The sequence below is a fragment of the Nostoc sp. LEGE 06077 genome (assembly GCF_015207705.1).
Lineage (GTDB): Bacteria > Cyanobacteriota > Cyanobacteriia > Cyanobacteriales > Nostocaceae > Nostoc_B.
The window spans coordinates 1-57,671 of sequence record NZ_JADEWI010000043.1 but is presented as its reverse complement, the minus strand read 5'-3'; the positions used below and the strand labels follow the sequence as shown (position 1 = coordinate 57,671).

Annotated in this window: 22 protein-coding genes and 3 pseudogenes; 18 read left to right on the top strand and 7 right to left on the bottom strand. The window is 38.9% G+C overall.

Annotation, left to right across the window (positions count from 1 at the left end; translation table 11 throughout):
• Nucleotides 1-77 precede the first annotated feature (77 nt).
• From IQ244_RS22845 to IQ244_RS22825, 5 genes are all read right to left on the bottom strand, one after another.
• Nucleotides 78-716: a histidine phosphatase family protein gene (locus tag IQ244_RS22845; RefSeq protein WP_193898269.1), complete on the bottom strand. Its 639-nt coding sequence runs from the start codon at nt 714-716 to the stop codon at nt 78-80.
• 201 nt (nt 717-917) lie between these two features.
• The gene (locus IQ244_RS22840; protein WP_193898267.1) at nt 918-1,430 is read right to left on the bottom strand and encodes a hypothetical protein; all 513 of its coding nucleotides are present in this window, start codon (nt 1,428-1,430) and stop codon (nt 918-920) included.
• Between the two features lie 49 nt (nt 1,431-1,479).
• Nucleotides 1,480-2,775 carry an MFS transporter gene (locus IQ244_RS22835; protein ID WP_193898265.1) on the bottom strand — a complete coding sequence of 432 codons (1,296 nt, stop codon included), beginning with the start codon at nt 2,773-2,775 and terminating at the stop codon, nt 1,480-1,482.
• 76 nt (nt 2,776-2,851) lie between these two features.
• Entirely contained in the window at nt 2,852-3,985 is a 1,134-nt protein-coding gene (locus tag IQ244_RS22830; protein ID WP_228059085.1) for a PepSY-associated TM helix domain-containing protein, read from the bottom strand.
• 99 nt (nt 3,986-4,084) lie between these two features.
• Nucleotides 4,085-6,706: a TonB-dependent siderophore receptor gene (locus IQ244_RS22825; RefSeq protein WP_193898262.1), complete on the bottom strand. Its 2,622-nt coding sequence runs from the start codon at nt 6,704-6,706 to the stop codon at nt 4,085-4,087.
• A 624-nt stretch (nt 6,707-7,330) separates the two neighbouring features.
• On the opposite strand from IQ244_RS22825, the gene IQ244_RS22820 reads away from it, so the two are divergent.
• From IQ244_RS22820 to IQ244_RS22720, 18 genes and pseudogenes are all read left to right on the top strand, one after another.
• Nucleotides 7,331-10,804: a condensation domain-containing protein gene (locus IQ244_RS22820; protein WP_193898260.1), complete on the top strand. Its 3,474-nt coding sequence runs from the start codon at nt 7,331-7,333 to the stop codon at nt 10,802-10,804.
• A 16-nt stretch (nt 10,805-10,820) separates the two neighbouring features.
• On the top strand, nt 10,821-11,855 hold the full coding sequence (locus IQ244_RS22815) for a TauD/TfdA family dioxygenase (protein ID WP_193898258.1): 1,035 nt from the start codon (nt 10,821-10,823) through the stop codon (nt 11,853-11,855).
• A gap of 125 nt (nt 11,856-11,980) precedes the next feature.
• Nucleotides 11,981-19,759, top strand: a complete 7,779-nt coding sequence (locus IQ244_RS22810; protein WP_193898256.1) for a non-ribosomal peptide synthetase — start codon at nt 11,981-11,983, stop codon at nt 19,757-19,759.
• 27 nt (nt 19,760-19,786) lie between these two features.
• Nucleotides 19,787-20,536, top strand: a complete 750-nt coding sequence (locus IQ244_RS22805) for a class I SAM-dependent DNA methyltransferase (protein ID WP_193898254.1) — start codon at nt 19,787-19,789, stop codon at nt 20,534-20,536.
• An 84-nt stretch (nt 20,537-20,620) separates the two neighbouring features.
• A complete protein-coding gene (locus tag IQ244_RS22800) occupies nt 20,621-21,664 on the top strand; it encodes a TauD/TfdA family dioxygenase (RefSeq protein WP_193898251.1) in 1,044 nt (347 codons plus the stop codon).
• A gap of 24 nt (nt 21,665-21,688) precedes the next feature.
• Complete coding sequence (locus tag IQ244_RS22795) at nt 21,689-24,892, top strand: non-ribosomal peptide synthetase (RefSeq protein ID WP_193898249.1); 3,204 nt, start codon at nt 21,689-21,691, stop codon at nt 24,890-24,892.
• A 13-nt stretch (nt 24,893-24,905) separates the two neighbouring features.
• Nucleotides 24,906-27,602: pseudogene (locus IQ244_RS22790) on the top strand (type I polyketide synthase); the annotation flags it as partial.
• A 231-nt stretch (nt 27,603-27,833) separates the two neighbouring features.
• Nucleotides 27,834-33,065: a non-ribosomal peptide synthetase gene (locus tag IQ244_RS22785; RefSeq protein WP_193898245.1), complete on the top strand. Its 5,232-nt coding sequence runs from the start codon at nt 27,834-27,836 to the stop codon at nt 33,063-33,065.
• A 48-nt stretch (nt 33,066-33,113) separates the two neighbouring features.
• The gene (locus IQ244_RS22780) at nt 33,114-37,826 is read left to right on the top strand and encodes a type I polyketide synthase (protein ID WP_193898243.1); all 4,713 of its coding nucleotides are present in this window, start codon (nt 33,114-33,116) and stop codon (nt 37,824-37,826) included.
• A gap of 52 nt (nt 37,827-37,878) precedes the next feature.
• Nucleotides 37,879-39,069 carry an aspartyl/asparaginyl beta-hydroxylase domain-containing protein gene (locus IQ244_RS22775; RefSeq protein ID WP_193898241.1) on the top strand — a complete coding sequence of 397 codons (1,191 nt, stop codon included), beginning with the start codon at nt 37,879-37,881 and terminating at the stop codon, nt 39,067-39,069.
• 302 nt (nt 39,070-39,371) lie between these two features.
• Nucleotides 39,372-40,943, top strand: a complete 1,572-nt coding sequence (locus tag IQ244_RS22770) for a condensation domain-containing protein (protein WP_193898239.1) — start codon at nt 39,372-39,374, stop codon at nt 40,941-40,943.
• On the top strand, nt 40,940-41,965 hold the full coding sequence (locus tag IQ244_RS22765) for a TauD/TfdA family dioxygenase (protein ID WP_193898237.1): 1,026 nt from the start codon (nt 40,940-40,942) through the stop codon (nt 41,963-41,965). Before IQ244_RS22770 ends, IQ244_RS22765 begins: the two co-directional genes overlap by 4 nt.
• 15 nt (nt 41,966-41,980) lie before the next feature.
• Nucleotides 41,981-45,184 (top strand): non-ribosomal peptide synthetase, encoded by a 3,204-nt coding sequence (locus IQ244_RS22760; protein WP_193898235.1) that lies wholly within the window; start codon nt 41,981-41,983, stop codon nt 45,182-45,184.
• 169 nt (nt 45,185-45,353) lie between these two features.
• A complete protein-coding gene (locus IQ244_RS32650) occupies nt 45,354-50,933 on the top strand; it encodes a type I polyketide synthase (protein ID WP_228059084.1) in 5,580 nt (1,859 codons plus the stop codon).
• Nucleotides 50,934-50,971: 38 nt separating this feature from the next.
• Nucleotides 50,972-52,441, top strand: a complete 1,470-nt coding sequence (locus IQ244_RS22735) for an aspartate aminotransferase family protein (protein ID WP_193898233.1) — start codon at nt 50,972-50,974, stop codon at nt 52,439-52,441.
• A 58-nt stretch (nt 52,442-52,499) separates the two neighbouring features.
• Nucleotides 52,500-52,709: an MbtH family protein gene (locus tag IQ244_RS22730; RefSeq protein WP_193898231.1), complete on the top strand. Its 210-nt coding sequence runs from the start codon at nt 52,500-52,502 to the stop codon at nt 52,707-52,709.
• Between the two features lie 24 nt (nt 52,710-52,733).
• Complete coding sequence (locus IQ244_RS22725) at nt 52,734-53,519, top strand: thioesterase II family protein (protein ID WP_193898229.1); 786 nt, start codon at nt 52,734-52,736, stop codon at nt 53,517-53,519.
• Nucleotides 53,519-55,660, top strand: a complete 2,142-nt coding sequence (locus IQ244_RS22720; protein ID WP_193898227.1) for an acylase — start codon at nt 53,519-53,521, stop codon at nt 55,658-55,660. The genes IQ244_RS22725 and IQ244_RS22720 overlap by 1 nt, the downstream gene beginning before the upstream one ends.
• 987 nt (nt 55,661-56,647) lie before the next feature.
• Here IQ244_RS22720 and IQ244_RS32645 read toward each other — a convergent pair.
• Nucleotides 56,648-56,791: pseudogene (locus tag IQ244_RS32645) on the bottom strand (hypothetical protein); the annotation flags it as partial.
• A gap of 43 nt (nt 56,792-56,834) precedes the next feature.
• Nucleotides 56,835-57,671: pseudogene (locus tag IQ244_RS22715) on the bottom strand (hypothetical protein); the annotation flags it as partial.

Here is a 57,671-nt window from a genome sequence, read left to right as displayed (position 1 = left end):
GCAAATTTGGATACAGGTTTGAGGGACAGCAACAGTATTTTATTGCTGTCCCTCAAATGTTTAGATGTAGTTGAGTTTTATGTTCCCGGACGAGAGCGAAGATGATCAGGTATATGATGGCGATCGCCTAATATTTCTAACAAAGGGCCATGAACGTCAAATTTTACCATACTTACTGACGCGACCAAAATATTCACCCGATAGCGATAGCGTCCCAAATCAATTCCCAGTAAACTGCAAAGCAGAATCCGAATTGTGGCTTTATGGGCAACTACTAAAACATTACCTTGAGGATGTTTTTCTTGAATTTCAGCAATTACAGGCATCGCCCGGTTAGCAATATCTACCGCCGTTTCTCCACCAATGGGTGCATTCCAAGCGGGTTCTGTCAACCATTTGATATAGTTTTGGGCGTAATTTTCTTGAACAAACGATTTACTCTTAGTTTCCCATTCGCCGTAACTACCTTCTCTGAGTCCGTCACGCAACTGCATATCCATACCAATAGCATCACAAAATGGCTTGGCAGTTGCAATTGTGCGCTTCATCGGGCTAACATAAACAGCTTCCCACTTCAATTCTTGATAAACATCGGCAAAACTCTTTGCCATCTGCATCCCTTCTGTTGTTAACTCCGCATTAGTTTCACCGCAGAAATTACCGCTTTGACTATAAGTAGTTTCTCCATGTCGCAGTAAATATAAATTGAGTGTCATAGCTTTTATGGCAATTGGGATCAAGGAGTTTATGCAAAAATAAAATACCATTAATCTTGCAATTGAGAATGTGCCACTAGGACAAAGTGATCAACTTCACAAAAGCTTGGCTGAATTTAATACTGATGTGTTCGGTAATTGCTAGTCTGGGAACTCTCAAAGAAGTGTTTTGGGTTAGGCAGTAAAAATTTTTCCTCAAAATCAAGATTGTGAAATTGAATCAGAACCTTCAAAAATAGTTGGAATAGCTATCACCACCAACATGATTAAGTTAGCAAACCAAAACAACCCAACAACGACAAAACCCACTAATGTTAAATAGGAAAATTTTAATTGCGTGAATCCGTCTAGCAGTTGCCATAACCGAAAAGCTGTATAGAAAAAACCAATAGGTACAACAATGCTTGGCACTAACCACCTACTAAAGACGCGTTCACTGATGAGTTGTACGGCGACAATCAACAGATAACTCCCCCAGAATACCCATGAAGATGGTTGACTCCAATCCAGAGCTAATAAGCATATCGGTAACAAAACTCCAGTAACTAAAGCTAACTTGACCCACCATCTCAGGAATTGCCATTGCTTCTGGTTAAATCCAATTTCTGGAGTAAAGGGTAAACCTCCAGCTTTCACACTAAAACCATAGCCAAGAGCTAGACAGGTTGCAATCAAAATAAACAGCGTCAGAATTAATCCATTATTAACTGTCATCTGCTAGAGAATCCTAATTCTTGTACTCTTAGTTTCAGAAGTGATAAATCTAATTAACATTATCATAGTCAGGTAAAATAACTTCTACTTCCCGGAGTATTTTCACTGTATAACCAGTTAAACCTACTAACAGCAAGCCGATAGAAGATAGAACATACATGAGTACCATACCTGAGCCTTTTCCCGTACCTACTAGATTGTGAAATAAAGGTTCTAAACTACCGCCTTGCATCATAGCAGGCTCAAAAATATGATCTGCGAGTGGCCCAGCAATTAAGTTAGCGCCAGCAGAAGCCACCAGAAGAATCATTGATTGACTGGCAAACACACGCCCCTGAATTTCGGGTTTCACCTTAGTTAGCCAGATAGCATCAATAGAACTTCCTAACAAGGGAAAATGTAAAGATGAGCATAACTGCGCTGGCATCCAAATCAAAGGTATACGACCCAAACCGAATATAATTTTGCTGAGGCCAGCGCCTACCATACCCAGCAATACTCCATAAATACGCGGTTGCTTGTTACTCCATATATTAATGACTAAGACACCTAAAATACCGCCAATTCCAGAAACTAAGAATAAACTACCTAATAGTTTTGTATCATCTCCAGAAATTTCTAGGATCATTGGTTTATAAACAGCTTCACCGATATCATGAATAAACCAGAATATTGCAGTTAATGTTAATAAAATTAGTAGGCTAGGACGGGAAAATATATATTTAAAACCAAAATTAATATCATGCAAAATATTAGTGCGATCGCCTGTGATTGGTTTTGTCGTTTCAGGTTGGGGAATATGTGTGCGGATCACTGTAGCGATCGCTAAAAAGAAAGAAGTAATATCAATAATTAAAATCCCCACAAGTCCAATGATTCCATAAAGAATACCAGCTAGTGCCGGAGCAACAATAATTGCGCCATGACCTGCTAAAAAACCCAAACTACTCGCCTTGCTATATTCATGTTTGGCTACCATTTTCGATATTGATGCCGAGTAAGCAAGTTCTTGAAATTGTTCAAAAGTACATTTAACTGCAAAAGCTAAGTATAAATGCCATAGTTGCAGGTTATCAGTTAAATAAAGTAATAAAACTGTAAAAGTTACTATCCCGCCGGCTGCATCCCCCACTATCATCAACCACTTGCGATTCATCCGATCTACGATCGAACCAGCAATGGGAGTAATCAAAAGTTGTGGTATCTGTGCAAAAAAATGAAACAATGCTAAAGCTGTAGCTTGGTGTGTTATTTCCCATACCCAGATAGCAAAAGCAAAGGCAGTCATACTACTGCCAATCAGAGAAACCATCTGTCCAAGCCAGAGGATGATAAATTTTTGCATATTGTTGCCCAATCCCAGTAATTGCCTTATGGCTGGAAAGTGCTAAGTGCTGAGTAAAAATACCAGTTCCTAACCTCTAACTTAAATGTGCTTCACGCATAACATCTTTTTGTTTATTTTTCCGGTGACGATAGCGATACATCACAAAGCCAGTAATCAAAAGAATGGTAGGACTAAGACCAACAAAGACGTAAAGAATCCGGCTATTTAATCCCCAAAATGTCCCATAGTGTAAATATGTAAAGGCAGAGAATACCTTGTCTGCAAGTGGGAATTTTAGACTATTGACTACACGCAATACTTCGCCACTATATTGATCTAAGTACACTCCGCTTTCGCCATAAAATATTTCGTGATTTTGACGTTTGCGGATGTAAACTGCATCTTCTGGTTTACTGGGAATGCTCAGGGAAAAGGTCTTGGCATCAGGAAAAACATTATTGGAAATTTGCAGCAGTTGAGATGGCTTTAAAGGAGTTTGATTAGCAATAGGTTGAGAAGTCACTTCCGGTAGTTCAGCAGTAAAAGTGACTGCATAAATTAGCGGATATGACCAATCAGAAAAGTTCCAACAAAAACCTGTAAAAGCAGTAAAAGCCAGAAAGATGGACGTAACAATTCCTGCTACCTTGTGAATATCAAAATTAAATCGTTTAGGATGACCATCCCACTTGATTTTGAATCCAGGAATCAGCTTGCGCCAACCAGGCCATAATATTAATCCTGTGATGCACAAAATAAATAACAATAACCCGCTAATACCAACTAAAATTTCACCATTTCTACCTAGTAAAAGACCATAGTGAAGTCTCAGAACAATTCTTTCAAAACTAGAGTCAGATTCATTTTGACCTAGAATTGCACCCGTATAAGGATGAATAAATATCCGAGTTAGTTGATTAGCGGCATCAAAAAAACCTACTTCGTAAGGCGAATTAGCAGTAACAGGGAACCTAAGACTGTCTAATTTGAGATCGGGACGATTAGCATTCGCAGACTTAGCTGTTTCTACCACAGCATCAAGAGAAATTATTTGTTGCTGAGGTACTATAGAGCCAACTTGCTGGGTAATGAGAAACTGTGCCATCTCAGGCTTAAATACTAATAAACTACCTGTCAAACCGACAAAAGCTATTAGTATTCCTATAGCTAAACCGATATAGCGATGGAGAATAAAAGCTGTATCCCGGAATTTACGCGATCGCATCATAGATAAACTCCAACACATCTAAATGAGATAACTACTCATACAGGCCATCCTTGATCATTAGTCATCTGTATTTACAGATGACTAATGACAGTCTCAAAATTAGAGCTTGACTGAGACACTTCCTATAACTGTGAATGGTGCGCCAGGAGACAGTAAAAATCCGGCTGAATCATAGTAACGAGTATCAAATAGGTTCTTGAAGTTCAACCCAATTTGATAATTGTCTCGCTTATAGAAAATAGTTGCATCTGCTCTAACAAAGGAAGGAATTATAATGGTATTTGGTAAAGTAGCTTCTCTATCGCCGACAAAAAATACTCCCCCACCAAAACCTAATCCCCGTAAATTCCCTCTTTGAATCTCATAGGTAGTCCATAAACTAGCACTATTCCTGGGTGCGTTAACTAATCTATCGCCAACTGGTAAATTATTATCCTGAGTCACATAGGCATCGTTATGAGTATAAGAAGCGATCACATTCCATCCAGGTAAAATCTCTCCAGCTATGTCTAGTTCAATACCTCGGCTCTTGACTTCTCCAGCAGCAATCGAAAATGGAGATCCCAGATTATTCAAATCGCTAGTTGCTACATTATTTTTAGTAATCTCATAAGCTGAGAACGTCGCTGATAGCTTACCATCCAAAAACTCACCTTTAACCCCTACCTCATATTGTGTGCTGCTTTCAGGTTCTAGTGGTACTCCGCCCTCGGCTACGGCAAATTCATTTGGTCTAAATGCACGGGAATAACTACCGTAAAGAGATAGATTGGGGATTGGTTGATAAACTAAACCAATTCTTGGAGAAAATCTTTCATAATAACGCTCTGTAATTTCAGTCTCTGCGCCATTGATGATGTCAGGGTTAAATTCGTCTCTGAAATTAACAAAATCAAATCTTCCACCCAGTAATACTTTGAGATTAGGTAGTAATGCTACTTGATCTTGGAAGTAAACGCCGGCTCTATATGAATTACTTTCATCCTCAAATCCTTCTTCAAAAGTAGTTGGAATAGCTGCACCATATACCGGATTCAAAATATCTAAAGCTGGAACATTATAAGAAATCCGAAATGGATAACCAAAAACACTTCTACCCAATTCAAAGCCCAACAGTACTTCGTGTCCAATGGGGCCAGTTTTAAATTTACCGGTTAAGTCATTTTGCCAAGAATATTCTCTAGAATAATCACCTACTTGGTTATATCTTCTAGCCACAGTCCGACCATCCTCAGCAAAGGGATTTTCAAAATCTACTGGCTGAAAGTTGGAACGTGCTGTATCAACGATTTGGATAGAAACACCACTACGGAAGCGCCAATTTTCCGTAAAGCGATGGTCTAAGGCCACATTTATCCGATTGGCAAAGAGTTCATAGCGATCGCTTGGTTCACCAAAGTTAAAACTAATGGGTAAATCAAAGGATCTACTCACTGGTGGTAAACCTCGGTCGTAGGATTGGTTGAGGTTAACGTATTCATATTGCAAATCAACTGTGGTGCGATCGCTCAAATTGATACTCAGGCTAGGCGCAAAAGTATAAAGCTCTTTATAAGCAAAATCTCGGAATCCACCAGAGTTTTCGTAGGCAGCAATCAAGCGATAAAAAATATTATTCTCTTGATTCAGTGGCCCAGAAATATCTATTTCTGGTCGATAGTAATCATAGCTACCTACAGAAAATGTTGCCGAGTAATAAGGTTGGTTCAGGGGTTTTTTCGTAATGTAGTTGACAATACCCCCAGGCTCTAGTTGACCATACAGCACCGAAGCTGGGCCTTTGAGAACCTCAACCCTATCTATGGTCGCAGTGTCAGTAAATCCGGTGAAATTATCTTGTCTAAAACCATTTCTCAGGTTGGCATTAGTATTAAATCCCCGAATGGTATAAGTATCAGTGCCAGCGTAATCTGTGTTGACTGTGACACCGCTGACGTTACGCAATACGTCTGCAACCCGTTGGACTTTTTGATCCTCAATTACTTGGCGAGGAATTACCTGAATTGCTTGGGGAATTTCGAGCAGAGGCGTATCGGTTTTAGTTGCAGTGCTGGCATCGGGAACTTTATATCCTGAATCTTGTGAACCTGTCACCACCAATTCAATCGGTTCGTCAGTTTGCGCTGTTGGCTGTTCTGGTAGTGTTTCACTAGTAGGCTGTTCTGGTTGCGGTAGTGAGGTTGAAGGTTGTGTTGGCGGTGTTTCACTGGTTGGCTGTTCTGGTTGGGGTGTAGAGGCGACAACTGGTACAAGGCTAAAAATTAAACCTTCATCCCCATCAAACAACTCAACTGTTGGTAAACTGACTTCTCCTGTAACGATGACTTGGATACTATTTGCATCTTTATTAGTAACGCTGACTTCTGTAATCCCAGTAACTGGCTTTTCTTGCCGGAATATATTGTTGTTGGGTAAACGTAATTGAGCATTAGGAATATCAGCAATATAGCTATTGCCTGACTGACTATTCAATACTTGCAGTTGATCCCCTTTAGTTGTTTCTAAAATGATCTCTACACCTTTGTCTGTAGAATTCACCTTAACTGCTGTCACTTCTATGATTGCTGCTGGTTTGGCAGAATCTGGTGTAGAGGACTGTGCTAGTAAAGAAGCACTTGTGTGTTGTGTGTCTTTTACTTGTTCTCCCAGAGTCGGATTTCCACCCAATACACAAATAGAACTGGTCAATAACGAAATTTGTAGAATTTGACGTAGCTTCATTTCTAGCTTCACACCTAATTGAGAATTAACAGCAGTAGTTTAGAAAAATAGGAGAGGATCAGACGAAAATTATTATCATTAATTTAGTTTTACAGCTTATTGATAATAATCTTCATAAAATTTTTCTAATTTTATTGAGAAATTTTCTCTATTTAAGCAGGAATACACCCATTTTTTGTAAGATTACATACAAAAACTTGATTGAAAATGGCGATCGCCAAATGACGGAATATAAGTAAAAAAACTTTTTTCTTCAAGGGTTTCCTGGAAGTAAACAATAGTTTTTGCGGTCACACACTACTGAGAGTGGTGATCCGGTGTCAACGCTGAGAATTACAGCTATTGCTGATTTTCCACCATATATAACAACTGAGAAGCCGCGATAAGGTTTATCTTACTTTATTGAGAATTATTTGTGAAGTAGATATTGATAATTTACTAGAAAGGTACTAAAGTAATTGAAGGAATTGAGAAAGACTTTCAATAATCTCTGCTAATAAACAAATGAGCATTCATATAAATGATGCTTATGATTAGCAAGAATCAATGATATAGCTAGAATTTCGACCACAAGTTATCTGCATCTGCGATTCCTGATTCCGCATTAAAGAAGGTTGCATCCCTATGCCAGAAAGTACAACAGATCTGCCTGAGAATTGCCAAAAAATCTCAATTGCAAAATGTTCAACATTAGTTGATATTCTGCGGTATAGAAGTAACAAACAAGCAACTACACAGGCTTTCACCTTTCTGCAAGATGGCGAAACGCAGATAGCAACGCTGACTTACCAAGAGTTAGATCGGCAAAGTTGTGCGATCGCCTCGCAACTGCAAACATTAGGTTTAAGTGGAGAGCGTGCATTACTACTTTACCCACCGGGAATAGATTACTTACCAGCCTTCTTTGGGTGTTTATATGCCGGAATGGTAGCAGTCCCAGCTTATCCACCACGCAACCAACGCAACACCCCTAGAATCTTGGCAATTTTACAAGATGCTCAACCAAAAGTTATCCTGACTACAACAGCAATTCTGACTCAATTACAGTCTTTACTGGCCGATAAATTTGCTATAGATAATATCCTCTGGCTAACTACCGACAACCTCGCACCAGGTATAGAAGAAGCTTGGCAAGAGCCGACAATAAATATAGATACTCTGGCATTTCTGCAATATACTTCCGGTTCCACTGGCACACCCAAAGGTGTCATGCTTACTCATGGCAACTTGCTACACAATGCTGAGGTGACGCGCCAATATATGGAACATACCTCTAGTAGTAAGTTTGTGACTTGGCTGCCTGTTTATCATGATATGGGATTGATTGGTGGCGTATTGCAACCTTTGTATGGTGGTTTTCTTTGTATTATGATGCCACCGGCCGCCTTTCTCCAGAGGCCTTACCGTTGGTTACAGACGATTTCTAGTTATAGAGGAACTACCAGCGGCGCGCCTAACTTTGCTTATGAATTGTGCATTGAAAAAATTACGCCAGAACAACGTGCAACCCTAGATTTAAGTAGCTGGAATGTGGCGTTTAATGGTGCTGAACCCATTCGCCACGAGACTCTAGAAAAGTTTGCCGCCACCTTTGCTGAATGTGGGTTCCGTCCAGAAGCTTTTTATCCTTGCTATGGTATGGCGGAAGCAACTTTGATGGTATCTGGCAGCGTCAAATCTGCGTTAGTGCGGAGTTTATCTCTGCAAAAAAGCGATTTAGAAGGCAATCATGTCATAGATGCAGTTACTCATACAGATAGCTCCACAACATTAGTTAGCTGTGGTCGAGTTGTACCACAACAGCAGATTGTGATTGCTAACCCAGAAACCTTCACTAGTCGTCATCCCGATGAAGTGGGAGAAATTTGGGTATCTGGGCCTAGCGTTGGTCATGGCTACTGGAATCGTCCAGAAGAAACAGAACAAACTTTCCATGCCTATTTGCAAGACACAAAAGAGGGGCCATTTTTGCGGACTGGAGACTTAGGCTTTCTGCACAATGGGGAACTTTTCATTACTGGTCGAGCGAAAGATTTGATTATCATCAGAGGACGCAACCTTTACCCACAAGATATAGAACTGACAGCAGAACGTAGTCATTTCTCATTGCGTATTGGAAGTAATGCCGCTTTTGCTGTCGAAGTAGACAACGAAGAACGGTTAGTAGTGGTGCAAGAGTTAGAATTTCGCGCCAAACCAAATCTAGAAGAAGTGACAATGGCAATTCGTCAGGCTGTGGCGCAAGAACATGAAATCCAAATTTATGCAGTTATTTTAATTAAAGCTGGTACTATTCCCAAAACTTCTAGTGGTAAAATTCAACGCCGCGCTTGTAAAGCAGAGTTTCTGGCAAATACTTTGCAGGTAGTCAATCAGAGTATTTTAGATAGTAGGGAAGATTTATCTGTGCAGAAACCTGCACCCTTACACCTCTATAGACTTCATGATATAACCTCATACTTGCAAGAATTAATTGCCAAAGCCTTAAAAATCCCAGTTCACAAATTACCACTTCAACAACCCCTCACAACTTTGGGACTGGATTCTTTGATAGCTTTTGACCTCAAAAATCAAATTGAGGTAGATTTTGGGGTGAGCGTATCTATCAATGACCTTTTGCAAGATGCCAGTATTGAGTATCTAGCACAGCAAATTGTGGCTGAGGCGAAAGATATTACCCCAAAACAGTTGGAACTCCAGCCAATTCCTCGTGAAGAAAAATTACCCTTGTGTTTGGCGCAAGAACGGTTGTGGTTCTTAGAGCAATTAGAACCAGGGAATCCATTTTATAATGTAGCGATCGCCATTCAACTCAATGGCAAACTCAACATTACAGTTCTCCAGCAAAGTCTCAATGAAATTGTCCAGCGTCACGAAAGCTTACGCACCAGTTTTACATCTGTAGCCGGACAACCTATACAAATAATCCATCCTAGGTTAAATGTGCAACTAGCCATTGAAGACTGCACTATCTGGAAATCTACAGAAATTCTCATCCAGGAAGAAACCCAAACACCCTTTGACTTATCTCAAGCGCCATTGCTACGGGCGAAACTTTTGTGTCTATCAGCCAATCAACATCTGCTACTGTTAACCACACACCATATTATTTCTGATGGTTGGTCAGTGGGCGTTCTCATCCAAGAACTAGCCACAGTGTATCAAGCCTTACTAAAAGGTAAACCTTCGCCTCTACCTCAACTACCTATCCAATACGCTGATTTTGCCTACTGGCAAAGACAATGGCTGCAACAAGAAGTTCTCAAAACCCAATTGAATTATTGGCAGCAGCAACTCAGCAACAGCACACCTTTATTAAAACTACCAACCGATAGACCTCGGCCTTCCGTTCAGACCTTCATCGGTAAAAAGCATACACTGACATTACCTCAAAATCTGAGTGCAGTCGTCAAAGACTTCAGTCAAAAAGAAGGCGTAACCGTCTTTATGACATTTTTAGCAACTTTTCAGACATTGCTACATTCTTTATCGCATCAAGAAGATATTATTGTTGGTTCTCCTGTCGCTGGGCGTAACCAGACCAAAACACAAGGATTAATTGGCTTTTTTATCAATACATTGGTACTGCGAACTAATTTGAGTGGAAATCCTACTTTTCGAGAGTTATTAGGCAGAGTCAAAAAAGTATCTATAGAAGGCTATGCCCATCAAGATGTACCTTTTGAAAAACTGGTAGAAGAGTTACAGCCAAAACGTAACCTCAGCTACAATCCCTTATTTCAGGTAATGTTTATTTTTCAAAATACAGGGATACCATCAATTGAACTTCCTGAATTAAATTGGCAACCACAAGAAGTAGATAGTGGTACATCAAAGTTTGATTTGAAATTGAGCATTTGGGAAAAAGCATCCGAATTTCAAGGTTCAATTGAATACCAAACAGATTTATTTAATGCCGCGACAATCAGCAGGATGGCAAATCATTTTGAACTATTACTGCAAACTATAGTGAATCAGCCAAATATCTGCTTACAAGAGTTAGCAGGTATTGTTGCAGAAATTGAAGAAAAACAATTAGCAACTATCAGTCTGCAAAAACTGAAATTGAGTAAAAGAACAGCAATTAATCAAGGTTAAAAACTTTCTCAAAATTATGATGATTTCCAATTCTAAAAAACCTAGCCTCAAAAGCTTAGGTATTAGCAAACGTCAAGCTATCACAGATTTAGTGCAAATCACACCCTTGATAGCTGAAAATTCTCTACCATTACTCATCCAAGCAAATGTTGAAGGCGTTAATTTAGTTGCTTGGGCGGCTAACAATCAAGAATTGATTAAAAAATCTTTACTCCAGTATGGGGGTATTCTATTTCGTAAATTTCAGGTGACAGAAATAGCGGAATTTCAGCAGTTTATTCGAGTAGTTGCGGGCGATTTATTAGAATATTGCGATCGCTCCTCACCTCGCAGTGCAATTCAAGGTAAAATTTACACATCTACAGACCATCCATCCAACCAAAAAATTCTACTGCACAGCGAAAATTCCTATGCTGCTAACTGGCCTTTAAAAATCTGCTTTTATTGTGTAAAACCAGCACAACAAGGAGGAGAAACACCCATCGCTGATATTCGCAAAATCTATCAAAGAATCTCTCCCGCAGTTCTCGAAAAGTTTGCTCAAAAACAAGTGATGTACGTCCGCAACTTTGGCGATGGATTTGGCTTACCTTGGCAAAATGTGTTTCAAACAAGCCAGCCAGAAAAAGTTGCAGAATTTTGTTACCAAAATCAGATAAAATTCAAATGGAAAGCAGAAAATCGACTCAGAACTTACTCTATCCGTCCTGCGATCGCTAAACACCCAATCACAGGTGAGAATGTTTGGTTCAATCATGCTTTATTTTTCCATATCTCTAGCTTAGAAACGAACATCCGTGAGTCGTTATTAGCAGAATTTGGTGAAGAGAATCTACCACACAATACTTATTATGGTGATGGTTCACCAATTGAACCAGAAATATTAGATGAAATTCGTGCGGCTTACCAGCAAGAAACAGTAATTTTTCCCTGGTTGACTGGAGATGTTTTGATGTTGGATAATATGCTCACTGCCCACGGAAGACAACCATTTTTCGGTAACAGAAAAGTAGTGGTTGGGATGGCAGAGCCATATAGTATAGATTATTAACTACTAAACACATAAGTTTCTCTTTGTTTACTCTCTGCGTCTCTGCGTGAAAAAATATTTTCCCATATTCATGAAAGAGAACGATTAATCAAGAATTTCTGCCAAATTATCTCACCAGATTAACAATGCTTGAAGAAATTCAGGGGTTTCAACTTTCGCCCCAACAAAAGTATTTATGGCAATTACAACAAACTGATAGCCAAATATATCAGGTTAAAGCTGCCGTTTCCATTGCCGGAAATCTTGATATTCAATTACTCAATAATGCTATAGAAACAGTTGTCAACCGACATGAAATTCTCCGCACTTATTATAAGTGCCTACCAGGGATGACAATTCCTGTGCAAATAATTACTGACTCTGCGGAGATTGCTTGGCAGCAAAATTATGACTTGAGTAACTATACAAGTGAGGCACAAAAAGAAAAATTACAACTCTTATTTCAAGAATTTAGTCAACAAGATTTCAACTTGGAGACTGGAGCCAGTTTACACTTATCTTTAATCACCTTATCTGATAGCCGATATATTTTATTCATCAGCTTACCTGGATTATCAGCAGATAGAGAAACTCTGAAGAATTTAATCAGAGAAATTAGCTACATTTATGCTGATAAATTTGATAATGATCCAGAAATAATGCAGTATGCTGACTTGGCAATGTGGCAGAATGAATTATTATCAGCGACAGACACAGAAACAGGTAGAGAATACTGGAATAAACAAGATTTTTCGGCTTTATCAGCCTTACATTTGCCTATCGAAAAAGAGAACATTTCAGAATTAGGATTTCAGCCGCAAACTCATACTTTCAGACTTGATGCTTATCTTGTAGCCCAACTAAAAAAACAGCATCAATCAGCATTAGCTAATTTCTTTTTGGCTTGCTGGAATATTTTGCTGTGGCGAATCACAGGACAAGATAACCTGGTTATTGGTGTAGCTACAAATGGACGAAAATATCAAGAACTAGAATCTAGTTTAGGGCTATTATCGAAATATCTGCCTGTCAAGTGCGAATTACCAGAAGATATAACTTTATCTTCACTTTTAAACGAGCTTAATCAAGCTATTAGTAAAAGTTATAATTATCAAGAATATTTTAGCGTCAACACATTAAAAGATGTAGCTGTAAATAACCAGTTTCTATTTCCCATTAGTTTTGAATATGATGAAATTAGAGATAAATATGATTTTGGAGATATATCATTTGCTATTGAACATTTAGAAGCTTGCCTTGATAACTACAAAATTAAACTAGCTTGTGTGCGTAGAGAAAATTTCATTGATATAGAAATTGCATATAATATTCACTATTTTGCAACGGCAGATATTCAACATTTAGCCAAACAATTACAAACATTAATTGAGAGTGCAATTTCTCAGTCTGAAGTAGCAATAAGTCGGTTACAAATTCTGAGTAACAGTGAAATTAAACTACTATCTGAGCTTAACAATACTCAACTAACTTATCCTGTCAATAAGTGCATTCATCATTTATTTGCAGAACAAGTAGCCAAGACTCCCGATAAAATTGCACTAGTCTTTGCTGGACAACAGCTTACCTATACAGAACTAAACCATCGTGCGAATCAAATTGCTCATTACTTGCAACAATTGGGTGTCGGTGCAGAGGTATTAGTCGGGTTGTGTGTGGAACGTTCTTTAGATATGGTCTTGGGTATCCTTGGTATTCTCAAGGCTGGTGGTGCTTACGTCCCCTTAGACCCTACATATCCCCAAGAACGTTTGGCGTATATGTTGCAGAACTCGCAACCGAAGGTCTTATTAACTAAAGAGTGTTTAATTAAAGAATTACCAGCACATACAGCCACAGTCGTTTACTTAGATGCAGAAAGCGATTTAATCGCCCAGCAATCAAGAGAGAATTTACAACAGACAACCATTGCGGCTAACTTAGCATATATAATTTACACTTCCGGCTCAACAGGTACACCCAAGGGAGTTAGAGTTACCCATGCTAATTTGTGCCACTATGTGCAGGCAATGCAAACAGCACTGGGTATTGTCCCGGCAGATAGATATTTACATACGGCATCAATTGCTTTTTCCTCTTCTGTCAGACAGTTGATTGTGCCTTTAACAAAGGGTGCAACTGTAGTAATTGCCACTTCCGAACAGCGCCAAGACCCCTTGATGTTGTTGGCAGAAATTCAGCAACAGCAGGTGACAGTTATTGATATCGTTCCCTCCTACTGGCGCAACTGTAATCATCTTTTGAGTAGTTTACAACCAGAGGTCAGAACCAAGCTTTTAGACAACAAATTACGCTTAATTGTCTCTGCTAGTGAACCTCTACTGTCAGATATTTGTACTCAATGGCGGTTTGGTTGGCAACACAAAGCCAGTTTGATCAATATGTTTGGTCAGACAGAGACCTGTGGTATAGTTGCAGTCAATCCAATAGCGATGGGCGAAGATGAACCGATCAAAATAGTCCCTCTTGGTCGTCCCATTGCCAACACCCAAATCTATATTTTGGATAAATATTTGCAACCTGTACCACTGGGTGTGGCTGGCGAACTATATATTGGTGGCTTAGGTATTGGTCAAGGTTATCTGCATCGCCCAGACTTGACAGCCGAAAGATTTATTCCCAACCCCTTCAGCCCAGAACCAGGAACTCGGCTATACAAAACTGGGGATTTAGGGCGTTATTTACCAGATGGGAGAGTTGAATTTATCGGACGTAGCGACCATCAAGTGAAAATTCGCGGCTTCCGTATCGAACTAGCAGAAATTGAAGCGGTGCTGTGTCAACATCCATCTGTGCGGGAAGCGGTAGTGATAGCTAGGGAAGACGTAGGAGAAAAAAGATTAGTTGCTTATTTAGTATCTAACGATCAGAGCCTTGAGAATAGCAACTTTAGTAATTGTCGTAGCTTTTTACAAGAGAGATTGCCTGATTATATGCTGCCTTCTAGCTTTGTGATGTTGGCGGCTTTACCCCTCACACCCAACGGAAAAGTCAACCGTCAAGCATTACCAGCACCAGAACAAGTACGACTACAAACACACCCCCAAAAAGCACCTCGCACTCCCATAGAAGAAGTAATAGCAGGAATTTGGGCGCAAATTCTGAGTGTTGTCCAAGTCAATATTGATGACAACTTCTTTGAATTGGGCGGTCATTCGTTGTTAGCTACTCAAATTGTTTCCCAATTGCGTACAGCTTTTTCAGTCGATTTACCTCTGCGGAGTTTGTTTGAGTCTCCCACAGTCACCGCACTAGCAGAACGTATCGAAATAGCCCTAAAAGCCGGAGAACAACTGCAACTACCACCTATTGAACGAGTCGCACGAGAGGAGATATTACCACTCTCTTTTGCTCAAACAAGGTTGTGGTTTTTGGAACAATTAGAACTAGGAAGTAGTACTTATAACCTGTCTCGCGCCTTGAAATTTCAAGGCTCGCTGAATATCACAGCCTTAGAACAAAGCCTGAATGAAATTATCCGTCGCCATGAAATCCTGCGAACCACTTTTATCTGTATTGATGAACAACCATTTCAGGAAATTAATGCAAATTGCAGTATAAAAATACCTGTAATCAATCTCGAAGATTTATCGGCTGAGGCGCGGGAAGCTGAAGTTCAAAAAGTTATTAGACAACAAACACAACAAAGCTTTAATTTAAGTCAATTCCCACTATTTAACACCTTACTTTTACAATTAAACTTACAAGAGTATGTATTAATATTTACTATTCATCATATTATTGCCGATGGTTGGTCAGCAGGTGTAATTGTCCGCGAACTCGCCGCACTTTACGAATCATTTTCTACAGGTAAACCTGCTACCCTAACAGAATTATCTATCCAATATGGAGATTTTGCTGTTTGGCAGCGTCAATGGTTGCAAGGAGAAATTCTTCAGCAGCAGATGAACTATTGGAAACGGCAATTAAGCGGGAGTTTGCCAGTATTGGAACTACCAACAGATAGACCAAGAACTGCTATCCAAACCTTTGCCGGAAACAAGCAATTTTTCACTATCACCCCGACATTAACCACCGCCCTCAAAACCTTGAGTCAGCAGGAAGGTGTCACACTATTTATGACTCTTTTGGCTGCATTTCAAACATTGCTTTATCGGTATACAGGACAGTCAGATATTCTTGTCGGTTCACCCATTGCGAACCGCAACCGCAGGGAAATAGAAGAGCTAATTGGCTTTTTTGTCAATACCATAGTATTGCGAACTAACTTAGCAGGTAATCTGAGTTTTCGGGAGTTACTCAAACAAGTTAGAGAAGTAACTTTGGGTGCATACTCTCATCAAGATTTACCCTTTGAGCAGTTGGTAGAAGAATTACAACCAGAACGCAATTTAAGCCATACACCACTGTTTCAGGTAATGCTTGCCCTCCAGAATGCGCCAATGACAGAATTGAAACTACCTGGTTTAAGTATTAACATAGAGGAGGTAGATACAGAAAAATCTCAATTTGATTTAACTCTATTTTTAAAAGAAACTCATCAAGGTTTGATGGGAGTATTTGAATATAATAGTGATTTATTTGATGCTGACACCATCACAAGAATACAGGGACATTTTCAGACATTATTGGCGGGTATTATTGCCAATCCTGAGCAGAATTTAGCAAGTTTACCAATCCTCGCACCGCCAGAAATCCAGCAATTATTAGCCACACAAAATCATACTCAAACTGATTATCCCTTTGTTTGTATTCATCAGCTATTTGCAGCACAGGTAGAACAAACACCTGATGCTATTGCTGTGGTATTTGAGAATCAACAGTTAACATATAGGGAACTCAATCAAAAAGCCAATCAATTAGCGCATTATTTGCAAAAACTGGGAGTAGGTGCAGAAGTATTGGTGGGGATTTGTGTAGAGCGTTCCTTAGAAATGGTCATTGCACTATTAGGTATACTCAAAGCTGGCGGCGCATACTTACCACTAGATCCAGCATATCCCTCAGAGCGCTTGGGTTATATGTTGGCAGATTCTCAACTAGCAGTTTTACTCACTCAAAAATCATTACTAGCAAATTTACCACCTCATGATGCTCAGGTAGTTTGTTTAGATGATGAGTGGGAGAGAATTTCTCAAGAAAATATTAGCAATCATACTCACAAACTTACTCCCGAAAACTTAGCATATTTAATTTATACTTCCGGTTCCACTGGCAAACCAAAAGGGGTACAAATTACTCATGGCGGTGTTGTCAACTTCTTAACGGCAATGCGGCAAAAGCCAGGATTAACACCACAAGATATTTTACTATCTGTCACCACATTATCTTTTGATATTGCCGCTTTAGAAATATTTCTGCCCTTAATTGCTGGCGCTCAAACAGTTATTATTAGTCGTCAAGTAGCTTCGGATGGAATTCAATTATCAGAACAATTAATGGCTACTGATGCGACAGTGATGCAAGCTACTCCAGCTACTTGGCGGATGTTGCTGGCTGCTGCTTGGAGAGGAAATCAGCAATTAAAAATTCTGTGTGGTGGTGAAGCCCTTGATGAAAACCTAGCCCAACAATTACAGCAACGAGGTAAAGAAGTTTGGAACTTGTATGGCCCTACAGAAACTACGATTTGGTCTGCTGCATCCCTAGTACAAGATACCATTGCGATCGCACATCCCATCGCCAACACCCAGTTTTATATCCTAGACGCATTCAATCAATTAGTACCGATTGGTGTGGCGGGTGAGTTACATATCGGTGGCGCTGGTTTAGCCCGTGGTTATCTGCATCAACCAGAACTAACCGCCCAAAAGTTTATATCCAATCCGTTTAACCTAGATTCTGCTGCTCGATTGTACAAAACTGGAGACTTAGTGCGTTGTCGCGCAAACGGCACAATTGAATTTTTAGGACGAATTGACAATCAAGTTAAATTGCGCGGCTTCCGCATTGAATCAGGCGAAATTGAAGCAATTTTAAATCAACATCCATCTGTGCAAGTCAGTGTGGTTGTAGTTCGAGAAGATGAACCAGGTAATCAGCGATTAGTAGCCTATATAGTTTCTCAGCCAGCGCAGACATTGGTAATCACGGAACTTCGCCGCTTCTTAGCCGAGAAAGTCCCTAATTATATGCTGCCTGCGGCTTTTGTGACTTTGGAGAAATTGCCCCTCACACCTAATGGTAAAATAGACCGCCGAGCCTTACCTGCACCGGAAACCACTAGAACTAATTTTGTAGCACCACGCAATACAATTGAGGAAGCGATCGCTCAAATTTGGCAACAAGTTCTAGGTATTGCCCAAGTAGGTATCAACGATAATTTTTTTGAGTTAGGTGGACATTCATTATTAGCCACCCAAGTCATTTCTCGCTTGCGGAAAACTTTAGGGGTAAATCTACGCCTACGCGCTTTATTTGCATCCCCAACGGTGGCTGAACTCGCCACAAAAATTCCACAGACAACAGCAAAATTAGGACTGAATACTGCTTCTATCCCACGGGTTTCTAGAGAGGGCAATTTACCCTTGTCCTTTGCCCAAACCAGATTATGGTTATTAGAACAGTTACATCCAGGTAGTAGCACATACAATATTTCGGCGGCGGTAAAGCTGTCGGGTTGCTTGAATATAACAGCCTTGGCACAAAGCCTGAATGAAATTATTGCCCGTCATGAAGTCTTGCGGACGCAATTTTTGCTGGTCAATGGACAAGCATTTCAGGCGATTCCTGCGGAAAGCTGCGCTAACGCACCTAGTTTAACTTTGCATTTGCCTATTATAAACTTGTGTAATATACCAACAGCAGAACGTGCCGCTGAGGTAGAAAGATTAGCACTTGTTGAATCCCACCGCACCTTTGATTTAACTCAACTACCATTGCTGCGGTGTACTCTCCTACATCTAGATGAGAACGAACATATTGCCTTACTAACCATTCACCACATTGTTGCAGATGGGTGGTCAATGGGTGTGTTGATTAAAGAGTTGGCAACTCTCTACGCTGCCTTCTGTGCTGGGGAAACATCTCCATTGCCAGAATTGCCCATTCAGTATGCAGACTTTGCTGTGTGGCAACGTCAATGGTTGCAGGGGGAAGTATTGCAAACCCAACTGGATTATTGGCAGCAGCAATTAAACAACCTACCGATTTTAGAATTACCTACAGACTTTCCTCGACCACCACAGCGCAGCTTCCGAGGTGCAAAACAAACGCTGGTGTTCAATTACAACTTATCCCAAGCTCTAAAAAAATTGAGTAGGGAAGCCGGGGTAACGCTATTTATGACTGTGTTGGCTGGTTTCCAAACTTTACTGCATTGCTACACCAACCAGGATGATATTGTCGTCGGTACTGATGTTGCCAACCGCAATCAAGCCGAAGTAGAAACATTAATTGGATTTTTTGTCAATCAATTGGTGTTGCGGACTGATATGACAGGAAATCCCAGTTTTCGGGAATTATTGGAGAGAGTAGGCGATCGCACTTTATCAGCCTACACCCATCAAGATTTGCCCTTCGACAAATTAGTAGAAGTCTTAAATCCTGAACGTGATTTCAGCCGTTCACCTTTATTTCAGGTGAAATGTATTCTGCAAAATGCACCCATGCCTCCATTAGAACTACCTGGGTTAACACTCAATCTATTAGATATTGATAAAGAAATTGCCGAGTTTGACTTACTTTTAATTGTCACAGATACAGAACAAGGATTAATTGCTGATTTGAAATACAGCACAGATTTATTTAAGGCTGCAACTATATCCCAAATATTACAAAATCTGGAAATACTTATGAGTCGGGTTGTCTCACAGCCGGATGTGAAACTTCATGATTTAAAAGCCATGCTTTTAGAAACTAACAAACAACAGCGTGTTGTTCAAGAACAAGAGTATCAAAAGAGTCTCCAACAAAATTTTCTCAACATTAAACGCAGGTCTAAATAAGCAAAATTTAACGAGGATAATTCAACAATGACTACCAAAAATCGGTATGCAGAATATGACAGTTTAGCTTCTATGTACGACGACCAAGGTACAGAGAGGCATGATCTTGTCGTAGAGCAATTAGAAAAATTAGTTTTACAACATCTCCATAAATCAGCACATATTTTAGATGTTTGTTGTGGTACAGGACAAATCGCCCAAAGACTGATACAAAAAGGCTATCAAGTCACAGGTATTGATGGCTCAGAAGAAATGCTGTGCTATGCCAGAAAAAATGCCCCTAATGCAGAATTTATCTTAGAAGATGCCAGATTTTTTAAATTTTCATCTACTTTTCATGCCGTCATTTCTACAGATGTCGGACTTAACCTTGTAACTACCATTGAAGAATTACAAAAGGTATTTCAAAATGTGTATCAAGCATTGCGAGAAAATGGTATATTTGTATTTGACTTGTATGTAGAAGAACTCTGTATAGAAGATTGGCAGCGTACCAAAATTCAAGGCGAAGCCAAAGAGAACAATGCCTGGATTAGTGAGTTTGACTACGATACAGAGAAAAAAATAGGTTGCGATCGCACTACAAGATTTGAATTAATCGATGGTCAATGGCAACGCTCCAATATGACTTTTAGGTGGAAACTTTATTCTGTCACAGATGTTAAGTCTACTTTAGCAAAGGTAGGTTTTACAGATATTGTTTTTTACGATATAAAAAATGATTTTGGCGTAGAATCATCAGGTCATATTGGCTGTTTTGTTGCTTGCAAAGGCTAGATATTGTCCTTTGTATTTACAAATGAGCAATGACAGCCTTCATGAGTAATTTCACCTGACAAATTCAAACATTTATATTTTAATATGGAAGAATTACAAAACGCTCCAGTTAATGAACTGCCAACATTTAAGCGAAAATCGCTTAAATTATCTGCACAAGATTTAATTGAAACAGAATATTTAAATCAGGAGAAAAACTTTCCTTTGGTGATAAAATCTTCTGTAAGAAAGGTAGATTTAGCAGTTTGGGCATCTACTAATCGGGATTTTATCAACACACAATTATTGAAACATGGCGCGATTCTTTTCCGGGGTTTCAATGTTGATGGTGTAGAAAAATTTGAGCAGGTAATCAAAGCAATTTGCTTTGAAGCTATGGAATATCGCTATCGAGCCTCGCCACGTACTCAAGTGAGCGATCGCATTTATACTTCAACTGATTACCCAGCAGATCAAAGCATCTTTCCCCATAATGAACACGCTTATTCTCCTACCTTTCCTTTAAAGATTTTCTTCTTTTGTCAGACACCAGCACAGCAAGGAGGCGAAACACCTGTTGGTAGTTGTCGAGAGATTTTTAAGCTTATAGAACCCAAAATTCGAGAGCTTTTCATCGAAAAAAAAGTCATGTACGTGCGGAATTTTGGCGATGGTTTTGGCTTACCTTGGCAAACTGTATTTCAGACAAGTGAAAAATCAAAAGTAGAAGAATATTGCCGCATTCATGATATAAAAGTTGAATGGAAAGATGGCGGACGTTTAAGAACTCGTCAAGTTGGGCCGGCTGTTATTAAACATCCACAAACAGGTGAGCTTGTTTGGTTCAATCATGCAACTTTTTTTCACGTTTCCACATTAGAAAAAAATACCCGTGAAGCACTATTAGCAGGTTTCCCAGAAGAAGATTTACCAACTAATACATATTACGGTGATGGTTCGCCAATTGAGCCTTTAGTTTTAAAATCTCTACGCGCAGTTTATCAGCAAGTAATGGTTAGTTTTCCCTGGCAAAAAGGGGACATCTTGATGTTAGACAATATGTTGGCTGTGCATGGACGCTCACCATTTGTCGGGCCGCGCCAAGTTTTAGTGGGAATGGCGGAAGCATTAAATATCAAAGAACTTTAGATGATCAAAGTGGAATTTCTAAATATGACTACAGAAGTAATTGAGGGTTTTCAACTATCACCTCAGCAAGAACATTTATGGTTATTGCAACAAATAACTCCCAGTTCCACTTATTTTGTTAAGTGTAGTGTTCTCATCGAAGGAAATATTGAAATAACTAAATTAGTTAGTGCTTTACAAAATATTGTCAATCGGCATGAAATTCTGCGGACAAGATTTAAATATGTACTGGGAATGATGATTCCCGTGCAAGTTATTACTAATGTCAACGTCAGATTTAATCAGCAATATAATCTAGAAGATTATAATTTTCAGGCACAAGCAGACAAAATTGCTGAAAAATTTCAGCAATTTACTCAACAAAATTTTGACTTTGAAACAGACTCACCTCTGCATATATCCTTAGCTACTTTATCGGATTCAACGCATATATTATTTATTGCTTTACCTGCTCTTTATGGAGATACCAAAACTCTCAGTAATTTTGTTTCTGAACTCAGTAGTTTATATGCAAATAGTGAGCAAGTCTTGGCAGAACCACTACAATATGTAGATTTCTCTGAATGGCAGAATGAATTGATTCAATCGGAAGGGGCGGAAATTGGCAGAGAATATTGGCGCAAGCAAGATTTATCTGAGGTTTTAAATTTAAAATTACCTTTTGAGAAAAAAAATATTGAATCAGACGTATTTAAACCAGAGTTTTTAAGTTTTAATATTAATTCTAATTTAAAAGATAAACTTGGTGCGATCGCCCAAAAATATTATACTTCTAAGTCTGCCTTGCTGCTAACTTGTTGGTCAGTTTTACTCTGGCGTTTAACTCAACAACAAAATCTGCTAATTGGTAAAGTTTTTGCAGGCAGAAAATTCCCCGAACTAGAAACAGCAATGGGGTTGTTTGCTAAATGTCTTCCAATTACTTGTCATTTAGCAGAACAAGCTAAATTTACAGAAATATTACAACAAATCAGTGAAAGTGAACAAGAGATTTATAAATGGCAAGAATGTTTCTCTTGGGAATTAATCACCAACCAAGTAGTGTATTATCCTGTATGCTTTGATTTTATTGATAAATATGCAAAATATACCAATAGCAACATATCTTTTGCCATTCAAAATCATTCTGCTTGTATAGAGCGATTTAAAATCAAACTCTCTTGTGTGGATAATGATGATGATTTATTTACAGAGTTTCATTATGATCCTCAGTATTTTGATGCACAAGATATACAGCGATTATCAGACCAGTTTTATACCTTATTAGAAAGTGCCGTAAAGCATCCAGAAGCGGTAATTAGTGAGTTAGAAATTTTAAGCGATCGCGCCAAATACCAACTCCTAGTAGAATTTAATCAAACTCAAATTGATTACCTCAAAGATAAATGTATTCACCAGTTAATTGAACATCAAGCCCAGCAGCAACCAAATAATATTGCTGTGGAGTTTGAAAAGCAACAATTAACCTACAGCCAACTGAATAATCGAGCTAATCAACTAGCAAATTACCTCCAAAAGATTGGTGTAAACCCAGAAACTTTGATCGGGATATGTGTTACACGTAATCTAGATATGATTGTGGGGATTCTTGGTATACTCAAAGCAGGCTGTGCTTATTTACCTTTAGATCCAACTTATCCCCAAGAAAGATTAGCTGGGATTTTAGAAAATTCCCAAACACCAGTTTTATTAACTCAGCAACCATTACTAGAAAAATTACCCATACACCAAGCGCAGGTTATTTGTTTAGATACTGATTGGGAAATAATCTCCCGCCAAAATCAAGAAAATCTCACACTACCAATTACGCCTAACAACTTAGCTTATATCATTCACACGTCTGGTTCCACAGGTAAACCCAAAGGCGTACAAATCACCCATCGCAATCTTGTTCATTCCACAACTGCGCGAATTAATTATTATCAAAAACCTGTCAGCCGCTTTTTATTACTTTCATCCTTCGCCTTTGATAGTTCAGTCGCCGGGATTTTTTGGACACTTTGTAGTGGCGGAACTTTATTTTTACCAAAAGAAGGTTTGCAGCTAGAAATACCTAAACTAGTTAAGTTAATTTGCGAAAATCAGATTTCTCATCTTTTAAGTCTTCCTTCCCTTTATACACTGATTTTGCAACAAGCAATCCAAGAACAATTAACTTCATTACAAGTTATTATTGTAGCTGGTGAAGTATGCCCCAGCGAGCTAGTCAAACTCCACCAAGAAAATCTTCCTCAAGCTTCTTTATATAATGAATACGGCCCCACAGAAGCAACTGTATGGAGTAGCGTTTATCTTTGCCAGTCCCATGAATTAACCCAAATTCCCATCGGACATCCGATTAGTAATACACAGATTTATATCTTAGATACAAAGCTTAGTCCGGTGCCTATTGGTGTTCCTGGGGAAATTTATATAGGTGGTGATGGTATTAGCTTGGGTTATCTCAACCAACCAGAGTTAACCGCCGAGAAATTTATCAATAACCCATTTAGTCAAGAACTAAATGCACGCCTATATAAAACTGGAGATTTAGCTCAATATCGTGCAGATGGCAATATAGAATTTTTGGGACGAATTGATAGACAAGTAAAGATTCGCGGCTATCGCATAGAAATAGGTGAAATTGAATCAGCTTTAAAACAACATCCAACAGTGCGAGAAGTTGTAGTTGTTGCCACAGAAGAAAATCCTCGCCTCATCGCCTATATAGTGACTAATCAACAACCATCTCCTTCTAGCAGTGAATTTCGCAGCTTTTTGATGAAAAAGCTACCTGAATATATGCTACCTTCCACTTTTTTAATGTTGAAAACTTTGCCTGTATTACCTAATGGCAAAGTGGATTATAAAGCATTACCTCAACAGGTTCAAATTCAACTCGAAGAAACATTTGTCGCGCCTCAGTCTGAACTGGAGCAAATGATTACTAATATCTGGCAAGAAGTCTTAAAAGTTGAAAAAGTAGGCATCCATCATAATTTTTTCGACCTCGGCGGTCATTCATTATTGATGGTACAAATTCATACCAAGCTGCGTGCAGCTTTAAACAGAGATATATCAATGGTTGAATTGTTTGAATGTCCAACAATCAGTATGTTAACAAAACATTTAAGTCAGCAGCCAGAACAACCTGCTTTTGAACTAAACCTCGAATCAGTTGAAACTCGCCGAGAGTCGAATCAGCAACAAAGACAACTCAGACAAAAACATCGAGCAATAATACAGTAGCAGGAGAATGAATATGAATAACTCCAATACATTTAATTGCCTCGATGAAATAGCCATTATTGGTATGTCAGGTTGTTTCCCTGGAGCCAAAAACCTGGATGAGTTTTGGCAAAATTTGCGAGATGGTGTAGAATCAATTTGTTTTTTTAATGAAGAAGAATTAGTCTCTTCAGGAATAGATAAAAATGAGTTTAATCAGCCAAATTATGTTAAAGCTAAAGCCATATTAGAAGATGTAGAATTATTTGATGCGGCATTTTTTGAATTTACACCCAAGGAAGCAGAAATCACAGATCCACAGCATCGCCTTTTTCTTGAACACGCTTGGACTGCTCTAGAAAATGCTGGCTACGACTCTAAAACCTATCTGGGACAAATTGGAGTTTACGCAGGTGTGGGGATGGACACTTACTTTTTATTTCATCTTTATCCCAACCGCGAACTCCTAGAAACATCAGTAGGCAAATTCCGAACATTAATTGGTAATCGAGGAGATTTTTTACCCACACTTGTTTCGTATAAATTAAATTTGAAAGGCCCAAGTGTAAACGTGCAAACTGCCTGTTCTACTTCATTAGTGACAGTTCATTTTGCCTGTCAAAGCTTACTCAACGGCGAAAGCGATATTGCACTGGCTGGTGGGGTGTTAATCAATATGCCACATAAAGCTGGCTATCTCTATCAGGAAGGGAGTATTTTATCTCCTGATGGACATTGCCGCGCTTTTGATGCTAAAGCCCAAGGAACCCTGACTGGTAATGGTGTAGGCATTGTAGTATTAAAGCTATTAAAGAATGCGATCGCTGATGGCGACTATATTCATGCTGTTATTAAAAGTTCAGCTATTAATAATGATGGTTCTTTCAAAGTTGGTTACACCGCACCCAGTGTAGATGGACAAGCAAAAGTTATTGCTGAAGCTCTATCTATATCAGGCGTTAACCCCGAAACCATCAGTTATATAGAAACTCATGGTACAGGTACTAATCTTGGCGATCCGATTGAAATTGCTGCATTAACCAAATGTTTCCGCGCCAGCACTCAAAAAAAGAATTACTGCGCCATTGGTTCACTAAAAACAAATATTGGACACTTAGATGCAGCAGCTGGTGTTGCTGGTTTAATCAAAACAGTTTTGGCACTCAAGCACAAACAAATACCTCCCAGCTTGCATTTTGAAAAGCCCAATCCGCAAATTGATTTTGCTAATAGTCCTTTCTATGTCAATGCTGAATTATCTGCATGGAAAACTAATGGTACTCCCCGACGCGCTGGGGTGAGTTCTTTTGGAATTGGGGGAACAAATGCTCATGTCATTTTGGAAGAAGCCCCTGTTGTGGAGCAGGTGAGCGGAGGAGCAGGGGAGCAGGGGAGAGGATATCAGTTATTGTTACTCTCTGCCAAAACTGCTACAGCCTTAGAAACTGCCACAGCCAATTTAGTTAAGTATTTTCAAAAACATCCAAAAATTAACTTAGCTGATGTTGCTTATACCTTAAGTATTGGTCGTCAGGTGTTTGCCTATCGGAGATTTATAGTTGCACAGGATATTGAAGATGCCGTCAAAGCTTTAACAATTAAAGAACAACAACAAGATTTTCCTCATTGCCAAGAATTAGATCATCACTCTGTAGTTTTCATGTTTCCCGGTCAAGGTTCCCAGTATGTAAACATGGGTAGAGAAATTTATAAAACAGAGTTAATTTTTCAACAACAAATTGATTATTGTGCTGAGTTTTTACAACCCCATTTAGGGCTAGACATACGTAAATTACTATATCCCAACGAAGAACATCAAAAAGTAGCAAATCAGCAATTACAACAAACTTCTATTACTCAGCCAGTATTGTTTATAGTTGAATATGCCTTAGCTCAATTATGGATGTCTTGGGGAGTGCGACCTTCAGCAATGATTGGTCATAGTATTGGGGAGTATGTAGCTGCTTGTATTGCAGGCGTATTTTCCTTAGAAGATGCCTTAATACTCGTCGCTACTAGAGGACGGCTGATGCAACAACAACCAACTGGTACCATGCTGGCAGTACCACTATCAGAAGCAGAAATTCAGCCTCTATTGAATGAAAATATTTGCCTAGCTGCCCATAATAGCCCAGCTAACTGCGTAGTTTCAGGTACAACTAAAGCAATTCAAGACTTACAAAATAAATTAACTGCACAAGTTATAGAATATCGCCCTCTCCATACTTCTCATGCTTTCCATTCTCAGATGATGGACTCAATTTTAGAGCCATTTCAAAAACAACTTAGCAAAATTAACCTAAATTCTCCAAAAATTCCCATCATATCTAACCTAACTGGTAATTGGCTAACTACAAATGAAGCCACAGATCCAAAATACTGGGTGCAACATTTACGCCAAACAGTACGCTTTAGCGAAGGAATTACAGTATTACTGCAAAAGCCAAATCAAATTTTATTAGAAGTCGGAACTGGGCAGATATTAAGTAATTTGGCTAAACAAAATTCAAATCAAACTAATGAACAGCTTGTTATTTCTTCCTTACGCCATCCCAAAATTAAAGGCTCCGATATCTCCTTCTTACTTGATGCATTAGGGCAACTTTGGTTAGCAGGAGTATCAGTAAATTGGTCAAAGTTCTATGCTCATCAATCATGTCATCGTGTCCCCTTGCCTACTTATCCCTTTGAGCGACAAAGATATTGGATTGAAGCAGACAAATCACCCAATCCCAAGCATCTTCCAGAGACAGATATCCAAATACCACCGCATGAACCAGAGTTAATTGATAATTCACTAGAACAAATAATATTTCAACAAATGGAAATTATGTCTCAACAGTTAGAACTATTGCAATTTCTCAAAGAATAATATCTCTAACCTCTAACAATTATTGTTGCCAGTCCCTCCTAACTCTGTGTTCTCTGTGCCTCTGTGGTTCGTAACCAAATATCAATTATTATGCCCACCTCAAAAGTTGATGTAGTCCTATTAAAAATCAAAGAAATTTTAGGCACAGTTTTTGGCGTAAAAACTGCTCAAATAGATATTCACACCAGTCTTTTAGAACTAGGATTTGAATCTCTGGTATTAATTCAATTTAGTCGCTCTCTGCAAGAAAAATTAGGTGTAAAAATTCCCTTTCGTCAATTGCTAGAAGAATTTTCCACACTGCATGATCTGGCTGTACATATAGCTCAACAATTACCGCCATCTTTCTATCAAGAAAAAATACCAGCCATAACAGAGCCATCTGTAAGTAAAATTTCAGATAGACTATTGAGTAAATCATTAACAACAGCATTAAATAATCATAGTGAAAATCAGGCGATATCTGACGACAAGCCGCGTCACGTCTACGCCCGACTCGTAGCAGAGCAGCTAAAACTAATGACTAAACAATTAGACTTGCTGCGTCACAACCCGTTACCACACAAAAATTACCTTTTACATCAAGTTTTTGCGGATATTCCTCAACCTCAAAAATCAGTTAATATCCAACAATCAGACAAAGTAACTTTAAACCCCCGTCAACAACAACATTTAGATGCCTTAATCACCAAATTTGTTCAACGCACTTCAGAATCAAAACGCCTCACTCAAGAAGCTCGTTCTTTCCACGCAAATCCCAGATCAATCACAGGGTTCCGTCTCTCTCTCAAAGAGATGCTGTATCCTATTCATGCTCAACGTGGTGCTGGTGCAAGAATTTGGGATGTTGATGGTAATGAGTACATTGATATGTCAATGGGCTTTGGCGCACTTTTATTTGGTCATTTTCCCAATTTTGTTGCAGAAGCAATGCAACAGCATATTCAGCAAGGAATTCAAAATGGCCCACAATCGCCTCTGACAAATGAAGTTGCTAAGTTATTTTGTGAACTGACCAATCAAGAAAGAGTTACTTTTTGCAACTCCGGTACAGATGCAGTTATGGGAGCTATTCGCATCGCTAGGGCTACCACAGGACGTTCCAAAATTGCGGTATTTAACGGTTCTTATCACGGCACGTTGGATGAAGTGTTAGTAGCGGGAATCTCAACAGCAGACGGAACGCTACATTCTTTACCCGCTGCACCTGGAATTCCCCAACATTTCATCGAAAATGTAATTGTACTTAACTATGGAAGTCCCGAATCTTTGGAGACTCTCAAAGCCCATAGCCATGAATTAGCGGCTGTTTTAGTTGAACCTATACAAAGTCGTCGCCCAGATTTCCAACCCAAAGAGTTTCTTCAAGAACTCAGACAACTCACAACAGAAACAGGCATCGTCTTAATTTTTGATGAAGTAATTACTGGCTTTCGGATGCACCCAGGTGGCATTCAAGCAATGTGGAATATTCAAGCAGATATTAGCACCTACGGTAAAGCCCTTGGGTCTGGTTTACCAATTGGAGTAATCGCGGGTAAAGCTGCTTTTATGGATGCACTAGACGGAGGTTTTTGGAATTACGGTGATGCTTCTTCTCCGCAACGCGAAACAACCATATTTGCTGGGACTTTTTTCAAAAATCCTTTGGTTATGTCTGTGGCTTTGGCTGTTCTTAACCACATCAAAAATAGTGGTGAAAAAGTGCAAGCAGAATTAGCCATAAAAACTGCAAAAATAGCTGATACTCTTAATAGTTACTTTCAGCAAAAGCAGTTACCAATTCAAGTTGTTTATTTTGGCTCACTCTTCCGGTTTGTTTACCCCTCCAATTTAGTTTGGATTAATTTATTATTTTATCATCTGATAGAAAAGGGTATTTATATATGGGAAGGGCGGAGTTTTTATTTGTCTACTGCTCATACTGATGAAGATATTGAAACTTTAATTAGAGCTATTAAAGACAGCATATTAGAATTGCAAGCAGGTGATTTTTTACCCCAAGATCCACCTGGAATGAATAATCAAGGTGATGAATTATCGCATAGTCAAGAAATAGTTACTCTTCCCTTGACAGAAGTGCAAAAAGAACTTTGGTTTATGGCGCAAATCGGAGATCATGCTTCCCGTGCTTATAACCAATCAATGACTATTCATTTGCGTGGCGAGTTTCAATTAGAAGTAGCATATAAGGCAGTCCAGACAGTTATCAATCGTCACGAAGCTTTACGGACTAGTTTTAGTTCCGAAGGAGATTATCAATTAATTCATCCAAAACTAACAATAGATATTCCTTATATAGATTTATCAACCTTAGATGGTCAACATCGTCTAGCTCAGTTAGCAGAATTTTTAAAACAAGAAGCTCAAGAAACTTTTGACTTAGAAAAAACCCCTTTACTGCGGTTTCATATCATCAAGTTAGAGCCAAGTCATCACCTTTTAGTTCTCACGATTCATCACATTGTCGCTGATGGTTGGTCGATGGCAATTATACTACGAGAGTTAGCAGCAATTTATGCGGCCGAGTCTCAAAGTAGAACTTGTGAACTTCCCCAGCCAATGCAATATAGCGAGTATGTTCAGTGGCAAACACTCCAGCAAACAACTCCAGAAATGGCAAAAGCTGAAGCTTATTGGCTAAAGCAATTTTCTGGCTCAGTTCCAGTGTTAAATTTACCAGATGATAAGACTAGACCCTTAGTAAATACATATAATGGAGCTATAGAAACTCTTTCAATCAATACTGCTTTATATCACCAACTGAAAAGCTTAAGCGAAGAGTGTAAGTGTACTTTGTTCAGCACACTTTTAGCTGGATATATGGTTTTATTACAGCGATTAAGTAATCAAAATGATATCGTTGTAGGTATTGCTTCGGCAGGGCAATCTTTAGTTAATCATAATTGTCTGGTTGGTCACTGTGTAAATTTATTACTAATCCGTATTCAAGTCGATAAATCACCAGTTTTTACAGATTATCTAAGTTATGTTAAAGAGCAATTATTAGCAGCCTACGACCATCAAGTTTATCCTTTTATCAAGTTAGTTAAGAATTTAAATCTGCTGCGAGACCAAAGCCGCAATCCTTTATTTACAGTTGGCTTTAACTTGGATAAATCACAATTTGAGCTAGATAATTTAGATTATGAATTAGAAGTTATAAAAAACTCTAATACTAGCGCTAAGTTCGATATTGATTTGAACATTATTCAGAGCAATACTGGACTTTTACTGGAACTGGAATATAACACAGATTTATTCAAATCTGAAACAATTCAGCGCTGGGTTAAGCATTATATGACTTTATTAGAAAGTATAGTTGCCAATCCTCAACAACGGATTTCAAAACTACTATTACTCACAAAGATTGAAAAGCAACAGTTACTAGTAGAGTGGAATAATACTCAGGCAGGTTATCCTCAAGACAAATGTATTCATCAGTTATTTGAAATTCAGGCAGAGAAAACACCAGATGCGATCGCAGTATTATTTGATAACCAATATTTAACCTATCAAGAACTTAATCATAAAGCTAATCAACTAGCACGTTACCTGAGAAAAAAATGTGTGAAACCAGATATTTTGTTAGGAATATGTGTTGAGCGTTCTTTAGAAATGATTGTGGGAATTTTAGGGACTTTGAAAGCAGGTGGTGCATACCTACCACTTGATCCAGCATATCCCCAAGAACGATTGAGTTTCATGTTGGCAGATGCTAATTTATCGTTAGTATTAACTCAACAAAGATTGCAGGAATGGCTACCTCAACATCAGCATCAAACTATTTACTTAGATGCAGATTGGCAGTTAATTTCTCAAGAAACTCAGGAAAGTTTGGAGATAAAAGTAACAGATGCAAACTTAGCTTATGTGATTTATACTTCAGGTTCTACAGGTAAACCAAAAGGAGTGATGGTACAACATCATTCTTTAGTAAATTATACACGAACAGCGATTGTTAAATATGGGATGAAGACGAGTGATATCATCCTACAATTTGCCTCAATTTGCTTCGATGTAGCGGCAGAGGAAATATTTACTAGTTTGGTTGTTGGTGCTAAATTAGTGCTGCGGAATGATTCAATGTTGAGTTCAGTACCAGCCTTTTTAGAACAGTGTCGTCAGTTTAAAATAACGGTATTAGCTTTACCTACAGCCTTTTGGCATCAAATAACTGCTGAACTTGATGATAAATTAGTACTACCTAAAGCAATAAGATTAGTAATTATTGGTGGAGAAAAGGCATTACCACAGCGATTAGCAATTTGGCGACAACGGGTAAATAAAAAAGTTCAATTAATTAATTCTTACGGGCCTACAGAAGCAACAATTGGGACAACTATTAGCAATTTATCAAATTTAGATGAATTCAATGTTGCATTAAAAGAAGTGCCAATTGGTAAAGTAATCGATAACGTACAAGTTTATATATTAGATGCTTATTTCCAACCTACTCCTATTGGGATACCTGGGGAAATATATATAGGTGGGATGGGTGTTGCGAGGGGATATCTCAATCAACCTCAATTAACAGCAGAAAAATTTATTCCTAACCTTTTTAGTAATGAACCGGGAACACGCCTTTATCAAACAGGTGACTTAGCGCGTTATTTACCTGATGGTGAAATTGAAATTTTAGGACGAGTTGATGAACAAGTTAAAATTCGCGGTTTTCGGATTGAATTAGGCGAAGTGGAAGCGCAATTAAATCAACATCCAAATGTTGGCGAAGCGGTAGTAAAAGTTTGGGAGGATGAACAAGGTGATAAACAGTTAGTAGGATATGTCAGTTCTCTGTTAAAGCCACAACTAACAGCTACTCAACTGCGAAGCTTTTTGAAGGAACATCTGCCAGAATACATGATTCCTTCTAACTTTGTCATTTTAGAAAGTTTACCGATTACGCCAAACGGCAAAATAAATCGGCTTGCACTACCTAACCCAGAAAAATTTCGTCCAGAATTTGCACCTAATTATGTCATACCGCAAACGGAGGTAGAACAAACTATTGCGAAGATTTGGGAAAAAGCTTTGAATTTAGAAAGTATTGGCATTCACGATAATTTTTTTGAAATTGGTGGTCATTCATTGCTGCTAATTAAGGTTCACAGTGAATTGCGAAAAATATTTCCAATTGATTTATCGATGCTGGATTTATTTAGATATCCAACTATCAGCTATTTGGCAGATTATTTGAGTAAGTTAAAAAATCAACCTGTATTGGATCAGCAGGAAGATAATCAGGTTGAAAAAATTACTTCTGCAAAGGAACAGCAGAAAAAACGGTTGCAAAAAATGAAGTCAGCTAGAAGTATTTGAGAAAAACGAACCACAGAGACGCAGAGGGCGCAGAGGAATTATAGAAAAATGGATGATTCAACAACATTTGAGCAAAATGGGTCAGAAATAGCAATTATTGGTTTAGCAGGGCGTTTTCCTGGGGCGAAAAATATTGAAGAGTTCTGGCAGAATTTAGAAGCGGGTGTGGAGTCAATTAGCTTTTTTACAGATGAAGAACTGATAAGTTCAGGGATCGATCCAGTTGTTGTGGAGAATCCAAAATATGTGAAAGCTAGAGGTGTATTAGCAGAGGCGGAATTATTTGATGCACCATTTTTTGGGTTCACTCCCAAAGAAGCAGAAATTACTGATCCACAACATCGACTGTTTTTAGAATGTGCTTGGTCAGCTTTAGAAAATGCTGGTTATAACTCAGAAAATTATCCTGGGTCTATTGGTGTTTATGGTGGTAGTAGTTTGAGTGGCTACTTATTTAATGTTTATATAAATGAAAATATTCGTAATTCTGTTGATGCTCATCAAATAGCCATTGGTGGTGATAAAGATTTTTTAAGTACTCGTGTTTCTTACAAATTTAATTTTCAGGGGCCAAGTTATACCATTCAAACTGCTTGTTCAACTTCGTTAGTTGCAGTCCACTTAGCTTGTCAAAGTCTCTTGAATGGAGAATGTGACATGGCTTTAGCTGGTGGTGTTTCTATTAGTGCATTGCGAAAACATGGCTATTTTTATAAAGAAGGGGGCATAGGCTCGCCTGATGGACATTGCCGGGCTTTTGATGCCAAAGCACAGGGAACTGTTGGCGGTGAAGGTGTGGGCATTGTGGTGTTAAAGAGATTAGAAGATGCGATCGCAGATCAAGATACCATTTATGCAGTAATTAAAGGTTCTGCAACTAATAACGATGGTTCACAAAAGGTCAGCTTTACCGCACCCAGTATCGATACTCAAGCCAAAGTTATTAGAACGGCTCAAGTTGTCGCTGAAGTTGCACCGGAAACCATCACCTATATTGAAGCCCACGGTACAGGCACATCTTTAGGAGATCCGATAGAAATTGCGGCTTTAACTGAAGCTTTTCGCGTCAGTACTGAGAAAACCGGCTTTTGTGCCATTGGTTCTTTAAAAAGCAATACTGGGCATTTGGATGCGGCGGCTGGAATAGCAGGTTTAATTAAGACAGTTTTGGCACTCAAGCATCAAAAAATACCACCCAGCCTCCACTATGAAGCACCAAATCCCCAAATTGATTTTGCGAATAGTCCCTTTTATGTCAATACTCAACTAACAGATTGGCAAACTAACGGCACTCCGCGACGTGCGGGGGTGAGTTCTTTTGGTATTGGGGGAACAAATGCTCATGTCATTCTTGAAGAAGCACCAGTTTTAGGGCAGGGGTGCAGGGGTGCAGGGGTGCAGGAGAGATTTCAGTTGTTGGTACTGTCGGCAAAAACTAGGACAGCCCTAGAGACGGCGACAGAGAATTTAGTCCAACACTTGCAGCAAAATCAAGATTTAAATTTGGGTGATGTGGCTTATACTTTGGCTGTTGGTCGGAAAGCTTTTGAACATCGGCGGATTTTGGTGTGTCAAAATCTTGAACATACCATTACAGCTTTCACATCTTCAGATAGTCCAGAAGTTTTCACCCATTACCAAAAATCTGGTCATAGTCCAGTGGTATTTATGCTTCCTGGGCAGGGTTCTCAGTATGTGGATATGGGCAGAGAACTTTATGAAAGTCAACCAGAGTTTAGAGAACAAATTGATGATTGTGCTGAACTGCTCAAACCACACCTAAATCTTGATTTACGTGAGGTACTTTATCCCCAAGCAATGCAGACTCCAGAACTAACCCAAACTGCTATAGCCCAGCCTGCTTTATTTGTGATTGAGTATGCTTTAGCCAAATTATGGATGACTTGGGGTGTACATCCAGAAGCGATGATTGGTCATAGTATTGGGGAATATGTAGCCGCAACTTTAGCGGGAGTTTTTAGTTTAGAAGATGCCTTAAAGCTAGTGGCTACTCGCGGACGTTTGATGCAACAACAGCCAGGCGGTGCGATGCTATCGGTGCAAATGTCTGAGTCAGAAATTCTACCTTTTTTGGGTAAAGAACTGGCTTTAGCTGCGAGTAATTCACCATCAAGCTGTGTAGTTTCAGGTACGATAGATGCGATCGCTCAATTAGAAAAAAAATTACAACAGCAAGGGATAAATTATCGCCGACTGCACACATCTCACGCTTTTCATTCTCCGATGATGGATGCAGTTGTTGAGCCATTGACGCAACTTTTACAACAAATTCCTCTCCATCCTCCCCAAATTCCCTTTATTTCGAATGTTAGCGGGACATGGATAGATGCAACTACCGCCACAAACCCCGAATATTGGGCAAAACATTTGCGTCAAACCGTCCTATTTAGTGCAGGAATCACTGAGTTACTCCAGCAACCAGAACGCATATTTTTAGAGGTGGGGTCTGGCAGAACTTTAACTACCTTTGTCAAGCAACATCAAAAACCAGAGGTAGTTACTCTCACTTCACTCCGCCATCCCCAAGAACAAAAGTCAGATGTCGCATTTATATTCAATACTTTGGGTCGCCTATGGTTGCAAGGAATTAAAGTTGATTGGTCGAGTTTTTATCGCCACGAAAAACCTTACCATATCCCCTTACCTACCTATCCTTTTGAACGTCAGCGTTATTGGGTAGAAGCACCGCAACAGAGATTTAAAGCACAATTAGAAAAACAATTTTCATCAATTACAACTGATTCTGCACCTACTGCACTTATTGACCACAAGCCAAGTGAAGAAAATCTGGTTTTATTAAGTAAAAACCCTAACATTGCTGACTGGTTTTATACTCCTGCTTGGAAACGTGCTACTCTACCCAAGTTAGCAAATGAAATCAAAACAACTCAATCAAAATGCTGGTTAGTGTTTGTGGATGAGTGCGGTTTGGGTGAAAAAATAGTTCAGCGATTGAAATTAGCAGATGGTGAGGTAATTACCGTCAAAGTTGGCGAAGTATATATGAGTGACAGCGATCGCTCATATACAATTAACCCAGAGCAACCACAAAATTACAAGTTGCTCTGTCAAGAACTTCGCAAATTAGGTCAAACTCCCAGCAATATTCTTCACTTATGGAGCGTTACTCCAGATCATCCAGGGTACTTGACATCACAACAGTATGAATCCTTGGGCTTTTATAGCTTACTGTTTTTGACTCAAGCGATCGCCGAATCTTATCCAAAAGATACCTTAGATATTCGGGTTATCGCCAATCATCTACAAACGGTGACAGGTTCCGAACAACTGTGTCCAGAAAAAGCTTTAATAATGGGGCCTTGTAAGGTCATTCCCCAAGAATATTCCCATATTACTTGTAGCAGTATTGATGTAGTGCTGCCCAGAATAGATAGTTGGCAAGAACAGCAACTAATCAACCAACTAGTTACAGAAATTTCTTTGCAACCATCTGAACAGGTGATTGCTTACCGAGGACATCATCGCTGGGTGCAAGATTTTGCAACGGTTAAATTAGACACCCCAATTCAGGAAAATCAGCGTTTAAAGCAAAACGGAGTCTATTTAATCACTGGCGGTTTGGGTGGTGTGGGACTAGCCTTAGCTGAATATCTAGCCAAGACGGTACAAGCTAAATTAATTTTAGTCGGGCGATCGCCTTTTCCTCAAGCAAATGAATGGACGCAGTGGCGATCAACCCATGATGCACAAAATGTAATTAGCCAGAAAATTCAGAAATTACAAAATTTGCAAGCTTGTGGTGCAGAAATAATGATAGTTAACGCTGACGTTGCCAATTATGAGCAAATGTCAGTATTAGTGAAAGCCGCAAATTTGCAATTTGGTCAAATTAATGGAGTAATTCATGCAGCCGCAGTTTTAGGCGGAGGAATGATTCAACTCAAAACCAAAGAAATTGCAGCTGATGCTTTAGCACCAAAAGTCCAAGGAACAAGAGTATTAAATGAAATTTTCCAAAATACCAAACTTGATTTCTTTGTACTTTGTTCCTCACTTTCTTCCTTTATCGGTGCATCAGGACTAGTTGATTATATCGCCGAAAATGCCTTCTTAGATGCCTTCGCTCACTATCACGCCGCACAATATAGTAATTTCATTACCTCTATTAATTGGGATAGATGGAATAGTTTAGGAATGGCCGTTGCTGTTGAACAAAGACATAAAAATATTACAGGCGAAGAATTAATGATAGGAATGACTGTGGAAGATGGTATAGAGGTATTTGATCGAGTTTTATCTAGTAGTAATTTGCCGCAAATTCTTGTCTCTGTCCAAGATTTATACAGCCAAATTCAGGCAAATAGATCCGATAAATCTATAGAAGAAAAATTAGCCCAACTAAACCGAAATAGAGCCAGTCATCCCCGTCCAAATTTAGATAATGTTTATGTTGCTCCTCGCGACGAAATAGAAATAAACCTAGCTGACATTTGGCAACAACTTCTTGGTATTGATCGTATAGGTATTCATGATAATTTCTTTGAATTAGGAGGAGATTCTTTATTTGCTACCCAGCTTGTTTCTCAACTGTGCAAAAGCTTTCAAGTAGAACTTTCCTATAAGGGCTTTTTTAATTCTCCTACTATTGCTGAATTAGCTGAAGTTATTGTCCAAAATCTAGCAGAAAAGACAGAGCAAGAAAAGCTAGTAAAAGCTCTAGCTGAAATTGAGCAACTTTCAGAAGAAGAAGTACAAGCAATCATTGCTTTACAAAAGTAGTTAGTTGTTTCATCAAAATTCACGATTTTTTGTAAGTCTTTGAGGTGATTTTATGCTCAGTACATACGGTATAAGTGGTAAAAAATACTTAGTATTTTTGTTGCTATGTCAACTAGGGTTCTTAGTTGTTGGGATGCTATCTACATTTCTTTATGTCATGAAAATTGATGGGGTTTTTGACATTTCAGATTCAGTAATTTCTTTTGTATTCTGTCTTTTATATGCAATATCAGCTTTATGGATAGGATTATTCTGGGAGTCTTTTGCAAAGTCTATATTTAGCGTTTATGCTTCAAAAAAAGTGATTTTTCAAAAGTGGTTTATTATCCCAATCTTGGTCTTATGCCTGCTTGGAGCATATACAACTAATGGGATACTCTTAACGAAGAAATTCGGCGATATTTTAATAGTGAATTTATCCCCTTTATTCTTAGCTGGAATACTAGCAACACTAGCAACACTTCTTCTGATTGGGATAGCTATAAGAGAAATCCTCAAAGATAGGAAAACATACATCCAAAGCCAAAGTAAACTGTCCGAGCTTAGGAAGAAATATGGTTCAGAAGCTCTCAAAAGAATTGAAAATTCTATTGCTCTTGCTTATAACAAGCCCATTGCTAATCCACTTCCTCCTTCACAAGGATTTACAGTAATAGGAATTACTTCTAAACCTTGGTATGAAATAAGCGATTTACCTAAAGTGAAACTGCTGGAGGATAATTATAAAATAATTCAGCAAGAAGCTATTCAAGCTAGGGAAATTAATACTTTACTAAAACCATATTACTACCCTGGTGTTAATATGGGCGGATGGGATTCTATCTATTTAATTCAAGGAGGTAAAAAGGTTGATAAAACTAATACATATTTCCCTAAAACACTAGAAATATTAGAGCTTATTTCAAATCATACAAGACTGGAAACCGCAGAATTATTAGTTCTTAAACCAGGGGAGTTTGTTAAACCTCATCGCGATCCAGCAAGTTCTTTTATAATTTGTCAACTCGGTCTTTCCATTCCTGAAAATTGTGGTATTAGCGTTGGTGGAGAGTTGCGTACTTGGGAAGAAGGGAAGTGTTTATTCTTTGATCCATCCTATGAACATACAGTATGGAACTATAGTGATAAACCTAGAGTGGTTCTACTTGTAGTCTTTTACAAGCCTGATCTCACAAATATCGAAATGGATTTCGTACATCTGCTTGATAGCGATGAGTTATTTGAAGAGGTAACAATTTCATAATTATATGAGATTCATAGCAAATATTTTGAAACAATAGTATATATGCGCTAATGTTTCAAATTTATAGCACTTTTCACGTATTTAGACCACAATTATGAGGCCTAACCCCCAACCCCTTCCCTTGTAAGGAAGGGGAGAAAATCAAAGCCTCTCTCCTAAGAGGAGAGAGGTTTGGAGAGAGGTCTATTTGTAGTTCAGTTACCAGAACATTGCTGTAAGTAACCCAAATCAAAAGACATTTTACAGTGCTGTTTTTAAATTTGGGTTAGCTGATTTATAGCTCATTATTATAACCTGCACAAATGACTGATATTGCCAAGCGTATCGCCGCTCTTTCTCCAGAAAAACGTAACCTTCTGTTGCAAAAACTGAATAATCAAAAAGAAAGTGCTTTTTCACATACACAAATAAAACCTCAAAATCGAGAGTCGAATACTTTCCCCCTCTCATTTGCCCAGCAGCGGTTATGGTTTCTCGACCAATTGCAGCCTGGGAACCCAGCATTTAATATTTGTCAGTTTATGCGCTTGTCAGGTTGGCTAAATGTAGCAGCATTAGAACAAAGCTTTCAAAAAGTTGTCAAGCGTCATGAAGCTTTACGCACTACATTTACTATAGTTGATGGACAACCGCTTCAGGTAATTTCTCCTATTTCTGTATTCACCATAAAACTAGTAAATTTACAAGAATTACCTCTAGACAAAAGAGAATCCGAAGTTATACATTTAGCTCATCAAGAAACGCAAAAATCCTTCGATTTAACTAAAGATTGCTTATTGCGAGTTACTTTACTGCAACTGAGTGAGACAGAGCATATTTTATTGTTATCAATACACCATATTGCTGCTGATGCTTGGTCTATAGGTGTGTTAATTCGTGAGATTACGACACTTTACGAAAACTTTTCTCGCGGTTATCCTTCACCACTACCAGAACTACAAATTCAGTATGCAGATTTTGCTGTTTGGCAGCACCAATATTTACAAGGAGAAAAATTAGAAACTCTATTGAATTATTGGCAGCAAAAATTAAGCGGTCAACTTCCTATACTCGAATTGCCTATAGATATGCCCCGCCCAAAATTACAAACTTTTAATGGTGCTAGGCAATGTCTAGTTTTATCTAAACCGTTCTCAGAACAATTGAAAGGTTTGTACCAACGCGAAGGTATAACGCTATTTATGATTTTAATAGCCGCATTTAAAACATTACTTTATTGGTACACAGGGCAAGCAGAAATAATTATTGGTACTGATATTGCCAACCGCAACCAGATGGAAACTAAAGAATTAATTGGTTTTTTTGTTAACCAACTTGTTTTACGCACTAATTTATCAGGAAACCCCTCATTTCGTGAGTTACTGGAAAGAGTCCGTGAGGTAACTTTAGAGGCATATTCTCACCAAGATTTGCCATTTGATAAACTTGTCGATGCCCTCAACCCAGTCAGGCATTTATCTCGTCCACCTTTATTTCAAATCAAGTTAATTTTAGAAAATACTCAAACTCCTTCGTTAGAACTGTCAAATCTAACTATCAAATCATTAGAGGTTGAAAAGAAAACAACCCAACTTGATTTACTTTGGGAGATAGCAGAAACAGAACAGGGAATAGTTGCAGTATTGGAGTATAACACTGATTTATTTTTCCCTGCGACCATAAATCGAATGCTCAAACATTTTGAAACACTTTTAAATCAAATTGTAACTAAACCAACAGCAAAACTAAATGAATTAATTGAATTACTGACCGTAGCAGATCAGGAACAAGAATTTATACAAAGTAAAAATATAAAACAAGAATATAAACTTAAATTAAAAACTATTAAACGCCAAGTAATTAATACCGCTACTGAAATTGAGGATCTGAAATGAAAAAACTAGCAAAACCCATCAAAGCTAAAGCAGTAAGCATACTCCAAAACGAATTAATAGAAACAAGTTATTTAGAAAATGGAGATAAATTACCTCTGGTAATCAAACCCACTGTCAATGACATTGATATTGCAGATTGGGCAGAAGATAATCGAGACTTTTTAGAAAAAAATCTATTACGAAATGGTGGTATATTATTGAGAGACTTTAATATTACTACACCATCAGAATTTGAACATTTTAGTTTAGTAATTTGCTCAGAACTTTTTAACGAAAATGGCGAACATCCCCGTAATAGTGTCAGTGGAAATGTTTATACTCCAGTTTTCTACCCTAGCGATCGCAAGTTATTATGGCACAATGAAAACTCCTTCAATCATCGCTGGCCAAAAAAGATTCTATTTGGGTGTCGTCAACCAGCACAGCAGGGTGGGGAAACTCCCATCGTTGACAGTCGCCAAGTTTTTCAGCGCCTAAACCCTAAAATTAGAGAACAATTTATTGAAAAAAAAGTTATGTATGTCCGTAATTATGGTAACGGACTAGGGCTGAATTGGGAAACCGTTTTTCAAACTCAAAATAAGTCAGCAGTTGAAGCAATTTGTCAGAAAAATTCTGTGAATTTTGTCTGGAAACTAGATGGAAGTTTAAGAACTTTTTCTGTGCGCCCAGCCGTAGTAAAACACCCACAGACAGGTGAAATATGTTGGTTTAATCAGGCTCAACATTGGCATCCTGCTTGCTTAGATGAGCAAACAAGAGAGTCATTTTTAGCCTCATTTTCCCCAGAAGATTTGCCCCGGAATTGCTATTACGGTGATGGCACTATCATAGAAGATTCTATCATGTCCGAAATTTGTGAAATTTATCAAGATTTAGAAGTAACTTTTACCTGGCAGCAAGGAGATATATTACTCCTAGATAATTTGTTAACGGCTCATGCACGTAATCCCTTTGTTGGAGAACGAAAGTTATTAGTAGCTATGGGCGAAATGACCAGTTTTGCAGATATTAATAATTAAGGTTAATCAATTAAAATGCCTCAACAAATACAGGGATTTCAACTTTCTCCTCAACAAAAGCGGCTTTGGTTATTACAACAAAATAGCTCGATGTATTTGGCTAAATGCGCTATTTTGATTGAGGGCGATTTACAAGTTGCTATTTTAAAAGCAGCGGTGCAACAAGTTATTGCGAGAAATGAAATACTCCGCACTAGTTTTCATAAAACCAAGGGTATCAAGATTCCTATTCAAGTTGTAGAAAATAATATTGGTTTATCTTGGCATGAAAGCACTTTTTTAGCGGCAGATATTGAGAATATTTGGCAAGAGTTCAGTCAGCAGGATATTGAATGGGAACAAGGTTGTTTATTCCAGACACAATTAATTAAACTGTCACATAAAAAGCATATTTTACTTGTGCAGTTGCCTGCAATGTGTGCTGACACGGCATCATTAAAGAATTTATTAGCTGAAATTAGCTATTGTTATAGTGATATTTTTACTGATGAACCGTTGCAATATGCCGATATTTCTGCATGGCAAAATGAACTATTAGAAGCAGAGGAAACACTTGCTAGGAAAAAATATTGGCAACAATTAGATAGTTCTCAGCTTGAGAGTTTTCAATTATCTTTTGAACATCAGCCTTCTCAATCCCAAGAATTTAAACCTCAATGTTACAAGTTATCAATTGCGAGTGAGTTAATTAATAAAATAGAGGGAATTGTCCAAAAGCATCAAACTTCAACCAGCGTATTCTTTCTAGCTTGTTGGTTAATTTTACTTTGGCGAATTACCGACGAATCAAAGCCAATAATTGGTTTAGGTTGTGATGGTCGTAATTATGAAGAACTCAAATCAGTAATAGGTTTACTCGCTAAATATTTACCTCTAAGCTGTGAATTGACCCAAAAAGATTGCTTCAGTGATATCTTAGTTAAACTTAGTAATGCTACAACTGAATTAACCGAATGGCAAGAGAGTTTCACCTGGGAACAAATAGCGAAAACCAACCAAGAACATACAGCACAGCCATTTTTACCATTCTGTTTTGACTTTGCAGAAATGCCAAATAAGTATGCTGCTGGTGACATAAGATTTACTATTTATCAAAAATATGCTTGCGTTGACCGATTTAAAGTTAAACTGACTTGCAATCGCACCCTTAATCAAACCGTTAACGCAGAATTCCACTATGATGCTCATCTGTTTTCCCCCACAGATATTCAACGTTTAGCGAGTCAATGGCAAACATTATTAATTAGTGCTATTGAAAACCCCTCAGAAACCATCTCAAAATTAAATATTCTCAGCGACCAGGAACGCCAGCAAATTTTAGTTGATTTCAACAACACTCAAACTACAAAATTACAATATGAGTGTATTCATCACTGGTTTGAACAACAGTGCAATTCCACACCAGATAATATTGCAGTTGTTTTTCAAGACCAGCAACTTACTTATCAAGAATTAAATACCCGTGCTAATCAATTGGCTCATTACCTGCAAAAATTAGGTGTAGGGCCAGATGTGTTAGTAGGTATTTGTGTAGATCGCTCCTTATGGATGGTCATCGGTTTATTAGGTATCCTCAAAGCTGGTGCAGCTTACGTACCATTAGACCCTGCTTATCCGACAGAACGTCAAGCTTATATCATTGCTGATGCCGATACACCTTTAGTTCTGACACAGCAACATCTAGCAGCTAGTTTACCAGATAAAGTACAAGTGCTTTGCATAGATAGCGACTGGTCAGCGATCGCTCAAGAAACAACTGCAAATCTCATTACTCAGACAACTTCTCAAAACCTAGCCTACGTCATTTATACCTCTGGCTCAACTGGTAAACCCAAAGGAACCTTAATTACCCATCAAGGACTAGTTAATTATCTGAGTTGGTGTACCCAAGCGTACAACGTTGAACAAGGAACAGGAACATTAGTTCACTCTCCCCTGGGGTTTGACCTCACAATTACTAGTCTGTTTTCACCCTTATTAGTAGGTCGTCAAGTAGAACTGTTACCAGAAAATCAAGGAATTGACGCACTTTCTTCAGCTTTACGCCGTAGCAATAACTTAAGTTTAGTCAAAATTACACCCGCACATTTAGATTTACTCAAAAGACAACTATCACCGGAAGAAATAGCAAATCGCACCAGAGCTTTTATTATTGGTGGTGAAAATTTATTAGCTGAAAAGTTAACTTTTTGGCAAGATTTTGCCCCCGATACCATGCTGATTAATGAATATGGCCCCACAGAAACAGTCGTGGGTTGTTGTGTTTATCAAGTACCAAATAATCAGCGTGATTCCGGTTCAATACCTATTGGTAAACCAATTGCTAATACCAAACTTTATGTATTAGATAAACATGGGCAACCAGTACCTATCGGTGTAGTTGGTGAATTGTATATAGCTGGTTTAGGACTCGCTCGTGGCTACTTAAATCGACCAGAATTAACTGCACAGAAGTTTATCCCCAACCCATTTAGTAATCGACCAGGAGAACGCCTTTATCGAACAGGTGACTTAGCTCGTTATCGTCTAGATGGAAGCATTGAGTTTCTAGGACGCATGGATAATCAAGTTAAAATTCGCGGTTTTCGGATTGAATTAGGCGAAATAGAAGCAGTATTAGATCAACATCCAGAAGTAAAAGAAGTTGTAGTTATTGCCCGCGATGATGTAGATAATCAAAAGCGTTTAGTTGCTTATATTGTTGTTAACCAAAAACCCGGAGTTTCTATCAGTGAACTACGCAATTATCTAGGAGAAAAACTACCTAGATATATGATACCTGCGGCTTTAATCAAATTAGATGCTTTACCATTAACACCCAACGGCAAAGTAGACTATCGAGCTTTACCTGAACAAGCACAACTGGATTTAGCAGAATCATACGTGGCTCCACAATCTGAGCTTGAACAAATTATTACAAATATCTGGCAAGAATTACTGCATTTAGAAAAAGTAGGTATTCATCACAACTTTTTTGATATTGGTGGTCATTCTTTACTAATGGTTCAGGTTCATAGCAAACTCCAAAAAGTATTAAATAGAGATATATCAATCCTGGATTTATTTCAGTATCCAACTATTAGTAAATTTGCCAAATATCTAAGTCAAGAACAAGATAAACAACCTGACTTATCCAATTACGAACTAACTGAGAATCAGAGAGAATCTCGCAGACAACGTAGACAACTTAGACAAGAACATCGAACAATCAGCAAGTAGTCATTATCAACTATAGCGATCCTAAATGAGTTGTGAAGATTACTCGTTAAGTCAGGGAACAGGGAATAGAGAACAGAAAATAAAAATAAATGTACTGCGGCTTTCCGCAGGCGTATCTACGATTTTCAACCTCCGCAAATAATTTCTCCGAATCAAATCGCATTGCTATATGAATAACTTAAATACATCTGATTACTTTGATGAAATAGCCATAATTGGTATGGCAGGTTGTTTTCCTGGAGCTAATAGTATTGATGAATTTTGGCAAAATCTCCGAGATGGTGTAGAGTCAATTTATTTTTTTTCTGATGAAGAGTTAATTAGTGCTGGTGTAGAATCGAATTTATTAAATCAACCTAATTATGTAAAAGCCGGAGCTATATTAAATGATATAGATTTGTTTGATGCGTCATTTTTTAACTTTCATCCTAGAGAAGCAGAAATTACTGATCCTCAACACCGTTTCTTGCTTGAATGTGCTTGGAATGCGCTAGAAAATGCTGGTTATGACAGTGAAACCTATTTAGGTCGAATTGGTGTTTATGCTGGCGCAAGCATGAGCAGTTACTTTTTGTCAAATCTTTATGCCAACCGCCAGCTTTTAGAATCAGTAGGCGGTAAACAAATTGCGATCGCCAATAGTCAAGATTTCTTACCTACCCTGATTTCTTATAAATTAAACTTGCAGGGGCCGAGTGTCAATGTCCAAACCTCTTGCTCTACTTCATTAGTTGCGGTTCATCTCGCCTGCCAAAGCTTACTCAATGGCGAAAGTGATATAGCTTTGGCTGGTGGGGTTTCCATCGGAGTGCCACACAAAACTGGCTATCCTTATCAAGAAGGAAGTATCTTGTCTCCTGATGGACATTGCCGTGCTTTTGATGCCAAAGCTCAAGGAACCGTCAGCGGTAATGGTGTCGGTATTGTAGTTTTAAAACGGTTAGAAGATGCGATCGCAGATCGAGATACAATTCATGCGATCGTCAAAGCCTCCGCTATCAATAATGATGGTTCTGTAAAAGTTGGCTACACTGCTCCCAGTATCGAAGGTCAAGCCAAAGTCATAGCCGAAGCCCTTGGTATAGCGAGAATCTCACCCGATAAAATTAGCTATATAGAAGCTCATGGTACAGGCACAGTTCTCGGAGATCCCATCGAAATTGCGGCCCTGACAAAAGCTTTCCGCGCCAAGACTGACAAACAAGCCTCCTGTGCCATTGGTTCAGTGAAAACCAATGTCGGACATCTAGATACCGCTGCTGGTGTAACAGGTTTAATCAAAACAGTTTTAGCTCTTAAACACCAACAAATACCTCCTAGTCTGCATTTCCAACAACCTAATCCTAAAATTGACTTTGCGAACAGCCCCTTCTACGTCAATAGCACACTTTCACAATGGAAATCAAATGGTCATCCTCGCTATGCCGGAGTCAGTTCCTTTGGTATTGGCGGCACTAATGCTCATGTCATTCTCAAAGAAGCCCCAGTTTTAGAACAGAAGAGGGGGGGAACAGGGGAGCAAGGGAGAAAATATCAGTTGTTGTTACTCTCTGCTAAAACTAGTACAGCCTTAGAAAAAGCTACAACAAACTTAATTCAACACTTACAGCAAAATCCAGAACTCAAGTTAGCTGATGTTGCTTATACCCTGAGTCTAGGTCGTCGAGTTTTTGACCATCGCCGCGCCGTAGTTTGCCAAAACCTTGACGATGTAGTGCAAGTTTTACAAGCAAAAGATTCACAACGAGTTTTTACTCGATACAGCGAAACATCCGCCCCACAAGTTGCATTTATGTTTCCCGGACAAGGTACTCAGTATGTAGACATGACTAAAGAATTATACCAAACTGAGCCAATCTTCCGAGAACAAATAGACTACTGCTGTGAATTACTCAAACCACTACTAGAACTAGATTTGCGTAGCATTCTATATCCGCAATCAAAACAACAAGAAACTGCTGCTTTGCAGTTACAGCAAACATACATCACCCAGCCAGCACTCTTTATCATTGAGTATGCTTTAGCTCAGCTATGGATATCTTGGGGTGTCAAACCTAGCACGATGATTGGTCACAGCATTGGGGAGTATGTAGCTGCAACTGTGGCTGGTGTATTCTCCTTAGAAGATGCACTCATGTTAGTGGCTACTCGTGGCAAATTGATTCAGCAACTTCCGTCAGGGACAATGTTAGCTGTGCCAATGTCAGAACCAAAAATTCAACCTTGGCTGAATGAACAACTTTCTCTAGCTGCTATTAACAGCCCTAATTTGTGTGTAGTTTCGGGAACAACCACAGCAGTTGAGGAATTACAAAACCGATTAACTGAACAAGGTGTAGACTGTCGCCGCCTGTATACCTCCCATGCGTTTCATTCCCAGATGATGGACTCGATTTTAGAGCCATTTGAGGAGTTTATTTGCAAAATCAAACTAAACTCTCCCAAAATTTCTTTTGTTTCTAACGTCACAGGTACTTGGATAACCGCAACACAAGCAACAGATCCAAAATATTGGGTACAACATCTCCGTCAAACAGTGCGTTTTAGCGAAGGAATTGCTAAATTGCTGCAACAGCCAGAACAAATTCTTTTAGAAGTAGGCCCAGGAAAAGCATTAACTATCTTAGTGAACAAGCAGAAGGTTACAGAACAAATAGTACTTCCTTCTTTAAGACATCCACAAAATCAACAATCAGATCAGGCGTTCTTACTCAATACACTCGCGCAACTCTGGTTAGCGGGAATCCAAATCGATTGGTTAGCATTTTATCAGCATGAACAACCTTATCGGATTCCCTTACCAACCTATCCTTTTGAACGGAAAAAATACTGGATTGAACCTTTAGTGAATAGTGCAGACAATTCATCTTCTGAAAAAGAAACTATGGTGCCACAACCAATATTTATAAATAAAACATCTCAGTATAATAAAATTCTATCAATGCTGACAGAAATTTTAAGTAATTCTATAGGTGTAAAATCATCAGAAATTAATATTCAATCTCCCTTTCTGGAAATGGGTGTTGACTCTTTATTATTACTGCAAATCAACCGTGCTATTCAAGAACAGTTAGGGGTGCAAATTCCTTTTCACATATTTCTAGAAGATTCATTAACAATTGAATCATTAGCAGCGCATATAGCTAAAGACAAACCTCAAGATTCAACACCCACCGTTACACCATTAGTAGTGGCGAATCAGCCTCTATTAGCAGTAAATCACCAATCAGAACAAGGTGAAAATAGGAATATTGAGCAGATTATTTTACAACATCTTCAGATAATGTCTAAATTAGTAGACTTATTACCTGAGAATAGTTCTCTAAATAAAACCATCCATTTCAACGAACAAGTTACGCAAATTTCAACTAATAGCCAAAATCCCAATTTAAAATCTAAATTAACTAAATTAGAACTTAATAAAACAGCTTTTACTTCCCAAAAAATTCCAAAAGAATCAATGAATTTTTTGACTCTCCATCAACAAAAATATTTAGATACTTTAATCACAAATTTTGTTAACAAAACCCAAGAATCCAAACGACTTTCCCAAGATTATCGTTCCTATCATGCCAATAGCAGAGCCGTAACAGGTTTTTTCCCTGATATTAAGGAGATGATATATCCTATTCACGGACAGCGTGGAGAAGGAGCCAGACTTTGGGATGTGGATGGTAACGAATATGTAGACATTTCTATGGGATTTGGTACCCTATTATTTGGTCATTCACCATCTTTTGTAATTGAAGCCCTCCAACAACAAATTCAATATGGGATATTACATGGCCCTCAATCGCGTCTTGCTGGAGAAGTAGCCAAATTAATTTGCGAATTAACAGGTGCAGAACGAGCCGCTTTATGTAACACAGGTTCAGAAGCAGTGATGGGCGCAATACGCCTCGCACGCACAGCTACAGGACGCTACAAAATAGCTTTATTTGCTGGTTCTTATCATGGCAATCTGGACGAAGTTTTGATGAAAGGAGCCATGACATCTGATGAAAAGTTGTATGCTGTGCCGAAAGCTTTAGGTATTCCTCAATATATGGCTGAGAATGTCATCATTCTCAACTATGGTACTCCTGAATCATTAGATATTATTCAAGCTCATGCCCACGAGTTAGCAGCAATTTTAGTTGAGCCAATACAAAGCAGTCGTCCAGATTTACAACCTCAAGAGTTTCTCCATCAGTTGAGACAGCTAACCCAAGCAACAGGAATTGTCTTAATCTTTGATGAAGTAATTACAGGCTTTCGGATGCACCCAGCAGGTATACAAGGTTTGTGGGGCATTCAAGCAGATATCACTACCTACGGCAAGGCGGTTGCTGCTGGTATGCCAATTGGGGTAATAGCTGGCAAGGCGGCTTTCCTGGATGCCTTGGATGGTGGGATGTGGAACTATGGCGATGAATCTTATCCTCAAGCAAAAAATACCGTTTTTGCAGGGACTTTTTTCAAACATCCTCTAGCGATGTCCGCTGCTTGGGCTGCATTAAATCACATTCAGAATTATGGAAATAAACTTCAAGAAGAACTAACTCAAAAGACCACAAAATTAGCAGCAAATCTCAATTATTACTTTGAGCAAAAGCAAGTACCTATAAGAGTTGCTAATTTTGGTTCACTTTTCCGTTTTGCTTTCCAGAATAATTCCATACTCAACAATTTATTCTATTACTACTTGCTAGAAAAAGGAGTTTATGTCTGGGAAGGGCGCACTTTTTATTTATCAACAGCCCATACTGATGAAGATATAGATTATATTATTCTGGCAGTCAAAAATAGTGTGGTAGAAATGCAAAAAGCTGAATTTTTACCACCTTCCCCCATTTCGACAAATATTAATTATATGACTGCAAATTTGACAACAACTAAGTTTAGCCAAAAAGAACTTGCAGCACCCCTGGTCAAAATTCAGCCACAAGGCTCTAAAACACCTTTATTCTTTATTCATCCCATCGGTGGTAATGTTTTTTGTTACAAAGAATTAGCTCATTGCTTAGGTTCAGATCAACCTTTTTATGGACTGCAAGCACCAAGCCTTTTTGGAGAATATGAACCACATACCAGAATTGAAGATATGGCTGCTCATTATCTGGCAGCAATAAGTACAGTCCAGTCACAAGGGCCATACTATTTAGGAGGGTGGTCACTGGGAAGCATCATTGCTTTTGAGATGGCGCAACAATTACAAAAGCAAGGACATCAAGTGCCTGTACTCATCTTATTAGATAATGCAGCACCCACTTTTCCCAGCCAACCTATAGTGATTCAGCAAAATGATAATTCTCGGATTCTTGCTAGTTTCGCCTATGATTTGGCTAGTTCTGCTGGTAAGAATTTAGCAGTATCATCCGAGCATTTTCAACAAATGCAGTATGACGAGCAATTGCAGTATGTTTTTGAGCAATTGCGAGTAGCTAACTTAATCCCAGCTAATTTTAGTTTTCAGAACTTTTACCTGTTTTTTCAAGTTTATCAAAGTAACCTGCAAGCAGTGTGTAACTATGAACCACAGGTATATACAAATCGTATGATTCTCTTGCAAGGCAGGGATAGTAATGAAGGTTGTGATTATCCCAACGATCCTAGTTGGGGTTGGAGTCAGCTATCATCTGAACCAGTGGAAATTCATACAATTCCAGGTAATCATTACACGATGCTGGCTCAACCTCATGCCCAAGTTTTAGCAGCACAACTAAAGATGTGCCTAAATCAATTAGAGCATACATTACTTGTTAAGTAAAATAACCATAACTTACGCCAACACCAATATTTAACTTTATGGATAGCATCAGTACATCTAATTTACAACATTTGGAATTACCAACTAATACAATTGCCGAAACAACAAATCAGAATCTAACAACAGAACTTAATCTTCGCCAACAGCAGCATTTAGAAAAATTAATTTTCCGGTACAATCAACGCACAAAAACATCAAAACAACTAGCTCAAAAATATCGTCCTGTTTTTGCTAATAACCGAGGCTCTGTCGGGTTTGATTTTCTTATAAAAGAAATGTTCTATCCGATTTTGACTGAACGTTCTTTAGGCTCCAGAATGTGGGATGTAGATAGTAATGAATATATAGACCTGACTGGTGGATATGGCATACATTTATGCGGTTACAATCCACCATTTATCAAAAAAGCTATTTCAGAGCAACTTGAATATGGGATACAAAGCGGCGCACAAGCGGCGCTGGCTGGTGAAGTTGCTGAGTTAATCTCTGAACTGACGGGGATGGAACGGGTAACTTTTTGTAGTGTAGGTACAGAAGCAATGATGTTAGCCCTACGCATAGCAAGAGCCGCAACAAATCGTCATAAGATTGTTTTATTTTCTGGTTCTTATCATGGGATTTTCGATGGAACTTTGGTGAAAGCAGAAGCGACAAATGGAAGTCCCAGAGGAATTCCAGAGTATCCAGGAGTAACACCAAATACTGCTGAGGATGTTTTGGTTTTAGATTACGGAAGTCCTGAGTCGTTAGAGATAATTCAAACCTATCAGCAAGAATTAGCCGCTGTTCTTGTAGAACCTGTACAGCAAAATCGGCTGGGCTTTCAACCTACAGTCTTTATTCAACAACTGCGCCAATTAACTCAAGCATTAGGAATACCATTAATCTTTGATGAAATGAATACTGGCTTTAGAATCCATCCAGGTGGCGCACAAGCATGGTTTGGAGTTGAAGCAGACATCGCAACATACGGCAAAATAGTAGGTGGTGGTATGCCCTTAGCCGCAGTTGCAGGTAAAGCTGTTTACATGGATACAATTGATGGTGGTATGTGGAATTATGGAGACGCATCTTATCCTCATATACCGATTACATGGTCTGGAACCAGTTACTGTAGACATTCTCTTTCCCTGGCTGCTGCGCGTGCTTTATTGCAGCATTTAAAAATGCAAGGGGTCAGTCTACAAGAACAGTTGAACCAACGTACATCGCAATTTGTAGAACGACTGAATGCTTATTTTGAATTAGAAAGACTCCCCATTTATCTATCAAATTTTGGCTCGTTTTTCAATGCTAATTTCTCAGAAACTTCTGATTTATTAACAGAGCCTTCATTTTTAATAGGTCTTAGACTCATATTTCATCATCTGATTGATAGAGGTGTTCTTATGCCAAAAGGTGATGGGTTTTTATCCACAGCCCATACAGAAGAAGATATTGATTTGATTATTCAGGCTGTTCAAGATAGTGTCAATGAACTGCAAGCAGGTGGTTTTTTACTGAGTTAGTTTCTGAATTTGATAATTAAGATTGTGATCAACAAAACATATAGATGAGGATAAAAAAATGAACCAAACAACTTCAGAGGATACAACAATTTATAAAGTTGTAGTCAATCATGAGGAGCAATATTCCATTTGGCCAGTTGACAGAGAAAATGCCCTTGGTTGGAGAGATGCAGGTAAAAGTGGACTCAAATCAGAATGTCTGGAATATATTAAGGAAGTTTGGACTGATATGAGACCTCTAAGTTTAAGGAAAAAAATGGAGGAGTAGGCTCAACAGCCAATTCAACTTGTAATGAAAACAAACATATCAAGTGATAACTCTTGGATAATTTGTCCCAAGCCAAATCCTTTAGCAGCTTTGCGTTTATTTTGCTTTCCTTATGCGGGTGGTAGTTCTTTGATTTTTCGCAGATGGTCAGATTATTTACCTTTCTCTGTAGAAGTTTGTACTATTGAACTTCCCGGACGCGGTAGGCAAATAAAATTGCCGCTATGTAATAATATGGATGCGCTTGTAGATGCGATCGCCTCCATGATCTTTCCATATTTAGACAAGCCATTCGCTTTCTTTGGTCATAGTATGGGTGGCTTATTCAGCTTTGAATTAACGCGTCTACTGCGGCAGAAGTATAATATCCTCCCAGTTCACTTATTTATCTCTGGTCGTCGCGCGCCACAAATCCCTCCCGTAAAACCGCCGATTCATAACCTCCCTGAACCAGCATTTATAGAAGAACTTCGTCATCTCAACGGAACACCACCAGCAGTACTAGAAAATGCTGAATTAATGCAGCTATTTCTGCCAATTTTACGGGCTGATTTTGCTGTTTTAGAAACTTATACTTATACTCCTGAACCACCTTTAGAATGTCCCATTACTGTTTTTGGGGGATTACAAGATTCAGAAGTTGATTGTCATGAACTGCAAGCATGGCAAGAGCAGACAAAGACTAATTTTAATTTAGATATGTTTCCCGGCGATCACTTTTTTCTGCATTCTGCTCAATATGGTTTATTGACAAGTTTAGCTAAATATTTACTAGTAGAAATTCACCAAAATCAAACACTCAAACTATAATGTTTTCTTTTGTTAAAGATAAACCAGTGTGGACTTTTCGCTGGAACAAAATATCTCGCAGAATCTTACCTTTCCTACTCGGTATCATCTTTACTTTAGTGAGCAGTAGTCAAAGTATCAGTTCTGTCACCAGAACTACAGAAATTCTCTGGGATACTTACGGCGTACCGCATATATATGGAAATAGCACGCAAAATGCTTTCCAAGCTTTTGGGTGGGCGCAGATGCAAAGTCACGGAAACTTACTATTACGCCTCTACGGTCAAGCGCGGGGAAAAGCTGCGGAATATTGGGGAGAAGAGTATCTCGACTCAGATAAATGGGTACTAACAATGGGTGTACCCAAACGGGCAAATGCTTGGTATGCAGCCCAAAGTCCGGCATTTCGCAATTATCTCCAGGCTTTTGCCACGGGAATTAATATTTATGCCAAAAAGCATCCCGATTTAATTGACAATGAAGTAAAAGTAGTATTACCAATCACACCAGAGGATGTACTCAGTCACCTGCAACGAGTACTGCTATTTACTTTTGTCGTCGATCCAGGACGGGTAGCTGATACAACACATACAAAGTCTCCACTGGGTTCTAATGGTTGGGCGATCGCACCAAAACGGTCAGCCAGCGGCAAAGCTATGCTATTAGCTAATCCCCACTTACCTTGGGGAGATTTATTTTTATGGTACGAAGCCCAAATTACTGCCCCAGGAATTGATGCTTATGGGGCAACATTGGTGGGTATTCCTGTTTTAGCGATCGCCTTCAATAATAATTTAGGTTGGACTCATACCGTCAATACTCACGATGGTTGGGATACCTACGAACTCAAATTACAAAAGGATGGCTATCTTTTTGATGGCAAAGTTCGCTCCTTAGAAACAACAAACTTTCCCTTAAAAATCAAACAAAAAAATGGCTCTTTGCAAGAGCAAATCTTCTCAGTCAAAAGTTCTATTCACGGCCCTGTAGTTAGCGCTAAACAAGGTAAAACCCTTGCACTACGAGTTGTTGGTCAAAACAATCCTGGCGTTTTAGAACAGTGGTGGGATATGGCCAGTTCTCAAAATCTCACTCAATTTCAGAAAGTATTGCAACGCTTACAGCTACCCATGTTTACCGTCATGTATGCCGACCGTGAAGGGCATATTATGCACCTGTTCAATGCTCTAGTTCCTGTGCGTCAACAAGGAGACTTTGCTTACTGGCAAAATATTATTCCTGGTGATACCTCTAAAACTCTCTGGACGAAAATGCACCTCTATCGAGATTTACCGAGAGTAATTGATCCGCCTAGTGGTTGGTTACAAAATACCAATGACCCACCTTGGACTACTACTTTTCCTATTGCCATCAAAGCCGACAATTATCCAGCTTATATGGCACCACGGGGGCCAATGGATTTCCGAGCGCAGCGTTCTGCCAAAATGTTAGCTGAAGATAAAAGCATTTCCTTTGCAGAAATGATTGCTTACAAGCATTCTACGCAAATGGAACTGGCAGACAGAATTCTCGATGATTTGATTCCTGCTGCCCAAAAATCAGAAAATCAATTAGCACGCCGCGCCACTGAAGTTCTCGCCAAGTGGGATCGCAAAACAGATGCCAATAGTCGAGGCGCTGTACTGTTTAACTCTTGGGTTGACAATCTCGATTTAAATACAGCATTTAGTATTCCGTGGAATGAAAAATCTCCTCGCACCACACCAGATGGTTTGGCTGATCCTGAAAAAGCTGTTACAGCCTTGGTAGATGCAGCGACAAAAATAGAGCAGATCTATGGAACTCTAGATGTTCCTTGGGGCGAGGTTTTCCGATTGCGTTATGGCAATGTAGACTTACCTGCTAATGGCGGTAATGGAGAAAAAGGTGTCTTTCGCGTACTCACTTTCGCCCCAACAGATGATAGACACTTTCAAGCAGTTCATGGTGATTCTTTCGTTGCTGCGGTGGAGTTTTCCCAGCCAGTAAAAGCTAAGGTTCTTACTAGCTATGGTAATGCGACTCAACCGAATTCACCTCATGTTGGCGATCAACTGCAATTATTTGCGCGTCAGGAATTGCGTCCTGTTTGGCGCACCCGACAGGAAATTATAGATCACTTGGAAGAACGTACAGTCTTCGGAAGCAATACGATTTTCTGAAGTTGGAGAAAAAACGAGTAGGGTAGCAACTGGCGTTAGAGGCGTTGAGTTTTATTCCCCTTCCCTAGAAGGGAAGGGGTTAGGAGTTAGGTCTGTATTACCGCTATGTAGATCGAGCGATCGCCTTCATCAGCGAAGGTTAGCGTGAAGAACTTAGACTTCCTCTGAGGAGTAACCCAAGGCTAAGATTTCGAGGATTTGGAAACTCTACATTCTGCACACCTCAAAGAAACATAAAAAAATCTTGAGCGATCGCTACTCATCCCTCTTTTGTTACTTTAGGGAGAAAAATATTAACTAGCAATGGAAAAAGTGACTGGAGAAGCACGAAAGTCATTCATGAAGTCGATTAATTTTAAGAAGCAACGTTTTATACCAGGAATGTTAAATACTGTCAGCCAAGGTTGAATTAAACAGTAAAAAATATATGGTTGAATAATCAATCTCAGGTTATTCAAGGCACTCTTGCATGTTGTACCTGATTCCACCTTGAATGTTGACTATATTGAGAAATATTAGAGTCACTAGCAATACCTTTGCCAAAATAAGAGCCTACAAAAATTTTGGTAAAAACTGGCAAAATTACCCATACATAAACTAGATGACAATATTAATGATGTAGATGTTGAGTTTGATTGGTGGCAAAGCTGAAAGTATACCTCTTGTGTCACTTTCCGAGTATTCTGAATAAAAAGATTAACTAATCCTTTTATTCAGAATACTACGCCAGTAGTTACTCAGAAAAAATCCTGCCCTTTCCTGCTTTCTATGCTTGATTGGACTCACGGCAGGCTTATCCTTCTATTTTGGACTAGTAGCAAAGTTATGCTTCCAGAGGCGGCAAAGTTATGGGTTCTTGGCAACTTTTGGTGATCTAAGTTGAGGGAAAGCAGAGGGCAGAAGGCAGAAGGAGTCAGAAGGAAATTATAGATTCAAACTTTGAGTTTATTTAAACTGGCAACTAATATACTTTGCATTTCCTCAACTTCATTTAATAGGGGACTGCCGCTTTAACATTTTCAGTCGATTAATATGTCCTTCAACGGGGCCATTGCTGACTGACATAGTTACACCTGCTTTCACAGCATCGTAGTCAGACTCTAAACTAACAGCAAAGGAGCGCAACAAAGAAACAGATCTGTTTTTAGCTGTGTTTAACCAAGCATCGAGCTGCTCAGGTAGACGTTGACGTACAAGAGATGCTCTCCTGTTGAGCTAGTTCAATAACTGACTTCAAATCAGAATGGGCTGTTTGTAGTTGAGCGATGATTTCACGCTCATTAGGCTGTATAAATTCTGGTCGTCGCAAGACTAAAGCTGTGACGCGACTGGGGGTGAGAGGACGATGGGAGGAAGAACTCACCCTGGGGGACGCGTTTTTCTTTGAACACTTTGCTGGCTTAAATCCGCGCAAGGTCTTGAGATAACGAGTGAAGCGAGCGACCGTGGCATAACCACTGATATAGCCGCAGGTGCGAATTTCTTCAAACAGTTCTTGGGTGTTGTGGTTCCCGCTATTCGAGCGACTGAGGAGGTAATCATGATAAGGGTTGAGAAGACTCAGACCGTGGTCGCTACGTTCACGACGTTCGGTAAAAGTTGAGCTACGCAAGTAATTGAATACGGTAGTTTTAGAAACTCCCAGCTCTTGAGCGATTGCTAGTCCTGACAGGCCAATAGACCGCAGTCTCCAAACTTGCTCATGGATTTCCCTCCGTCTATCCCGTGCTTTGGCGGATTGAACTTTTCTTTTTAAAGATGTGTTTTGGGGAAACCTTGGCACAACTGGACTCTTATTAGTCTCAGCAATCATGGAAAGGTTATCGGGGAAAGGCAGAGGAGCCACTGCGTTGGGCGGCTTTGCCGACTTGAAGCAAGTGGCATGGCAGAAGGCAGAAGGCAGAATGTTGGTTTGAGGGTTTTCCTGTGCAGTCAATCCGTCTGTATTCTCTGCCAAAAAGGGTTTAACATCCTCACACTCGTTTTGAATTTCAGTGGTCTGCAATTGGGT

Excerpts from the sequence above, each read along its gene's own strand:
- IQ244_RS32650 (WP_228059084.1), top strand. The coding sequence starts at position 45,354 with ATGAATAACTTAAATACATCTGATTACTTTGATGAAATAGCCATAATT.
- IQ244_RS22720 (WP_193898227.1), top strand. The coding sequence starts at position 53,519 with ATGTTTTCTTTTGTTAAAGATAAACCAGTGTGGACTTTTCGCTGGAAC.
- IQ244_RS22770 (WP_193898239.1), top strand. The coding sequence starts at position 39,372 with ATGACTGATATTGCCAAGCGTATCGCCGCTCTTTCTCCAGAAAAACGT.
- IQ244_RS22780 (WP_193898243.1), top strand. The coding sequence starts at position 33,114 with ATGGATGATTCAACAACATTTGAGCAAAATGGGTCAGAAATAGCAATT.
- IQ244_RS22795 (WP_193898249.1), top strand. The coding sequence starts at position 21,689 with ATGACTACAGAAGTAATTGAGGGTTTTCAACTATCACCTCAGCAAGAA.
- IQ244_RS22830 (WP_228059085.1), bottom strand. The coding sequence starts at position 3,985 with ATGATGCGATCGCGTAAATTCCGGGATACAGCTTTTATTCTCCATCGC.
- IQ244_RS22815 (WP_193898258.1), top strand. The coding sequence starts at position 10,821 with ATGATGATTTCCAATTCTAAAAAACCTAGCCTCAAAAGCTTAGGTATT.
- IQ244_RS22820 (WP_193898260.1), top strand. The coding sequence starts at position 7,331 with ATGCCAGAAAGTACAACAGATCTGCCTGAGAATTGCCAAAAAATCTCA.
- IQ244_RS22775 (WP_193898241.1), top strand. The coding sequence starts at position 37,879 with ATGCTCAGTACATACGGTATAAGTGGTAAAAAATACTTAGTATTTTTG.
- IQ244_RS22730 (WP_193898231.1), top strand. The coding sequence starts at position 52,500 with ATGAACCAAACAACTTCAGAGGATACAACAATTTATAAAGTTGTAGTC.
- IQ244_RS22785 (WP_193898245.1), top strand. The coding sequence starts at position 27,834 with ATGCCCACCTCAAAAGTTGATGTAGTCCTATTAAAAATCAAAGAAATT.
- IQ244_RS22735 (WP_193898233.1), top strand. The coding sequence starts at position 50,972 with ATGGATAGCATCAGTACATCTAATTTACAACATTTGGAATTACCAACT.
- IQ244_RS22805 (WP_193898254.1), top strand. The coding sequence starts at position 19,787 with ATGACTACCAAAAATCGGTATGCAGAATATGACAGTTTAGCTTCTATG.
- IQ244_RS22760 (WP_193898235.1), top strand. The coding sequence starts at position 41,981 with ATGCCTCAACAAATACAGGGATTTCAACTTTCTCCTCAACAAAAGCGG.
- IQ244_RS22840 (WP_193898267.1), bottom strand. The coding sequence starts at position 1,430 with ATGACAGTTAATAATGGATTAATTCTGACGCTGTTTATTTTGATTGCA.
- IQ244_RS22835 (WP_193898265.1), bottom strand. The coding sequence starts at position 2,775 with ATGCAAAAATTTATCATCCTCTGGCTTGGACAGATGGTTTCTCTGATT.
- IQ244_RS22725 (WP_193898229.1), top strand. The coding sequence starts at position 52,734 with ATGAAAACAAACATATCAAGTGATAACTCTTGGATAATTTGTCCCAAG.
- IQ244_RS22765 (WP_193898237.1), top strand. The coding sequence starts at position 40,940 with ATGAAAAAACTAGCAAAACCCATCAAAGCTAAAGCAGTAAGCATACTC.
- IQ244_RS22800 (WP_193898251.1), top strand. The coding sequence starts at position 20,621 with ATGGAAGAATTACAAAACGCTCCAGTTAATGAACTGCCAACATTTAAG.
- IQ244_RS22845 (WP_193898269.1), bottom strand. The coding sequence starts at position 716 with ATGACACTCAATTTATATTTACTGCGACATGGAGAAACTACTTATAGT.
- IQ244_RS22825 (WP_193898262.1), bottom strand. The coding sequence starts at position 6,706 with ATGAAGCTACGTCAAATTCTACAAATTTCGTTATTGACCAGTTCTATT.
- IQ244_RS22810 (WP_193898256.1), top strand. The coding sequence starts at position 11,981 with ATGCTTGAAGAAATTCAGGGGTTTCAACTTTCGCCCCAACAAAAGTAT.